This is a genomic window from Rhodococcus sp. NPDC077669 (assembly GCF_040686915.1).
Taxonomy (GTDB): domain Bacteria; phylum Actinomycetota; class Actinomycetes; order Mycobacteriales; family Mycobacteriaceae; genus Rhodococcoides; species Rhodococcoides fascians.
Genome location: NZ_JBFBMD010000010.1, coordinates 111,983 through 155,615 on the forward strand (window position 1 = coordinate 111,983; position 43,633 = coordinate 155,615).

Below are 43,633 nucleotides of genomic sequence, written 5' to 3' on the forward strand. Positions count from 1 at the left end.
CGCACGAAGCCGAGGACTGCGATGCACCGTCCGTGGTGGCGACGTTCGCGTCGCTACCGCATGCGGCCAGCAACATGGCACTGACTGCCACTGCACTCATGAGAGCACCGTTGCGCTTGAGGTTCACCTGTTTCCTCCGAGGAATCTTGGGCCGTGATCGCGGCGCGAACTCGAGGTTCGCGCTGCGACTGTGAAGGTGCCGGCTCAGAAGAACCCTCGCACCAGGCAGCGTAGGTTGCCGCCCAGAGAGAAAGGTAAAGGCAGGTGGTAGACGTTTACCCCCGCGTGGGTGAACGGAAGATGAACACCGTGCTGGAAATGTCCGATTACGCGGTCCGCGCGTACGCGGCGTCGACGTGGTAATTCGCGAACCCGAGCTTGGTGTACGTGTGCACCGCCGCGGTGTTGTCGGCCTCGACGTACAGCATGATCTGGTCCAGTTCGCGACCGCGCAGATAATGCAGCCCGGCCAGGGTCAGTACCCGTCCGAGACCGCGACCCTGCGACTGCGGATCGATACCGACCACGTACACCTCACCGATGGCCGGGTCGTTGCCCCCAGGGAGTGGAGCCTGCGGAACGACCCGATCCTCGGCCGCGTGAACTTTCGTCCAATGGAATCCGAGCAGGTGGTCGCTGCCTTCCTCGAAGGCCAGGAAAAGACCCGCCGGATCGAACCACGGCTCGTCTCGCCGCGACGCGATGTCGCGGTCGGTCCAGCCGCCCTGCTCGGGATGCCAGGAGAACGCCGCGTTGTTCACCCTCAACAATTCGGCATCGTCCTGGTGCCCACGATAGGTTCGCAGCGAAATACCTTGCGGTACAACCACATCGGGCAGTTCGGGCTCTGCTGCAGCCCGTCGCATCTGCAGCAGTTCCCGGGCCACCGTCAGCCCGAGCGCACGCGCCACCGACTGTGCTGCGGGCAGATTTCCGTGCGCCCAGATCCGCGTGTCGGAGCCGAGATCGAGTGCGCTGCTGACCAATCGCCGACCTATGCCGCGACCGCGATACTCCGGATCGACCACTGCCTCGGCCATACCGTCGGCGACGCCGACGTACCCGACGACTCGATCTGCGTCGGTGGCAACGAATCGAACGACGCCCTCACCCGCGTCGACGGCCTTGACGGCCTGTTCCGAGAGCGGCGCAGTCCCGTCGACTTCGGTTGCACGCGAAAGGATCCGGTGAATCTCGTCGCTGACGCGCGAGGACGGTGCGTCGCCGTCGAGGGGGTGGACGTCGAACGCAGTATCCGAATTCATCTACGAGAGCGTACTCTCTTGCTCGAACTCGAAATCCGCATCGTCGGAATCGCCGGCCATGGCGTCCGGAGCCGTACCGCCCTTGGAGTTACGCGACGGACGCACGGCCTTGTAGCCCACGTTCCGCACCGTTCCGATCAGCGACTCGTACTCGGTACCGAGCTTGGCGCGGAGGCGTCGAACATGGACGTCGACGGTGCGAGTGCCACCGAAGAAGTCGTAGCCCCATACTTCCTGCAGCAACTGGGCGCGGGTGAAGACGCGGCCCGCATGTTGAGCCAGGTACTTCAGCAACTCGAATTCCTTGTAGGTCAAATCGAGTGGGCGACCGCGCAACCGCGCGGTGTACGTGCCCTCGTCGATGACCAACTCACCGAGCGTGATCTTGCCCGACGTCTCGGGACTCGCAACCCCGCCGCTCCGGCCGACCAACAGACGTAGCCGAGCGTCCAGTTCCGCGGGACCTGTGCCGGGCAGCAGGATGTCGTCGAGCCCCCAGTCGGAATTGACTGCGACCAGGCCGCCTTCGGTCAGGACCGCGACCACGGGGATGGCCGAGCCGGTACTACCGAGCAGCCGACACAGACCGCGAGCAGCAGCCAGATCGGTACGTGCATCCACCAGCGCGATGTCGGCAGAACCTGCTTCGAGGAGAGAAGACACCTCGGTCGGTACCGGCCGGATGTGGTGAGCCAGCAACGCAAGAGACGGGAGTACGCCCTCCGGATTGGGATCGGAGGTCAGTAACAGGAGCTCCACTGCGTCTCCGTTCTTACCGCTGGCCGGTCCAGCCGACGCTGGAATCGAGTGATCGTCAAGGACACAGACTAGCTTGTCCGTACAACCGGTCGAAGCGGGCAGTACGCGATGCTTCGGTCACAATGGACCGGTGCGCACACTTCTCATCGGACTCGTCAGCCTGTTGGCCCTCGCGCTCGTCGTCGATTTCGGGGCCGCGGCCTACTCCGAATATCGCGTCTCGCGCGCCATCCGCGACGGCGGCGAACTCACCTCGGACCCCCAGGTGATCGTGCACGGTTTTCCGTTCCTCACCCAGGCCGCCGACGGCCGCTATCAGAACATCGAGATCCGGGCCCAGGACGTCCCGACCGAATACGTCGGCTCGACGACCATCGAAGCCAATCTGCGCGGCGTCCACATCGCCCTGTCCGACCTGATCGACAACAACGTCCGCGACATCCCGGTGGACGAGCTCGACGGCCGCGTCCGCATCGAGGCAACCGATCTCGGACGGTTCCTCGGCATCGTCGACCTGCAGGTTTCCGCACCTCCGGCCGACAAGTCCGACGGCACGGGCGGCTCCGGCGGGTCGGGCAAGACCACCGCCGGTGGCGTCGTACTGACGGGAACGGTTCCGGTGGGACCGCTGCAGACCACCGTCAGCGTGCAGGCCGACCTTCTGCTCGAAGGTGACAGTGTCGCCATCGTGGCATCGGACTTCTACTTCGGACCGGAGGGGCAGGCCGACTTCACGATTCCCGATTTCGCCAAACCCACAGTTCTCGGCCTGTTCACCAAGACCATCGAACGCCAGAGCCTGCCGTTCGGACTGCTGCCCACGGACGTCTACGCGGAGGGTTCACAGATCGTCGTCGAAGGGTCGGGAGAGAACGTGAACATCGACCTCAACGAGATCGAAAAGCCGTGACAGGGATCACAGTTCTGGTTGTCGTGGCGGTCCTTGCCGTTGCTGTCGGACTGATTCTGCGTCGTCGTTCCGGTGCCGTACGCACCATCGCGTCCACCGATTCCGACGACCTTCTCCCGCTGCTCGTCGATGCGGGCGTCACCTCGGGAACTCCGACGATTCTGCACTTCTCGGCGGACTGGTGTGGTCCGTGCGCTGCCGTGCGTCGTGTGGTGCATCAGGTTCTCGCCGACCGCACCGACGCACGCGAAGTCGAACTCGACATCGATGCTCAGCCTGTTCTCGCCCGTGAACTCGGAGTGCTCTCGCTGCCGACGACCTTCGTCCTCGACGGAGAACTGCGTCGGCGTTCGAGAATTGCCGGCGTGCCGTCGGCCGCAGCCCTGCGCGAGGCTCTCGACGCGCTGTAGGGCAAGAGCTACTCAGGTGGGCGGTACGACGCGCCCCTGGTAACGGGTAGGATGCACTTCGTGTTCTCCCGCCGCGAGCTCATGCTCACCAGTCGACGCACGGTTGATCTGTGCCGACTGGGCGGTTGTTGCTGTCGCTGCTGCTGATTTCCGTCTGCCGCCACGCCCATGCGTGATGTCGGCCCGATGATCGAAATCCACATCCGAGCACCGGCGACAAGCCGTGCCCCGGCCTCGCACAGGAGTACCTCTCGATGTCGACATCCGACACCCACACCACCACGATCGACCAGGTCGACGTCCGTGGTCCGCGCTTCGCCGCGTGGATCACCACCGCAGTTCTGGTCGTCGTCCTCCTCGCGAGCACGGTCTCGGTTCCCGCAGCGGCAATCCTGCTGGGGCTCCAGGCGATCGTGTTCGGAATCGGAGCCGTCCGCGGACCCAAGCACAGTCCGTACGGCACGATCTACGCGACATTCGTCGCGCCGCGGCGCTCACCGACCACAGAACGTGAGCCGGTGGCCCCGTTGAAGTTCGCCCAACTGGTGGGCTTCGTGTTCGCCGCCGTCGGAGTCCTCGGATTCGCTCTCGGCGCTCCCGTCGTCGGCACCGTAGCGACAGGCTTCGCGCTCTTCGCGGCGTTTCTCAACGCAGCGTTCGCAGTGTGCCTGGGCTGCATGATCTACCCCCTCGCAGCTCGATTGCGCGGCAACTCGCGCACCGCAGCGTGACAACTACCCCCTGATCCGACAAGAAAGACCGAAAGGAACACCATGGCTCGCTCCGACGTCCTGGTCTCTGCCGACTGGGCCGAGCAGAACCTGAACGCACCGAAGATCGTCTTCGTCGAGGTCGACGAAGACGCCAGCGCCTACGACGGCGGACATATCGAAGGTGCGGTCAAGCTCGACTGGCGCAAGGACCTGCAGGACCCGGTTCGCCGCGACTTCCTCGATCAGGAGCAGTTCTCCGGCTTGCTCTCGGCCAAGGGCATCAGCAACGACGACACCGTCGTGCTCTACGGCGGAAACAACAACTGGTTCGCCGCCTACGCCTACTGGTACTTCAAGCTGTACGGCCACAAGGACGTCAAGCTGATCGACGGAGGCCGCAAGAAGTGGGAGCTCGACGGCCGCCCGCTGTCGAAGGACGTCGTCAGCCGGGAGAACACCCAGTACCGCGCCGAGGCACCGGATCTGTCGATCCGCGCATTCCGCGACGAGGTCATCGACGCCATCGGCAACAAGAACCTGATCGACGTGCGCTCCCCCGACGAGTTCTCCGGCAAGATCCTTGCGCCGGCACACCTCCCGCAGGAGCAGGCTCAGCAGCGTGGCCACGTCCCGTCCGCGATCAACATCCCGTGGAGCACCACCGCCAACGAGGACGGCACGTTCAAGTCCGACGAGGCACTCGAAGAGCTGTACAAGACCAAGGGCTACGACGACAGCAAGGCCACCATCGCCTACTGCCGCATCGGTGAGCGCTCGAGCCACACCTGGTTCGTGCTGAAGGAGCTCCTCGGCAAGGAAGACGTCAAGAACTACGACGGCAGCTGGGTCGAATACGGCTCCCTCGTCGGAGCACCCATCGAATTGGAGGTTCACTGATATGTGTGGAGCACCCGTGCAGGGTCAGACCATCCCCGCAGGCGTCGACGTCGAGAAGGAAACGGTCATCACCGGCCGTGTCCTCGCCGGCGACGGTGAGCCAGTAGCGGGCGCATTCGTCCGTCTCCTCGACGGCACCGGCGAATTCACCGCCGAGGTCGTCGCGTCGGGAACCGGCGATTTCCGCTTCTTCGCTGCCCCCGGACAGTGGACGCTGCGGGCGTTGTCCGCATCGGGCAACGGCGACACCGTCATCACGCCCGAGGGCGCGGGCGTGCACTCGGCCGACGTCACCGTCGGAGTCTGAGTCACCGACTCGATCACATAGAAGAACCCCGCACCTGGCAACCAGGTGCGGGGTTCTTTTCGTTGCTCTAGCCGACCGCTCGCGCCGGCTCGGGGACCGTGGAGTACTGCGGCGGGAACATGCCGGGAGGTACCGGGATGCCCTGGGATTCGAGGAAGGCTCCGAGGTCGCTGACGCGAGTCTGCGTCCCCGGCTCCGGCAGCACCCGGGATTCCTGGGCGGGCGCGGGCGTCTCGGGTGCCTGGGTCTGGGGTGCCTGGGTCTCGGGGGTGGCCGGGTCGACCGCGGGAGGCGCGTTCTTCTTCTCGCGTTCGGTTCGGGCGAGATCGGTCACCCACGCGACCATCTTTTCGCTTTCCCACTCGACCCCGTCGTTGGGGTCGTTGTACCAGTAGGACAGGTGCTGCAGAAAGCCGATCGCCAAGTAGGGGCCGAGCACGACGTCGACGATGCCCTTGTTGTTCTCCACCAGGCCCTCGCCCTCGGCGCGCAACTTCGCCTTCACCGTCTCGGCACCCGGACCGAGAGCCCAGTTGAGATCGGCAAGTAGTTGATCGGGCGACAGCGCTGCTGCAGCCTTCGCATCGTCCACCTGATACTGCCGGTCGGAGACTTTGACGAGAACCTGCAGGAGCGTCTCGTCCGACTCGAGCCACGACTTGTTCGTGGCGATATCGATGATCGCGCGGGTGGCAATGGAGGCGACCGTCCGACCGAAGTCGGAGACGGTCTGCACCGGGTTGAGCAGCGTCAACCGCATCTGACCGAGTACACCGAGCGCCAGCTGCAGCAGTTCGATCTTGTCCGGCGAGTCGCAGGCGAGATCGTAGGGCCGACACGACCAGGTGACCTTGTCCGTCATCGACCCGTAGTCCCGCGGCGCCGGATCCATGAAGCCGCCGAGCGACTGGCCCACCTCGTCACCGAAGTTCGGCACGCCGGCCGGGCGGTAGGGCGACCCCACCATGACGACACCGACGACGTCGTCGGACGTGACGAGAGCGTTGGGGTCGCGGTGGCCGAGTTCCATCGTCACGCGATCGAGAATTTCGCCGCCGACGCTGTACCCCAGGAGCGCGAACTTGGTCTTCTCACCGCACTTGGTCTTGTACTCGTCCATCAACCGATTGGTCGACGCGATGCCGTCGGCGATCGACTCCTGGTAGGTCGGCACGTTGTCGAGTACGTCGAAGCCGTAGGTGGAGGAATACGGGACGTAGAGCCAGCCGACGGTGCCGGGGCTGTCCGCGTTCGCCTCACCGACCGGAACGGTGACGTTGCCGACCCAGTTCGACGCGATCGTCTGCGCTTCTTCGTTGAGCGGATTGCGATCGGAGTCCGAGTCGGTGGCTCCGGACACCGCCAACAGCAGTACATCCGGGCAGTCCTGCGCGTAGTTGTTCGGATCGATATTCGGGCCCTGAGACGAACCGAAGTCGGCCGAACCCGACTCTGCCGAACCCGAATCGGACGATCCCGAGTCGGGCGCGGCCAGCGCAGCAGCGGGAGCTGCAAGGGCCAACGCCACTGTGACAACCGCCGATCGAACCAATACGGAACCGAACGACGATGTCAGAACACGCTTACGACGCAGCATTTCTGCAGAGACCTCCCCAGCCTTACAAGACAACAGCCTTGACGACACACATAGTGAATTCGTCGGCGCTCTCGAAGTCGAGAGCCCGACGCCCCCGGGAAGAAGGTACCTGCTCGCGTCGGTTTCGCCATCACTACGAGTGATCCAGGGCACTGTGGGCCGCAAAAATGATGGTGTGTCACCAATGCCACAGCGCGGAAACGGACCGTTGTCATCGACCGGTCTCGCCGCGGGTTAAACTCGGTTCCGTGGTCATCTTCTTCGAGGTATTGCTGGCGCTTGCGGCAGTAGCCATCATCGCGTTCTCGCTCTATGTCGTCTACCGACTGGTCAACGACGAGTCGTGACGGAACCGGGCGCGGGCAACCCCGACAGCATCGACGACGGACTGGGCACCCCTATCACCAGCGGTGACCAAGCCATTTCGGCTGCCGAGCAGAAGTTCGCCGAGGCGTCGGCGCGCAACATCCCGGTGCTGCCCGACATCCCTCACCCGGACGACACCGCAAACCTGCGGCTCGGCCCCGATCTGCACCCGTCGATGCTGGCGCTGCTGCCACTCGTCGGCGTGTGGCGCGGTCAGGGCGAGGGGCACGATCCCGAAACGGACACCGACTATCCCTTCGGCCAGCAAATCGTCGTCTCGCATGACGGCGGCAGCTACCTCAGCTGGGAATCGCGCTCCTGGAGACTCGATTCCGATGGCAATTACGCGCACCCCGACCTTCGGGAGACCGGGTTCTGGCGCATCAGCGGCGGCGACGGAGTCAAGGGGTCCAAGGACGAAGAAGTCGTCGAGCTGCTGCTGACGCACAGCACCGGCGTCGTCGAACTGTATTACGGTCACGCCCTGACCCAGTCGTCCTGGGAACTTGCCACCGACGTCGTCATCCGCAGCACCTCGGGTGCACTGGTGGGCGGAGCTCGCCGCCTGTACGGAATCGTCGAGGGCGGGGATCTGGCGTACGTCGAGGAACGTGTCGTCGCCGACGGCCCGCTCGCACCGCGTCTGTCGGCCCGCCTCACCCGCTACATCGGCTGACGCAGAATCTTTTTCGGATCTCGGGGGCCGTTCGCATGCGAACGGCCCCCGAGCCATACCTGTTGTCAGGTCCCGACCGGACAGGTCGGGGGCTCGGGGGCCGGGTAGCTGCCTGGGATTCGCCTGCCGCTCGCGCGGTCTTCGCAGTGAATCCGTCAGCGATTGCGGCTAGCTGACAGCCACCTCACGCGTCCTAGAGTTCATCAACTTCAGACCACCTCCTCTCTCGTGTACTCCCAACGTACGCCCGCGATCGGGAGTCGGCAAAGGGTTTTTTCGCAGTCCTGTCTCCGAGGTCGATCACCTGGTCGGCGTCGGTGTTCTCGGGCAATTGGTGAGTGACGACGACCACCGTTCGCTCGGCACCGAACAGCCCGTCGTCGGTGGTGAGCAGCTTGCGCAGAATCCGTTCGCCGGAGATTCTGTCGAGATGTTCGGTCGGCTCGTCCAACAGCACGACGGGCGCGGTGCTCAGCAGTGCGCGTGCGAGAAGGAGTCGACGACGCTCGCCACCCGAGACCGCCTGCGCCCCACCGATCAGTGTCGTGTGAACGCCCTGGGGCAACGCGTCGAGCCACGGTCCGAGACCCACTCGTCGCAATGCCTGCGTTGCCTGGTCTTCGTCCACGTCGCCCCGCACCACTCGCAGGTTCTCCAGAATCGAGGTGTCGAACAGGTGCGCGTCTTCGGCGAACAGCGCTGCATCCGAGCCGAATTCGACGGCGAGTGCCCGAAGCATCGTCGTCTTTCCCGATCCGCTGGGCCCGATGATTGCGCTCCGCGCATGTGCGCGAAAGTTCGTAGCAGGGGTCGGGCAGGAGTGGAGCCCGCGGAACGACCCGTTCAGGCTGCCACTCACATGGGGAGCCGCATCGAGCATGGTCATGATTCGGGTGGCCGCGATTCGGCCGCGCATCAGTGCGATTGCCGCTGCGGGCAGCGCTGCGGTCGCCTCGAATGCGGCCAGTGGAACCAACACGATGATCGCGAGCGCCATCGGCGTCATGCCGCCCGCGGTGCCTCCGTCCGGGCCGTACAGCCCGATGCCGATCAGCAACGACCCGATCACCGACGCTCCGATCGCCAGTGGCTGTGCGGCATCGGCGAGTGCCGACGGACGCGCCGCGCGATCTCGCGCTTTCACCGAGTCGTGTGCTGCGCCCTCGGCTTCGGCGAGTGTCGCGTCCAGACGACGGGCGACTCGCAGTTCCGCCGCATGGTCGAGTGCGCGGACGGCTGTCTCGGCGAAGCGCACGTCGGCTTCGACACCGGCTTCCTCGGCGATCCTCGCCGACCGGGCCGCGAGTATCGGTGCACCCACGCCGGCGATCAGCAATGCCACCGCCAGAATCGATGCGGCGGCAGGTGCGATTCCCGCGAGCAGGCCCACGGCCGCGAGCATCATCAGCACGCTCACACAGATGGGAACGACGGCCCGGATGACGACGTCACCGAGAACGTCCACGTCCGCACCGGTGCGCGCCAGAACGTCACCCCGTCGCAGTGCGACCGCGCCGTTCCCGTTCGCCAATCTCTCGTAGATTCTCGTGCGGGCCGCCGTCGTTCCGCGCAGCGCCACATCATGGGTGGTCAAGCGTTCGAGATACCGAAACACCCCGCGCGAGATACCCAGCGCCCGAACGGCTACGACGGCAACCGACAGGTCCAGCACCGGTGGCATCTGCCACGCCCGGGTGATCAACCACGCCGACAGTGCCGCCAGGGCGAGCGCACTGCCCAGCGTCGCCACTCCGGCCAACACGGCCAGTACGACTCTGCGCGGAGACAGCTCGAGCAGCGCCAGCGCTCGTCGCAGATCAGACATGCTCGAACTCCCGCTTCGTGGTCGAGTCGCTGCGGACCTCGACGATGCGGTCGGCGGCATGCAGCACCGAACGCCGATGACCGACCATCACCACGGTGACGCCGCGGTCGGCGGCATCTCGAACCGCCTGCAGCACAGTCGCTTCACTCACCGGATCCAGGTGTGCCGTCGGCTCGTCCAACAGCATCACCGGAGCATCGGACACGAAGGTACGTGTCAGTGCGAGGCGCTGTAGCTCGCCGAGCGAAAGCCCCACCCCACTCTGCCCGACGCGGGTGTCCCAGCCCTCGGGGTGTTCTCGAAGCACCTCGTCGAATCCGGCTGCGCGGCAGGCGAGTTCCAGTGCAGCCGAGTCGGGGATTCCGTGCAGGGTCACGTTGTCGTAGAGCGTGCCCGGCACCAACACCGGCCGCTGCGGGAGCCAGGCCACCTGCGCCCACCACTGTTCGAGATCGAGTTCGGCGATCGGCACTCCCCCGACGCTCACCGCGCCGGTCGACGGCGGAGTCAACCCCAGGATCGCGTGCAGCGCAGTCGTTTTACCTGCGCCGTTCGGTCCGGTCAGGACCGTGACGGTGCCCGCCCGGCACAGCGCACTCAGCTCCGCTGGTGCCGCTCCGTCCCGACTTGCAACGCCGAGCCCGTCCAGCTCGATGTCGACGGCTGTCGTGTCGACGGTGCGGCCACCGGTCGGCCGCGCTGTTCGCCGGTCCAACACCCGGAATGCACGATCGGCTGCCTCGACGCCGTCCTCGGCCGCATGAAACTGGGTGCCGACCGCGCGCAGTGGAAAGTACACCTCGGGCGCGAGGACGAGCGCGATGATGCCGGCTTCGAGTGTCATCTCGCCGAACACCAGCCGCAGCCCGATGCCGACGGCAACCAGCGCTACACACAGCGTCGCGAGCAACTCGAGCACCATCGACGACAGGAACGCAATCTTCAGTGCGCGCATGGTCGTTCGACGATGGGCGTCGCCCAATGCACGAACACGAGCGGCCGGTCCGTGCTCGCGCCCGAGCGCGCGCAGAGTCGGCAAGCCTGCCAACAGATCGAGCAGTTGCGCAGACAACCTGGTCATCGTGGTGAGCGTGGCGGCCGCCCGGCCCTTGGTCAGCAAGCCGATCAGGATCATGAAGACGGGGATGAGCGGCAGGGTCACGGCGATGATGGCGGCCGACGTCAGATCCTGTGTGAGGATGACGATCAGGACCAACGGGGTGACGATGACGGCCAGCACCAGCGCCGGCAAATAGCCGGTCAGGTACGCCCGTAGTCCGCCGATGGCGCGGGTCACGACGACGGCCAGTTCCTCGCGCTCGGCGTCCAGCTCGCGAGGCTCGAATCGCGTTGCCGTCGTGAGTACTTCGATCTCCAGCTCGGCGACGACCCGCGACGCCGACCGGTGTGCGTAACGAGACTGAGCTCCGGTCGCGAGCACCCGAACCACTGTTGCACCGGCCAGGACGACCAGTTCCGTCGTCCATGCGGACAACGATCTGGCCGACGGGTCGGTGATGACGCCGGCCAGCACGCGTCCGATTGCCAGTGCACTCACGATGATGCACAGGGTGACCACGGTCGACAGCGCGACCGTGACGAGCACGTAGCCGCGGGCGGAGCGCGAGTACTTCCACAGTCGCGGATCGACCGGGCCCTTCGGCCGTGTCCGCGAAGTGGTGGGTGCGGTCACGACTTCACCGACAGCCCGATCGAGTCGGGGATCTGGGCGCTCGAAATACGTTGCCGGAAGACCCAATACGTCCACGCCTGGTAGCCGAGGACGACGGGTGCAGCGAAGGCCGCAGCCCACGTCATCACCGTCAACGTGTAGGGGCTGGACGACGCGTTGGCGATGGTGAGATCGAAGGCGGCGTCGGTGCTGGACGGCATCACGTTGGGGAACAGGGACGCGAACAGCAGCACGACGACGGCGACGATGGCAATGCAGGTGAAGACGAAGGCCCAGCCTTCACGTACTTTCCCCGTCAGCGCGACGACGAGCAGCAGGGCGACTGCTGCCACCGCGACGAGTACCCACGTCCAGGTTTTCCCGTACGCGAGTTGTGTCCACAGCGCGAAGGCTCCACCGACGAGCACTGCCGGAACCGACAGCCACGCTGCCATTTTCACCGAGTCCTCGTGGACGTCGCCGGAGGTCTTGAGCGCGATGAACACGGCACCGTGCAGTGCGAACACCACGGCCATCGTTACTCCGCCGAGCAGTGCGTACGGGTTGAGGAGATCGAAGAACCCTGCGGTGACCTTCTTGTTCTCGTCGATCGCGACTCCGCGGACGATGTTGGCGAACGCGACGCCCCACAGCACCGCCGGAACCCACGAGCCGATGCCGATGCCGATGTCGCAGCGACGACGCCACACCGGGTCGTCGATCTTGCCGCGCCATTCGATGGCGCAGATGCGCAGGATGAGCGCCACCAGGATCAACAGCAACGGCAGGTAGAAGCCCGAGAACAACGTGGCGTACCACTCGGGAAACGCCGCGAACAGGGCACCGCCTGCAGTGATGAGCCAGACTTCGTTGCCGTCCCAGACCGGGCCGATGGTGTTGAGAACTGCGCGACGACGCTTCTCCCCCGTCACGGGGTCGGGGTGCCTACCCAGAATGGGAATGAGCATGCCGACGCCGAAGTCGAAGCCTTCGAGCACGAAGTAGCCGACGAAGAAGAAAGCGATGATGAGAAACCAGAATTCGGGCAATGACATTGCTATCCCCTAGTACGCGAACGAGAGCTGCTTGGGCTCATCGTCTTCCGATTCCGGTGGGTCGACGTGCGGGTGCGCGTCGTGGTCGAGAGGTCCTTCGATGACGTAGCGCCGAAGCAGGTAGAACCAGACACCTCCGAGAGCGGCGTACAGCAGTGTGAACGTCACCAGCGAGGCGACGACGAGGCCGACGGGATGGTCGGAGACGCCCTGGTCGACGGTGAGCCGGATCTGATCGACTCCCGAGAGGTTGGGCGCGACAACCCATGGCTGACGCCCCATTTCGGTGAAGATCCAGCCGGCACTGTTGGCCAGGAACGGCGTCGGAATGGCCAGCAGCGACAGCCACGAGAACCATTTCTGGTCGGGAATCCGGCCACCTCGGGTAACCCACAGTCCTGCGACAGCGAGCAACGCAGAGCCTGCGGCCAGGCCGATCATCATCCGGAACGCCCAGTAGGTGACGAACAGGTTGGGCTTGTAGTTGCCCGGTCCGAACTGCTGCTCGTACTGATCCTGTAGTTGGTTGACGCCCTGCACGGTGGCACCGAAGTCGTTCTCCGCCAGGAACGAGGTGAGGCCGGGGATCGCGATGAGGTGCACCACGGATTCGCAGTTGTTGTGGGTACCCACGGTCAGGAGCGAGAAGCTGGCTCCGGTTTCGGTGTCGCACAACGATTCTGCGGAGGCCATCTTCATCGGCTGCTGCTCGAACATGAGCTTGCCCTGAATGTCTCCGGTGATGGCGAGCGCCCCACCCGCAACGATCATGACGATGAAGGACATGCGCGCTGCCGATCGGAACATCTGGCGCGAGTCGGTGGCTGGGACCGCAGCTATCTCGTTCTCGGCCTTTTTCTTTCGAGCCTCGCGGACCATCCACCATCCGGAGATGCCTGCGACGAAGGTTGCGGCGGTGAGGAATGCACCTGCTACGGCGTGCGGGAAGGCCGCCAGCGCAGTGTTGTTGGTGAGCAGCGCCCAGATGTCGGTCAGCTCGGCGCGGCCGGTTTCTTCGTTGTAGATCGCGCCGACGGGATGCTGCATCCAGGAGTTGGCTGCGATGATGAAGAAGGCCGAGGCGTTGACGCCGATGGCGACGAGCCAAATGGTCGCCAGGTGAACGAGTTTGGGTAGTCTGCTCCATCCGAAGATCCACAGACCGAGGAACGTGGACTCGAGGAAGAACGCGACCAGCCCTTCGAGTGCGAGGGGTGCACCGAACACGTCACCGACGAATCGTGAGTATTCGCTCCAGTTCATTCCGAACTGGAACTCCTGCACGATTCCCGTTGCGACGCCGAGTGCGAAGTTGATGAGGAACAGCTTGCCGAAGAACTTGGTCAGTCGATACCAGGAATCCTTGCCGGTGATCACCCACATGGTCTGCATGGCCGCCACCATCGGCGCGAGGCCGATGGTGAGGGGTACGAGAATGAAGTGATAAACGGTGGTGATACCGAACTGCCACCGCGAGACATCCAACGCGTCCATCGATACTCCGAACTCTTCCGCCCGAGCTGTGACGGGCAACACCGCAGGTCAGGGCATTGGCCCGCGACTGATTCGAATGTACTACTACGAGTAGTAGTAGGGAAGAGTCTTTCGACAGGGCCATTGGACCCTCAGAGCATCCGGACGGTCTCCACCGCGAGATCGACCATCTCGGGCACCTCGTCCGCGCGGCTGGGCCGCCCCAGAACGACGCCGTTCATCGATGTCACCCGCGCAGCCAGCGTGACGCTCGAAACGAGCCAAACACCGTCCGCTGCAATGAGATCCGCTGGATACAGATGTCCGTGCTCGCACGTCCAGCCGGCCGCCTCGGCCACCGAGAACAGGGCGGCAACTGTGGTGCCCGCCAGGATGCCCTGCTCGACCGACGGTGTGACGAGAGTCTTACCGCGCGCCACCACCACCGTCGACCGGGGTCCCTCGAGCACTCTGCCCTCGCTGCTGAGGTAGATCACGTCGTCCACGCCCTGGCGGGCAGCGTGGCGCAGCGCGGCCATGTTGGTCGCGTACGACAACGTCTTCGCGCCTGCCAGCTGCCACGGCGCACCGGCGGAGAAGTCGACCGAGTAGCCCCGATCGAGCGTCATCACCGACACCCCGTTCTCCCGGGCGTTTCGCACTCGACCCGGCAGTGGCCCCAGCGTCACGAACGCCGTCGGATCGCCGCCGCCCTCACGACCACGGCTCAGCACCAACCGCAGAACGCCCTCGTCCGTGGACTTCTCCGTCCACAGGCCGACCGACTGCTCGATCACTGCGCGCCAGGCATCCGGATCGGGGACGGGAAGATCCAGGGCCGCCGCCGACACGGCCAGACGCGCCAGGTGCAGCTCGACGCCGCAGGCCGAGCCGTCACGCACCAGCAGCGTCTCGAACGCGCCGTCACCACGCACGGCAGCCAGATCGTCGGCGAACAGCAACGGCCGATCCGCGTCGTGCACTCGGCCGTCCAACGTCACCACTACCGACTCCGACATGCCGCCACCCTAAAGGCTGTGGCCGGGTGCTCCTACTATGGAGTGGTGTCCGATCCTGTGACGATCACCCCGAGTCCTCTTCTCACTCTCCCCGGCGCAGTGCCCTCTCCCGACGACAGCGTCGATGCCGGCGTCGCCTGGCACTACGGCAATCCGTTCGGCGAACAACGCAGTGCCGTCAGCGCAGCCGCCGTCATCGATCGATCCCACCGATTCGTGCTTGCCATCAGCGGCGACGAGCGGTCGAGCTGGCTGAACACGATCTCGAGCCAACTCGTGTCGGATCTGCCCGACGGCAGCTCGGCCGAAAACCTGAGCCTGGACGTCAACGGCCGCATCGAGCATCATTTCGTTCAGACCGATCTGGGCGGGGTCACCTACATCGACACCGAACGTGCACAGGGACCGGATCTGCTGTCGTTCCTGAAGAAGATGGTCTTCTGGGCCAAGGCCGAACCCAGAGAGGCCGACGAACTCGTCGTTCTCTCCGTCCTCGGATCCGACGCGGCGTCGATCCTCGACAAGGCAGGCCTCCCCGTTCCGAGCGAGATCTACGGCGCGTCGGCAGTGGACGGCGGCGGCTTCGTCCGGCGGATGCCCTGGCCGGGCCCGAACTCGTACGACGTCGTCGTCCCCCGAGCAGGCCTGAGCGACTGGTTCCTTCGCCTCCGCGACGCCGGTGCTGCCCCGGCCGGAACGTGGGCGTACGAGGCGTTGCGGGTGGAATCGGTGCGACCGCGGGTGGGCGTGGACACCGACGAGAAGACCATTCCGCACGAGGTCCGATGGATCGGCAGTGCAGCCGAGTTCGGCGCGGTTCATCTGGAGAAGGGCTGCTATCGCGGGCAGGAGACCGTCTCGCGGGTGCACAACCTCGGTCGACCGCCGCGTCACCTGGTACTCCTGCATCTCGACGGTTCCGCCGACGGACGGCCCGTGACCGGCGATCCCGTCACCGCCGGTAGCCGCGCGGTGGGGCGTCTGGGGACCGTTGTCGACCACTTCGAGCTCGGGCCCGTTGCCCTCGCGCTGGTCAAGAGAACGATTCCGGTGGACGCCGCCCTGGAGGCGGGTCCGTGTGCGGCGTCGATCGACCCCGACTCCATCCCCTCGTACGACGACGTGCAGGCCGGCCGCGCGGCCGTCGATCGCCTACGCGGCCGGTGACCGGGTCCGTCTCGGCGGTCTGCGTGGTGCATGCCGACGTCCCGTTCGGGCGGCGCGGCGTCGTCGACAGTGGCATCGACAAGCGGCCCGTGCACGGCCCGGTGGATGTGCACGAGCTCGGCATCGGCGGGGACCACTGTCGCGACACCAAGTTCCACGGTGGTCTCGATCAAGCCGTGTACGCCTACGACGAGGCAGAAGCCCGGTACTGGGCCGATCAGCTGGGTGCGCCCGTCGAGCCAGGACGGTTCGGCGAGAATCTGCGGACCAGCGGCGTCCCGGTGACCGACGCGGTGATCGGGACGCGGTGGCGCATCGGCACGGTGACGCTGGAGGCAACCATCGCACGCAAGCCCTGCGGCACGTTCGCGCGGTGGATGGGCGAGCCGGGGTGGGTTCGCCGATTCACGGCCCAGGGAGATGTGGGCGCTTACTTCCGAGTGCTCGAGCCCGGGGTCTTCGCCGCCGGTGATTCGGTGACGGTCGAATCGGTTCCTCGGCACGCGGTGACGGTGCGGATGCTCTTCGAGGGGCGGGACGCCGCGGCGATGCAGACTCTTCTGGACGAGCCCGGATTGGCACCGAAGGTGTACCGCGACGCGGCGGCGGCGCTGAAATCGTCGCGGAGGCCATGACGCGCAGCACTACTGTTTTCGTGTCGTAGCGCGAAAATAGTTCGCCTGAGCACGGATATGCGCAGGTACAGGCAGCGCGGACCCCTGCCCCGGGCGTGTCGCGCCGCCGGGCCCGGCTTCGACACGTGGTGCCGTATGCGCATCGCGGCGATTCGCGCGCTAGAGTGTGTGCCAGGAAGAAATACCAACTCTAACGGGGCCGCCAAATTTCCCCAGGCCGCCCCGCAAGTCCGCGAGGGGGCACCGCCATGGGCCGAGGCAGGGCTAAGGCAAAGCAGACAAAGGTCGCTCGTGAGCTCAAGTACAGCTCGCCGACAACGGACTTGGAGAGTCTGCAAAGAGAGCTCTCCGGTGGTTCGTCCAACTCCCATCGTGGCGGCATCCACTCTGACTCGGATGTGCATTCCCGAGTCGAGGAAGACGAGTACGAGGACTGGCGACGCTAGAAACTGTGCACTGAACGACTGAGGGGGAGCCGCACGGCGGCTCCCCCTCACTTGTTCGTCGTGTGACCGGTCGGTCAGAACCTCGGGTGGTTACCCAGCAGCAGCGCTCGCTCATCGGCGACGTCCTTGCCCGCAGCCTTCTTGACCGTGCCGAGAGTCCAGCAGTCGATGTGGCGTGCGGTCAGTACCGCCAGAGCACGATCGACGTCCTCGGGGGCGACGATCGCGACCATGCCGACACCCATGTTGAACGTCTGCTCCATCTCGGCCCGCTCGACGCGTCCGCGCTGCGCGATGAGGGAGAAGATCGGGGCCGGGCTCCACGTGGTCCGATCGAGTTCGGCCACGAGGCCCTCGGGCATGACGCGCGAGAGGTTGTTGGCGAGTCCGCCGCCCGTCACGTGGCAGAACGTGCGCACGTCGGTCTCGGCCGCGAGTGCGAGGCAGTCCTTGGCGTAGATCTTCGTCGGCTCGAGCAGTTCTTCGCCGAGTGTGCGGCCGAACTCCTCGACGTGTCCGCCGAGATCCATGTGGTTGATCTCGAGCAGCACCTTGCGAGCGAGCGAGTAGCCGTTGGAATGCAGACCGGACGATCCCATGCCGATGACGACGTCGCCGGGACGCACGCGCTCGGGTCCGAGGATCGAGTCCGCCTCCACGACGCCGATGCCGGTGGCAGAAAGGTCGTAGTCACCGTCGGCCATCAGCCCCGGGTGTTCGGCCGTCTCGCCGCCGAGCAACGCACAACCGGCGATGATGCAGCCCTCGGCGATGCCCTTGACCAGTTCCGCGACCTGCTCGGGAACGACACGGCCGACGGCGATGTAGTCCTGCAGGAACAGCGGCTCGGCTCCGCACACGACCAGATCGTCGACGACCATGGCCACGAGGTCGAGGCCCAGGGTGTCGTGCTTGCCGAGGGCCTGGGCGACGGCGACCTTGGTGCCGACTCCGTCGGTCGAGGCAGCCAGGACCGGCTCGCGGTAGTCGCCCTTGAGCGCGAACAGACCGGCGAAACCACCGAGACCGCCCATGACCTCGGGCCTGCTGGCCTTCTTGGCGAGTGGCGCGAACAGTTGAACTGCTCGGTCTCCTGCGGCGATATCGACCCCGGCCGCCGCGTAGGAGGCACCGCCCGAGTGAGTTGCGCTCGTGGGTTGGGATTCCTCGGTCATTCGGCTCCAGCCTGTGTACTCGTTCATGTCAGCGCCCGTAGCGGCGCAGATAGCGCCCTAACGGTACCGGAGTGCCCGCTGGCGGGAAGAATTCACGTGTGCAGCCGCTTGCCCGGGATGGCGGCCAACAGCTTCTTCGTGTACTCCTCCTCCGGCGAGCGCAGAATCTTCCACGGCGTGCCCTGCTCGACGACCTGGCCGCCCCGCAGCACCACCACTCGATGTGCGACGCGATCGACCACCGCCAGATCGTGGCTGATGAACAGGCAGGCGAAACCGAACTCCTGCTGCAGCGCCTCGAACAGGTCGAGCACGGCCGCCTGGACCGAGACGTCCAGTGCACTGGTCGGCTCGTCTGCGACCACCAGATCCGGTCCCAGCACCAGTGCCCGCGCCAGGCTGACGCGTTGCCGTTGCCCACCGGACAGCTCGTGCGGGTAACGCTTGTCGGTGCCGGACGGTAGCTGCACGGCGTCGAGCAGCTCGGTGGTCCTGGCCGCGATCGCATCCTTGGAGCCGTACTTGTGCACGATCATCGGCTCGGCGATGCACTGTCCGACGGTGAGCCGCGGGTTCAGCGACGCCGACGGGTCCTGGAAGACGAAGCCGAATCGCTTGCGCAAGGGCTTGAGCTTGCGCTCGCTCACGCCGGCGATGTTCTGTCCCATCACCGTCACGCTGCCGCTGGTCGGCTTCTGGAGCGCTGCAACGCACCTGCCGATCGTCGACTTACCCGAGCCCGACTCGCCCACCAGACCGAGGGTTTCGCCGCGGTGGATGGTCAGCGAGACGTCGTCGACCGCTCGGAATGCCGAGGAGCCGACCCCACCGGAGAACTGCACCACCAGCTGCGAGACCTCGAGTACCGGCTCGCCCGACGTGTCGACGGTCTTGTCCGACTCCACTGCAGCAAGGGTCGGCACCGCGGCCAGCAGCTTTTTGGTGTACTCGTCTTCGGGGGCGTCGAACAGCTGTGCCACCGGCGCTTCCTCGACGACTCGGCCGTTCTGCATGACGACGACGCGGTCCGCCAGATCGGACACGACGCCCATGCTGTGGGTGATCAGCACGATGGCGCACCCGAGCCGGTCTTTCAGATCGCGCAGCAGCTCGAGGATCTCGGCCTGCACCGTGACGTCGAGGGCGGTGGTCGGCTCGTCGGCGATGATGACTTTCGCCTCACACGAGATGGCGATCGCGATCATGACGCGTTGCTTCTGGCCACCGGAGAGCTCGTGTGGGTAGTACGAGAAGCGCTGCTCGGGGTTCGGCAACCCCACCATCGTCAACAACTCGATGGCCCGCGCCTTGGCATCCTTACTGCCCATCCGTTTTCCGTCTGCACTTCGGGTCGTTCCGCCGGCTCCACTCCTGGCGCGGGTGTGCGCGCGCAACGCCTCGACGATTTGATACCCGATGGTGAACAACGGATCGAGAGCACTGCCCGGCTCCTGGAACACCATCGAGATCTTGTTGCCCCGCAGCCTCGCCCACGCCTTGTCGTTCAGCGTGGTGACGTCCTGCCCGCCGAGAACCACGTGCCCGTCGACTCGCGCGGTATCGGGCAGCAGCCCGATGGCGGAGCGGACACTGACGGATTTACCCGACCCCGACTCCCCCACGACGGCGAGAACTTCACCGGGATAGACCTCGAACGAGACCTCGGTGACGGCATCGACTTCGCCGGCATCGGTGACGAACGAAACGGACAACGACTGCACCGACAATGCGGACTCGCGTGGAGTCACGACACTCGATGTCATACCTTCACCGCCTTCTTGAACTTCTTGCGGGTGCGCAGCAGCGGATTGAGTGTCTCGCTTGCACTTTCACCGACCATGGTCAGACCGAGGACCACCAGCACGATGCCCAGGCCTGGGAACACCGACGTCCACCAGATGCCGTTGGAGATGTCCGGTAGGGCCTTGTTGATGTCGTATCCCCACTCCGAGGCGGAGGTCGGCTCGATCCCGAACCCGAGGAAGCCGAGCCCGGCGAGGGTGAGGATGGCCTCGGCTCCGTTGAGCGTGATGATGACCGGCAGTGTCTGCACCACGTTGGCGAGTATGTGCCGGAACAGAATTCGCGGTGTACCGGCTCCGGTCACCCGCGCGGCGTCGACGTACGGTTCGGTCTTGACGGCGACCGTCGCGTTGCGGACCACCCGGAAGTACTGGGGCACGAAGATCGCCGTGATGGCAATGGCCGCGGAGGCGATACCGCCGAAACTCGACGACTGACCGCCTGCCACGACGATCGAGATGACCACGGCGAGAAGCAGAGACGGGAATGCGTACATCGCGTCCATGAACAGCACGAGCACCCGGTCGAACCAGCGGCCGATGTAGCCCGAGGCCAGACCGAGGGGAACGCCGATGATCAGGGACAGCACCAGCGACGAGGCGATGACCATCAATGCGGTTCTGGCACCGTAGATCACCCGCGACAACACGTCCTCACCGCGAACCGAGGTACCGAACCAGTGATCCGCGGACGGCGCGGCTTGGCGGGCGAAATCCGCACCGGCGTCACTGGTCTGCGAGAAACCGTACGGCGCGAGAATCGGCGCGAACAGCGCCGCGATCACGAACCCCACCATCAGCGCCAACCCGACGATGAGCGTGACCCGCTGCAATCCCGAGGTGGACTTCACGAACGCGACGCCGGGGAACCCTCTGCGGTGCGGACGGGTGGGAGGAACGTCGGACAGCACGACTTCGGTGCTCATCAGAACCTCACTCTCGGGTCGATCAGGGCGACGATCGCGTCGGTGACGAAGCTGACGACGGCGACCACCACGGCAAGGAACGTCACGATGCCCTGCACTGCAACGAAATCGCGGGCCTGCAGATAACGGGCGAGTTCGTAGCCCAGTCCTTGCCACTCGAAGGTCGTCTCGGTGAGTACGGCACCGCCGAGGAGGACGGCGATCTGCAGTCCGATGACGGTGACGATGGGAATCATGGCGTTACGGAACGCATGTCGCCTCGTCACCGTGCCCTCGCTCAACCCGCGCGCGCGGGCGGCGTCGACGAACGGCGCCTGCAACGTCTGAATCAGGTTGACTCGCACCAATCGCAGGAACACACCGGCCGTCAGCAGTCCGAGCGCAAGAGCGGGCAGAACCGCGTGCTCGAGCACGTCGACGGTGTAACCGGTGTCGCCGTACAGGAACGAGTCGATGATCAGAATGTTCGTCTTCGGGGAGACGTTCTGCAGTGCCAGTTCGACATTGGTACTGGCCCGCCCGGCGACCGGCAGCCAGCCGAGCTTGACGGCGAACAGCAGCTTGAGCAGCATGCCGACGAAGAATACCGGGGCCGCGTACGCCAGGATCGCGAAGATTCGCAGCGACGCATCACCGAACCGGTCGCGATGGGTGGCGGCGTAGAACCCGAGCGGGATGCCGACCGCGAACGCGACGAGCAGCGCCCAGAACGCCAATTCCAGTGTGGCAGCACCGTTGACGAGCAGGACGTCACTGATCGCGCGATTGTCGGTGGCGGAGCGGCCGAAGTCGCCGCGCAACAACCCGGTCAGGTACTCCCAGTACTGCGTCAGGATCGGCCGGTCGTATCCGGCCTCGGCCTTGCGCTGGGCGATCTGTTCGGCGGGTAGTCGACCGCCGAGGGCGGCGGTGATCGGGTCACCGATCACACGCATGAGAAAGAAGACGACGGTGACGAGAATCCAGGCAGTCGGGATGATCAACAGAAACCTGATCCCGAGATAGCGGGCGAGCGCGCCGTATCGTGACGGCGCGCTCGCCTGCTGCGCTTTCTTCTCCCCTACCGGCGTCTGTGCGGTAGCGGGCACCGGTCAGCTCTTGGCGAGAGTGACGAAGCGGAACTTGAACGAGGCGTCGAGGGTCTCGTCCACACCGCTGATCTCATCGGTGGCGACGGCGATCTGCTTGCCCTCCAACAGCGGAAGGGTCGGCAGGTAGTTGGTCGCGAGCTCGGTCTGAATCTGTCCGATGATCTGCATCCGTGCGTTCTCGTCGGCCGTCGTGCGCTCGAGGTCGAGCAGTGACGTGATCTCCGGGTTCTCGAAATGCGACTGGAGGAAGTTGTCCGGTCCGAAGAACGGCGTCAGGTAATTGTCTGCATCGGGGTAGTCCGGGAACCATCCGAGCTGGTACACCGGGTACGCGTCGGCGACGCGTTCCTTGGTGTAGGTGCTCCACTCGGTGGACTGCAGATTGACGTTGAACAAGCCCGTCGCGTCGAGCTGACTCTTGATCGCGGCGTACTCCTCGCTCGAGCTCGAGCCGTAGTGATCCGGGTTGTACTGCAGGTTGAGTTGGATCGGAGTGGCGACGCCTGCAGCGGAAAGGAATCCGGCAGCCTCGTCCTTGTTGGGGGTCTCACCGTAGACGTCGGAGAAGGCCTTGTTGGAACCTTCCAGACCGGTCGGCACCACGGAGTACAGCGGGGTGTAGGTGCCCTTGTAGACGCCGTCGGAGAGCGCCTGGCGATCGACCGAGGCAGCAATCGCCTTGCGTACGGCCAACTTCTGCTCGGGGGTGTTGCCGGGCATCGTGTTCATGTTGAAGACCATGTAGCGGGACTCGCCGCCGGGACCCTCGTGCACCGTGAGGCCGTCGACGGCTCCCAGCGATTCGACGTCGGTCGGGGTGAGGGAACGCCACGCCACATCGATGGCCTTGTTCTGCACATCGAGCTTGAGGTTGTCGGAGCTGGTGTAGTACTTCACGTTGACCGACGACGTCTTCGGGGTGCCGAGAATGCCGTTGTAGTCACCGTTGGCCACGAAGCTGACGAGTGAGTTCTTGCCATAGCTGGAGATGGAGTACGGGCCGGCGAACGGCTTGCCCGCAACCACTGCGTCGTCGTCGAGCACCTTGTCGGCCGGGAACACTGTCTGGTCGACGATCGGGCCCGCGGGTGTCGCGAGGATCTGCGGGAACGTCTGATCGTTGGCCGCTTTGAGGGTGAACTCGACGGTCTTCTCGTCCGGTGTCGCGATGCTGTCGAGATTGGTCAGCAGCGACGCAGGCCCGTTCGGATCGTTGATCGCGACGATGCGGTCGAACGAGAACTTGACGCTCTCGCTCGTCAGCGGATTGCCGTTGGCGAACTTCAGGTCGTCCTTGAGCGTGCACTTGTAGACGGTCGGCTCCGCGAAATCGCAGCTCTCGGCCGCATCGGGCTCGAGCTCGGAGCTACCGGGAGCGAAGTTCATCAGGAACGGATACGTCTGGTTCATCACCATGAACGATCCGTTGTCGTACGAGCCGGCCGGGTCGAGCGAGGTGACCTGGTCCGTGGTGCCGACCGTGATGGTCTCACCGCCGCCGCCGTCGCCGGATCCACCGGCGTCGGTGCGTCCCGAGCCGCACGCTGCGGCGGTCAGTGCGAGTACCGACAGTGCGGCCACTGCGGCGGTCTTCTTGCCGTGCTTACGCACAGCCGTTCGTGATGCGGCGCTGTAGCGCTGCATGCGTCCGTCGTCGGGCGACAGGGTCATCTGAGCCTCTATCCAATCGGTGTGTCCTATGTAACTCGGGACAGTACCGATGGACTGTTTCCAATATGTGGCATTGAGAAAACCCTGCTGTTCCCTAACGGAAAAGACCGGGTCAAGGACGGCTGAGAGCGCTCACATTCGCGTCGTTGTCCACCGGTTGCCCAGCGGCCGACGCCAGCAGACCCTCGAGCACGTGCTTGCCTAGTGCATTGTCCGCGGGCAGATCGATGGGGTACTTCCCGGTGAAACATGCTGCACACAAGCGCGATTCGGGCTGCTCCGACGCCGCAATCATGCCGTCGATGGAGATGTAGCCCAGCGAGTCGGCACCGATGGCCTGCCGGACGCCTTCGAGGATTCCGTCCTCGGAATCGACGCCGTTGGCGATCAGCTCTGCGGGAGAAGCGAAGTCGATGCCGTAGAAGCAGGGCCACCGCACCGGCGGGGACGCGATACGTACGTGGATCTCAAGGGCACCGGCCTCGCGCAGCATCCTGATCAGCGCCCGCTGCGTGTTGCCGCGAACGATCGAATCATCCACCACCACGAGCCTTTTGCCGCGAATGACCTCTTTGAGAGGGTTGAGCTTGAGCCGGATTCCGAGCTGCCGAATGGTCTGCGACGGTTGAATGAACGTGCGGCCCACGTACGCGTTCTTCATGAGCCCCTGGCCGTACGGGATTCCCGAGCCCTGGGCGAAGCCCACGGCTGCCGGAGTTCCGCTCTCGGGCACCGGGATGACCAGATCACCCTCGGCCGGATGCTCCTTGGCGAGACGACGTCCGATTTCCACCCGAGTCGAGTGCACCGAGCGACCGCCGATGACGCTGTCGGGCCGTGCGAGATAGACGTACTCGAACACGCAGCCCTTGGGCTCGGGGGCAGCGAAACGCGAGGACCGAACGCCGTCGGCGTCGATCGCCAACAGTTCGCCGGGCTCGATGTCGCGGACGAACGCCGCACCGACGATGTCGAGTGCCGCGGTCTCGCTGGCGACGACCCAGCCGCGATCGAGGCGACCGAGGCACAGCGGCCGAACGCCGTGCGGATCACGCGCGGCGTAGAGGGTGTGTTCGTCCATGAAGGTCAGGCAGAACGCGCCTTTGAGCAGCGGCAGCAATTCCATCGCCGCCTGCTCGATGGTGCAGTCGGCGGCCTTGTGCGCCAGCAGTGCCGTCACGACATCGGAATCCGACGTCCCGTTGCCCTGCAATCGATCGCTGATCAGGCCCGCATCGCGAGCCTTGGTGGCGAGTTCGGCGAAGTTCACCAGATTGCCGTTGTGCCCGAGCGCGATACCGGTACCGGCAGTGGTGGTGCGGAAGATCGGTTGCGCGTTCTCCCACGTCACCGACCCACTGGTGGAGTACCGGCAATGGCCGATGGCGACGTGCCCGGGCATCGCGCCGAGCGTCTGCTCGTCGAACACCTGACTGACCAGGCCGAGATCCTTGAACACGAGCACCTGGGAGCCGTCGGACACCGCGATGCCTGCGGCTTCCTGCCCACGGTGCTGCAGTGCGTAGAGGCCGTAGTACGAGAGCTTGGCCACGTCCTCGCCCGGTGCCCACACACCGAACACTCCACACTCTTCGCGCGGCTCGTTCTCCGGCTCGTCGATGGGTTTGCCTACCAGAAGATTCGGACTGTCGACCGACAAATCGGCGTTGGTCACGGGCATTGCTCCCTAGGGGGTCCGGGGCGGGGGGCCGTGCCCAGTCTACGGGCACACGGGCTGACACAACGCATCGTGTGTCCAGGAGATTCCCGACGGTCGAACGGCCGCTGAAATCCGGCGGTCAGGTGATGGTCAGCAACGGCAACCACCGACCCACCTCGACGGCCCGGCTGCCGGACGCGTCGATCGAGCCGTCGCCGAGCGCCTCGGCGAAATCCCGGGTCCCGGTAGCCACCTGAAGCCATGTCAGAGCATCGGTTTCGACGACGTTCGGCGGGGTTCCTCTGGTGTGCCGGGGCCCGACGATGCACTGCACCGCGACGAACGGCGGCACCCGCACCTCCACCGACGACCCCGGTGCGTTCTGACCGAGAGTCCTGGCCGTGGTGCGCACGGCGGCGGCGATCTGTGCGCGTGGCGGCTTGTCGGCCTCACCTCGGATCCAGCCCGCGACGGCCAGAACGGCCTCGCGCACCTCGGCGGGACCGACCTCCTTGTGCGGTGGCATCTCCGGTCAGCTCCTCTCACGTTCGGTCGCCGCGAGATGCGCCAACACGGCACCGCTCGCGTTGAGTGCGTAGTGCAGCGCAGCAGGGGCGAGCACACTGCCGCTGCGCGCCCGCAGCCACGAGAACACCACCCCGGCGACGGTCGTCGCGGCAACGGTCCCGGCCACCGAATCCCCGGCGGCGCGGGCGGGACGAATGTGCCACAGTCCGAAGAAGACCGGCGACAGGGCAGGCGATGCCGCATCGAGCACACCGCGGAAGAGCAACTCCTCGGTCAGCACCGTCCCCACCGGAATCCGAAACAGCACCCACTCCGCGAGATCGTCCTCGGACGGACGGACGCGTCGACGCAGTGCGGGTACGGCGGCCACCACCGCAGACCCCAGGACGGGTATCGCTGCCGCAGCCGCTCCCCATTTCAGCCCGGATGCGGCGTTACGCAGGCCCAGCCGTTCGGCATTCGATCCCGACACCGCAGCCACAGCGACGGCGAACGACGCGTTGGCCACTGCCCGCCCGCGGGCTCCGAGCCCGGCCGCAGGCAGCACGTATGTGCTCCACGCCGTTGTCACGAGTCCGGTCAGAATGGGTCGTTCCGCAGGCTCCACTCCGGTTGCCAGAGCGGTTCTCACTTCTCGGGACCGTCACGTCCGGCGAACTGCTCCATGACGCCGCGCACTCGTTCGGTGTCGCGGTCGGTCCACCCCTCGGGAGCGGCGACGGCCACCCAGCCGTCGAGCACGAGGGTGCCGTAGTTGTGACCGTGGCCGTCGGGGACGCCTGCTGCGTTGGTCAGGTCCGCTGCCACCTGCCAGAAGGTCACCACCGGGAACCAACGCATGCTCGGCAGTCGGTCCGGCCCCGGCGGCTCGGACAGCCAGTCCGGGCGCTCGAACAGCAGGTCGGGTGACCACCAGACCACCGGATCCGACGCATGCTGGACGTACAGGATGCGCGGGGCGTACCAGGGCTGATCCTCCGGCGGGATGCCCGACGAATTGTCGGCGAAGCGAACCGTCAGGCCCTCGGAGTACACCGGCCGAACCTCGGGGCTGCCCGGATCACGCCTGCTGACGAACTGACTCCAGATGCGGTTGTCGTTCGGCGGACCCACCCACAGGACGCCGTCGGTGGTGGCGCGGATGTCGGCCAACCCGTCGAACGCGCCTTCACCGGACTTCGTCCCCAGACTTTCGCCGTAGACGTAGAACTTGGGACGGGTGGCCTCGGGCTCCTGCAGCCACCGGTCGTGCACTTTGTCGATCAGCGCCTTGCCTGCCTGGGCGGCTTTGTCGCCCTCGGCGATGAACGAGATCCAACTCGGCAGATACGAGTACTGGGAGGCGACGGTGGCGACATCGCCGTCGAACATCAGCTCCTCGGCCTCGACGGCGGTGGGGTTGACCCAGCCGGTGCCGGTGGTCGGCACGACGATGAGCGCTTTGCGCTGGAACGCGCCGGTGCGTTCGAGTTCGGCGACGACGATATCGAGTCGTTCGTCCTGAGTCTCCGCGGTTTCCAGTCCGGCGTAGGCCCGAATGGGTTCGAGGCTCGGACGTCCGGTGGCCCGTTCCATCTCGTCGGCTCGCAGGCCGCTGGAGACGAAGTTGCGGCCCTCGAATCCGAGTGTGTCCCACGGTGCCAACGAATTCGGGCTACCCGACCTCTCGTCGGCGACGGGTTGTTCTGTGCCCTCTCGCGTTTCGTCGTTCTGCAGACTGAACACCGAGTTGGTCACCTCGGAGACCGCACGCAACAGCACACCCTGGACCAGGGCGACGACCAACACCACCAGAACGATCACGCCGAGTGCATTGGCCACCTCGCGCGGCATCTTCACGATGCGATTGATCTGACGGGCCAGCAACCGGACGACGTCGCGTAGCACCCGCGAGATCGAAATGAGCAGTGCGGCAATGGCAATGCTCAATGCTCCGGTGCGGAGGTACCCCGTCGTTGTGGTCCCCTCCGCGTCCATGAGCGCGGCGAGTTCACGCTGCCACTGCGCCGAGACCGCCAGCATGATCATCGACGCAGCGACGGCGACGACGAGTACGACGACCTTGACTGCAAGTTCGACCTTGCGCGGCAATGGCCACCACGAACGCGACGACAGCCACCATCGCGTCACCGCCCATCCCACGGCCACCCCGAAGGCGTACCCGATAGCCGAGTTGATGCCGCCGATGATGCCCTGGAACAGCCATCCACGAGGCAGCAGCGACGGCGTCAGCGACCAGCAGAAGAACAACGCGCTGAACGCGATTCCGGTGAAGTCCAGACGCAGCAGGCCCCACGACCACATGACGAACGGATGCTTCTCCGGCGACGGAGCCGAGAACTCCACCGTCGGAAAGTGATACCGATGATGCTGATCCTGCTCGAGTGTGGGCTCGGTCCCCCTTCGACGCTCCGATACCTGTCCCCCCACCTCGGTCAGCCGAAGAGTCTGGGAAGAGTGCTCTCGAACGTCTCCCGCAGTTCCGTCATCGGCACGGAGAACTGCCCTTGGACCTCGATCGAATCCGAGCCCTCGTCGACGACGCCCACTCGCGCCCACGGAAGTCCGCGTGCGGTGCACATCCCGGTGAACCGGGTCTCCTCGGTGCGCGGCACGGCGACCAGCACCCGGCCGGAGGATTCGGAGAACAAGGTCACGAACGGGTCTGCGCCTTCGGGAACGATGATGCGGCAACCGGTTTCGCCGGCCAAGGCTGCCTCGACGACGGCCTGAGCGAGACCACCCTCGGACAGGTCGTGTGCAGCCGAGACCAGGCCGTCGCGGGAGGATGCGAGCAGGATGTCTGCCAACAACTGCTCCCGAGCGAGATCGACCTTCGGCGGAACGCCGCCGAGGTGATCGTGCTCGACCTGCGCCCAGATGGACCCGTCGAACTCGTCGTGGGTCTCCCCCAGCAGGATGAGTGTCTCGCCGGGCTCGAGGCCGAGCCCGGTCGGGATGCGGCGATGGACGTCGTCGATGACGCCCAGCACTCCGACCACGGGGGTCGGCAGGATCGGCTCCGCGCCGGTCTGGTTGTAGAAGCTGACGTTGCCGCCGGTGACCGGGATGCCGAGGGTGACACACCCGTCCGCCAAACCGCGTACGGCCTGCTGGAACTGCCACATGACACCCGGGTCCTCCGGCGAACCGAAGTTCAGGCAATTGGTGACGGCCTTGGGAGTGGCGCCGGTGACCGCGACGTTGCGGAACGCCTCGGCCAGAGCCAGCTGCGCGCCCTGGTACGGGTCGAGTGCGGTGTAGCGGCCCGACGCGTCGGTGGCCAAAGCGATTCCGCGACCGGTCTTCTCGTCGATGCGGATCACGCCTGCATCGGCGTTCTCGGCCAGCACGGTGTTGCCGCGGACGTAGCGGTCGTACTGCTCGGTGATGAATCGACGGCTGCACAGCTGCGGCGAGCCGATCATCTTCAGCAGAGTGGCCTTCAGCTCGTCCGCGGTTTCCGGACGCTTCAGCGACGCCGTGCTGTTCGCGATCAACGCGTCCTGGGTATCCGGACGCTGCACCGGACGGTTGTACACCGGGCCTTCGTGCGCAACGGTTTTCGGCGGTACATCGACGACGGTATCGCCGTGCCAGGTGATCTGGAGGTGCTCGCCGTCGGTGACCTCACCGATGACCGTGGCCAGGACGTCCCACTTCTTGCAGACGGCCATGAATGCGTCGACGTTCTCGGGGGTCACCACGGCGCACATGCGCTCCTGGGATTCGCTCGAGAGCACCTCGGCCGGAGTCATGCCGGTGGCGCGCATCGGCACCTTGTCGAGCTCGATGTGCATGCCACCACTGCCGGCGGACGCGAGTTCCGATGTGGCGCAGGACAACCCGGCACCACCGAGGTCCTGGATGCCGACGACGAGCTTGTTCGAGTACAGCTCGAGGCAGGCTTCGATGAGCACCTTCTCGGTGAACGGATCGCCCACCTGAACCGCGGGAAGCTTCTTGCGGCCCCCACCGGTCTCGTCACCGTCGAAGGTCTCCGACGCGAGCACGGACACGCCACCGATGCCGTCGAGACCCGTTCGTGCACCGAACAGAATGATCTTGTTACCCAGGCCCGACGCGAACGCCAGGTGCATGTCCTCGACCCGCATGACGCCGGCACACAGGGCGTTGAGCAGAGGGTTACCGGCGTAGGAGGCGTCGAACACCGTCTCGCCGCCGATGTTCGGTAGGCCGAGGGAGTTTCCGTACCCACCGACGCCTGCGACGATGCCGCTCAGGACACGGCGCGTATCGGGTGCATCGGCAGCACCGAATCGCAGCTGGTCCATGACGGCGATCGGGCGAGCGCCCATGGCCATGATGTCGCGGACGATACCGCCGACGCCCGTCGCCGCACCCTGGTAGGGCTCGACGTACGACGGGTGATTGTGACTCTCGACCTTGAACGTGACGGCCCAGCCGTCGCCGACGTCGACGACGCCCGCGTTCTCGCCGATACCGGCGAGCATCGGCTTGCGCATCTCGTCGGTGGTGGTCTCGCCGAAGTACTTCAGGTGCACCTTCGAGGACTTGTACGAGCAGTGCTCGCTCCACATGACGGAGTACATCGCCAATTCGGCGTCCGTGGGCCGGCGGCCGAGGATTTCCTTGATGCGGACGTATTCGTCGTCCTTGAGTCCGAGTTCCTTGTACGGCTGCGCAACGTCGGGGGTGGCGACGGCGTTCGAGACAGTGTCTGTGGGTACAGAGCTAGCGGACACGAGGAATAGGTCCCTTCGATGGAGCGAAATGCCAGGGAGAGTCTATAAGGTGCCGCCGACATGTACGGCATCGGACGTATCGGCCTCGTGCGAACATCACCTGATGGACATTGCACTGACCGAGGACGATCTGGACGAAACGGGCGTCATCGACCCGTCGATGGTGGCCAAGGGAGTCGACGTACCGCCGAAAGCCGTCGTCTGTTTCTTCGCCGAGGTGATCGAGAGCATCTGCGCGAAAGGCGACGCCCGAGTGGTGTCGATCATGCGCTCCGAGCACGGCGAACACCCCGTCTACGAGATCGAACGAGGCGGACAGAAACTTGCCGTCTTCCATCCCGGCGTCGGCGCGCCACTGGCCGCACTGTTCCTCGAAGAAGCCATCGCCATGGGCTGCACACAGTTCGTTGCTGTCGGCGGTGCCGGGGCGCTGTCCGACGACCTGGGCATGGGACACGTCATGGTGGTCGACAGCGCCCTGCGCGACGAGGGCACCTCGTTCCACTACCTGCCACCCGGTCGAGTGGTCGACGCCGATCCCGCAGGCGTCGCCGTACTCCAGTCGGTACTGACCGACGCCGGCATCGACTTCGTCACCGGCCGCTCCTGGACCACCGATGCGCTCTACCGCGAAACCCGCGGCCGAGTCTCGCGCCGCGTCGAGGAAGGCTGCCGAACGGTCGACATGGAGGCGTCGGCCTTCTGCGCAGTCGCCCGATTCCGTGGAGTCCGATTCGCGCAACTGCTGTACGCGGGCGACTCCCTGGCCGCCGACTGGGATCACCGCGGCTGGACCAAGGCAACAACGGTGCGCGAACAGTTGTTCTGGCTCGCTGCCGACGCCTGCCTGCAACTCGATCCGCTCTAGGTCCTCGGGTCGCTGGTCTCGGGTTCGCTTCCGGGTCTCTGGTTCACCCCCCCGGATTTCGCAAACGCGCGCGCGTTTGCCGAACGCGCGCGAAACAGCCCCGGAATCGGGCACGAATCCGCGCGCACCTGACAATTGCGCGCGCGTTTGCGACGCCGATCTGGCTCAGGCAGGGGCGAGGAAAGCCGCCAACGCGTCGGCGTATGCCTTCACGTCGCCGGCTCCCATCAACTCTCGGGACGAGTGCATGGCGAGTTGCGCTGCGCCGACGTCGACCGTCGACAACCCGGTGCGCGACGCGGTGATCGGTCCGATGGTCGATCCGCACGGTAGATCCGCGCGATGGACATAGCGCTGAAACGGTACGTCGGCTTGCTCGCAGGCCAGTGCGAATGCACCGGCACCGGCGGAATCGGTTGCGTAGCGCAGGTTTTGGTTGACCTTGAGTACCGGTCCGCCGCCGAGTTCGATGCGATGTGCAGGCTCGTGACGATCGGGGTAGTTCGGATGCGTCGCATGCGCCATATCGCCCGAGGCACAGATGGATCCGGCCATCGTGCGCAGGAATTCCTCGCGGCCGCCGCCGCGCCCGAGCACGATGCGTTCGAGCACGGTGTTGAGCAGGTCCGAGAACGCGCCGCGGTCGGACATACTGCCGACTTCCTCGTGGTCGAACAAAGCCAACACGGGAGTGACGTCGGTCGGATTCTCCACTGCCGCAAGCAAAGCCTGCGTTCCGGCGTAACAGGTGCCCTGATTGTCCAGACGCGGCGCACTGACCAACTCGGATTCGACTCCTACCACCGCGCTGGGTGCCAGGTCGTGTGTCATCAGTTCCCAGCCCAGTACCGAACCGGGATCGACGCCTTCTCGCTCGGCGACGTAGGAGACGAAGGACCGTGGCGAATTACCCACTCCCCAAATGGCATTGACGTGTCGCTGCGGATCGAGCGTGACACCTTTGCGGTCCTCGGACAGGTGAATCGCGAGCTGCGGAACTCGGAGGATCGGCTCGTCAACCTTGACGAGTACCTCGCGGGCGGTGTTGCCGTCACGCACGCTGAGCCGGCCGGAGATACCCAGGTCGCGATCGAGCCAGGAGTTGAGCCAGGCACCGCCGTACGGCTCCAGCCCGACCATCTGCCAACCCGCCGACTCCAGATCAGGATGCTGTTTCACCCGGAGATTGGGGCTGTCGGTGTGTCCGCCGACGATGCGGAAGGGGCCCTCACGCTCGGTGCTCCAGGCAACGAGTGAGCCGCCGCGGATCAGGTAGTAGCGGCCCGCTTCCGTCGGCCAGGCATCGGTCTCGTCCAGACGCACGAATCCGGCGTCCTCGAGCTGCACCGACACCGTCCGACACACATGGAACGGGGACGGCGAGACGTCGACGAAGTTGCAGAGACCGGCAGCAGAGGCAGAGGACGACATGGGAACCATTGTGTCAGCCGCCGCGTCGAACACCCCGAGAGCACACACCGACCGGGGGAGAAACATGAAGATCGAGCCGACACCGAACCAACACGTCGCTCACGCAACCACACTCGCCATCGTACGAATGAAAACGATCGAAGCATTTCGTACCCGCGGAATGATGGTGCACCGTGAGGATGCGACCACGCTCGGTGCGGAGTCGGGTGCACGCTTCCCGCTCGACAACGTGTTCGCCCGCTGCTCGGGTGCGCCCCGGTCGGCGTGGGACGGCATCATCGGCGGCCATGTCCAGGTCATGATCGAGGCGATGCGCGAGTCCGCTCCGGCGTTCATCGCAGGCCTGTCCGACGACGAGTTCCATTCGAAACTCCGTGAACGCGTCGTCGCGCCGTGCGTGTTGGAATCGATGGGTTCGTACAGTTATTCGGTTCCCCTGCTCGCGGCACCCGATGCGCCGAGGCGGGTGTTGAATCTGTCGTCTCCGAATCGAGCTCTGACGTTGTTCGACAGTCACTTCGAGGGGCGCGACATCGACGCTGCGTGGGCTGCGGGTCGCAAGAACACTGCGGCGATCGAGTTCGAGGGAGCGCAGTTGCTCGAACGCGAGGGGGTCTGCATCGAGGTGCTCGACGGCGATTCGATCTATCTTGCGTCGAAGATCGCCGATATGACCACGTTGATTTCGTCGCATTTGGGCGAATGCCTGTACGGCGTACTCTTCGCCGTCCCCAACGCGTACGAATTCGCCTTTCATCGGCCCCGCGACGCCGACGACGCAGTCGCGGCAGCCACCGCACTCGCCGAGCTGGCCGACGTGTTCTCTCGCGATACACCGAGCCCACTGTCGCGCTCGGTGTTCTTCTGGCGAGACGGCGAGTATTGCGACGTGACGCACGGGCCTAAGGGTATCTTCACCTCAGCGTTGACCGAACTACGCGCACGCGCGGCCTGACTGCGATCACGTGCCGACAGACCCGCTATTCAGGCGGCGGAGTGGTCGGTCGTCCCGCTGCAGCGTCGCGAATCCAGTCGGGTACGGGTTGATGATCGCGTTCGGCCATGGTGATGTACGCGCGGGCAGCGGCAGCGGCGACCGTTGGCCGTGGTGCTTTGATGTTGCGTTCGTCGGTGGTGGTCATCGCGGGTCCTCCTGCTCGCTCTCGCCGTCAGTGTCCTCGGTTTCGCGCGGTTTCGCGCGGTTGCGCCAGTGCGCGACGTGCAGACCGGCCCGCAACGGCAAGCAGCACCTTGCGTTCGGTGCTGGCGATGAGAGCGACCCCGACGACGGCCAGAACGCCAACGACGAGCGTTACCCACGACTGGGCGGGCATCCGCTGCTCAGTGCGCCCCGGATACGCAGAACACGTTGCCGTCGGGATCGCTGAGCGTCACCCAGCGAAAGTCACCCATGGTGTGCTGCTGGACCTCGGTCGCACCCGACTCGACCAGCCGAGAGACCTCGTCGTCGAGGTTCTCGGCGGTCATGTCGAGGTGGAGGCGATTCTTACCCGGCGACGGGTCGTCGACCTTCTGGAAGGCCAGTCGATACGGGGCCGAAGCGAGTGCGACGACGTAGAACCAGCCGTCGTTCTCCTCGACGATCGATCCGTCGACCTGTGAGGCCCACCAGCGAGCGAGCGGGCCCGGGTCGGTGGAATCGAACGTGATCATGCCCAGGGTCAGTGTCATGGCGGAAGATTAGACCCACCCACCGACACGAAAATCAGGCGTTGACGATCGCGTCCAGTGCCGAGTAGAAGATGCCGAGCCCGTCGTCGCTCGGGCCGGTCAACGGCTCGGTGGCGTGCTCGGGATGGGGCATCAGGCCGACGATCCGACCGTTTGCCGACGAGATTCCGGCAATACCGCGCTGCGACCCGTTGGGGTTGCTCCCGCTGTAGCGGAACACGACGCGGCCTTCACCTTCGAGCTCGTCGAGCACGCTCTGCGATGCCTGGAATCGGCCCTCGGCGTTCTTGACCGGAATCAGGATCTCGGCATCCTGCTCGTATCGCGACGACCATGCCGTGCCGGCATTCTCGACCTTCAACCATTGGTCGCGGCACACGAAATGGAGGCCCTCGTTGCGCGTCAACGCTCCGGGAAGCAGTCCGACCTCGCACAACACCTGAAAACCGTTGCAGATCCCCAGGATCGGCATCCCGCCCTCTGCCGCCTTGACCACTGACTCCATCACGGGAGCGAAGCGGGCGATCGCACCGGCTCGCAGATAGTCGCCGTATGAGAATCCGCCGGGGACGACGATGGCGTCGACGTTCTTCAGATCGGCGTCGGCGTGCCACAGGCTGACGGCCTCGCCGCCGGCGAGAGTCACGGCGCGGGATGCGTCGACGTCGTCGAGAGTTCCGGGGAACGTGATGACTCCTACGCGGGCGCTCATGAGATGCGAGTCACTTTCCAGTCCTCGATCACCGTGTTGGCGAGCAGCGATTCGGCAATCTTCTCGAGTTCGGCGTCGTCGACGGAATCGTCGATCTCCAGCTCGAAGCGCTTGCCCTGACGCACATCGGACACACCGGAGATTCCCAGCCGGCCCAGCGCACCTGCGATGGCCTGACCCTGCGGATCGAGAATCTCGGCCTTGGGCATGACATCGACTACGACTCGGGCCACGAAAGCGCTCCTTGAAATACGTACAGCAAGACAGTTACCGGCAGGTGGGAGTCTACGCAGCCCTGGCCAGCGGAGCGAAACCGCGCTTACTGTGGAGTGCATGCGGCTGACACACTTCGGACATTCCTGCGTTCTGGTCGAACTCAACGGCACCACGGTGCTGTTCGATCCCGGCACGTTCTCTCACGGATTCGAGGGCATCACCGGGCTCGACGCCATCCTGGTCACTCACCAGCACCCGGATCATGTTGATCTGCAGCGACTTCCCGCGCTTCTCGACGCCAATCCCCGCGCCGAGCTGCACGCCGATCCCATGACGGCAGGCCAGCTCGGAGGGAAATGGATCGCGGCCCCGGCGGGCAAGGACTTCTCCGTGGGCGGCATCACCGTCACCGGAGTCGGCGGCACGCACGCCGTCATCCATCCGGAATTGCCGGAGATCGACAACACCGGTTATCTGCTCGGTACTCCGGAGAACCCGGGGCAACTGTTCCATCCGGGTGACTCGTTGTTCGTTCCCGAGCAACAGGTCGAGGTACTGGCATTGCCCGCGGCAGCGCCGTGGTCGAAGCTGTCCGAGACGGTCGAATTCCTCCGTGCGGTGGCACCGAGGATGGCGTTCCCCATTCACCAGGCCGTCGTCGCGGAACAGGCGAGGGGCATCTACTACGGACGCTTCAAGGAGATGTCCGACGCCGAAATCCGCGAACTCCCCGAGGAATCGTCCGTCTCGATCTAGCCGGTGACCTCGGGCGGGAGGGTGCCGATCATGGTCACTTGCGTTCCGTCCCACTGGTAGTCGATCGTCGCCGGTCCGCCGGTCGGGTTCGCATTGGCGTCATCGGCGAGTGGCCAGCGGTAGTTCACTGTGATCGTGTCGGCGGACTGTGCCGCCACCGACGTGAACCCGTACGGCTCCAGCGTCGCGGTGCCGAGGTACTCGGCGTCGTGGAAGAAGAGCAGATGCGTCGGCGAGCTGACCGTCGCGCCGTACGGGAGGGCTTCGACCCAGGTGAACGACGCACAGGGATCGCCCATGTCGGTGGCGACCCACGGTGAATCTGCGAACACGAGCGGCAGCGAGTCCACCGCCTGCGGTACCGGCCCCCACGTCAGATCCAGGCACAGCGGCTCGGCTTCCGACGGACCCATGGGAACCAGGTCGCTGGCCTCCTCGGGTGGCGTTCGCTGCGGCTGCGCTCCCTCGGTCACGGTGGCCGGGGCGGGTGTCAGCGGTGCCGAGCTCGTCGCTGTGGTCGTCGGAACGGCCGAGGACGGTGCTGCCGACGGCGTTCCTTGCTCCGATCCGCTGCACGCGACGAGAGCTGTTGCACCTACTGCGAGGAGCAGAAGTCGTTTCATGAAGACCGCCTGGTTCGATTTGCCCGACGCCAGGTATGTCCCCTCGCAAACATGTTCCGTTACATCACATTTCGATCAAGGGGCCTGAACCCTGCCAGCGCAGGCAACTCTTGCTCCACTGTTCGCTCGCTCCGCGGTATTTCAGCGGAAGCCGCCACAGAGTGGAGCGCCAGTTGCACTCGTCAGTCGAGCCGAACCAATTCCCGCAGTGCCGACTCGTCCACCGCGTCGAGTCCGTCCAAGAATGCAGCGGCGAAGGTACCCGGACGTGACGTCGACCGAGCAGCGATCTCCGACGCGGCCGCCACGTGCGCGTGCGCGCCGACGGCACCGATCAACGCAGACGGAGAAACGGAGCAGTACGCCGCCGTCAGCGCACCCAACGCGCATCCGGTGGCTGTCACTCGTTGCAGCAGTGCGCTTCCGCCGCCGATCTTCACAGTAGAGCCTTGCGCGAAGATATGGTCGACCTCACCCGAGGCCGCTACGACCTCGGCGCGGTCGAGGAGAGAACGCGCCGCGTCGACGGAGTCCGCCACGTGCGCAGACGAATCCACGCCTCTCGATCCACCCTCAGCGCCCGCGAGTCCCATCACCTCGGAAGCATTTGCGCGAATCACGTTGGGCCGATTGGCAAGTAGCTCGACGGCCACCTGGGTTCGCCACGGCAGCCCGCCCGCTCCCACCGGATCGAGTACCCACGGCTTCCCCGCTGCTCGCGCGGCAGCGGACGCCAGACGAGAACTTTCCACCTGCGCGGCCGTCGGAGTTCCGAGATTGACCAGAACCGCGTCGGCGATCTCGGCGAAGCCGGCCGCTTCCTCCGGATTGTCGACCATCGCCGGAGCCGCACCTGCCGCGAGCAGGGCATTTGCGACGAATTGCACCGACACCGTATTGGTCAGACACTGCACCAGCGGATTGCGATCACGCAGGAGTCGATGCGCGGTAACGACGTCGTTCAGGGTCACACTCGAGGCATTCATCGCTGTCGAGTCTACGACCGCTCCCACCCCGTTCGCGTCAATGGACCACCCCACCCCCTTCGGATCAATGCGCCTTTCTTGCAATCTGAGTGACTGAAAGCCACATTGATCCCAATTGGAGGTACAGAGCAAGCCGGGGGCGGGGCGGGGGTTGGGGCGGGGCGGGGTGAGGCAGCGAGGAGTCAGGCCACGCGAGTTTTGGTGCGCGGGATCCATTCGTAGACTCCCGCTGCGGCGTTGTGGTGCAGGGAGAGGTCGATGGCATCGAGGATTGCCTGTCGCGGCGCGGGGCGTCCGAGTTGCTTGGCGCTGATGGCCAGGCGCACCACTCCCCCGCGTCGGGCGGTGCGACCGGCCCCGAGTACGAGTGCTTTGAACCACCAAGGTTCGGCTTTGAAGCCTTCGCCGATTCCCCAGACCCGGGCGCGGATGGTGCCGTCGCGGTAGAGGTCGTGAATACCGTTGAGCGAGGCGATCATTCGGAATCCTGCGTCGGGTAGCGCCTCGATGGCTCCGGGTGAGGCGATCCAGCGCGGAGCGGCGAACACTCGGGTACGCAGGCCGGTCTGTTCCATGACGCGGTCGGCGGCCATCAAGCGCAGTCGAGCTTCGTGACGCGGCAGTGCAGAGAATTCGGAGCGTCGACGCTTCGTCGCGGCCTGGTCGTAGCCGTGCAGAACGATGGCGTCGCCTCCGTCGCGTCGGGCCCGCAACCACTCCTGGGTGGGCACGTCGGCTGCGAGACGGTATTTGTCTTTCAGCCGGGGAGCGACGAGGAGGGAAAGCGGGACGCCCCGTCCGTCGAGTTCTCGTGCGAACTCGGCGGCGTGCTCGTAGGTGTCGTTCTTGATTCCGCTCACCGACACGATCAGGCGTCCAGACATGACTCGAGCCTCGCACACCAGCGTGAACGAGGCTCGACGTCGATGCAGACAGAAGCTAAACGGCGATCGTTTCCTTCGGCAGGATCTTGTCGATCGCGGCGAGCACCTCGGGTGCGTCCGGCTCGGTGCGCGGGCGGAACCGGTTGGTGACGACGCCATCCGGGGAGATCAGGAACTTCTCGAAGTTCCACTGAACGTCTCCGGCGGTGCCGTCGGCGTCCTCGGTCTTGGTCAGTTCGGCGTAGAGCGGGTGCCGGTTGTCACCGTTGACGTCGATCTTCTCGGTCATCGCGAACGTGACGCCGTACGTGGTGGAGCAGAAAGTTTCGATTTCTTCGGCGGTGCCGGGCTCTTGGCCACCGAACTGGTTGCACGGCACCCCGACGACCGACAGGCCACTGGCGGAGTACTCGTTGGCGAGCTTCTCCAGCTTTTCGTACTGCGGGGTCAGTCCGCACTTGGATGCGACATTGACCACGAGGACGGCCCGTCCGGCGTACTCGTCGAGCGAGGTGGGCGCACCACCCAGCGTGTTGATGCCGATGTTCTGAACTTCAGTCATCACCCGAACTTACCTGTGAGTACCGACAGAATGGAACCGACGCACAAAAGCAAGTACGACCCCGCTGGTGGCAGGGCCGTACTTGCGTTCTTCCGAACCGGGCGACGGGGGGATGCGCGTCGCCCGGCAGGTTCTTATGCCTTGGCGGCGTTCTTTTCGATGATGACCTGCTTGTCTGCGGGTGCGTCGTCTTCGGGGTAATGGTCGTCGACCATGGTTTCCTCGTCGAACGGCAGGTTGCCGTCGAGCACCGTGTTGACTCGTTCCTTGTCCAGGGTCTTGGTCCAGGTGCCGACCAGCAAGGTGGCAACGGCGTTACCCGAGAAGTTGGTGACGGCGCGGGCTTCGGACATGAAGCGGTCGATTCCGACAATGATCGGGACGCCGTCCAGCAGCTGAGGGGCATGACTTTCCAGGCCGCCGGCCAGCGTGGCCAGTCCGGCTCCGGAGACTCCGGCTGCGCCCTTGGAGGCGATGATCATGAACAGCAGCAGCGAGAACTGCTCGGGGATCGAGAGCGGCAGGTTCATGGCGTCAGCGATGAAGATCGAGGCCATCGTCAGGTAGATCGCGGTGCCGTCCAAATTGAACGAGTAACCGGTGGGGACGACGATGCCGACGGTGGTGCGCTCGACTCCGACGTGTTCCATCTTGGCGATCAGACGCGGCAGGGCCGACTCGGACGAGCTGGTGGCGACGATGAGCAGGTACTCACGGGCCAGGTACTTGACCAGCTTGAAGATCGAGAAGCCGGAAACGAACTTCAAGATCAGGCCGAGGAAGAAGAACACGAAGATGAAGCAGGTGACGTAGAAGGCCAGCATCAGAGTGCCGAGCTGCAGTACCGCGTCGAATCCGGTCTTGCCGACGACACCGGCGATGGCACCGAAGGCACCGATCGGGGCGAGCCACAGGATCATCGTCAGGATGCGGAAGACGAGCTTCTGTACTGCACCGATGCCCTTGAGGATGCCTTCGCCGCTCTTGCCCATGGCCTGCAGGGCGAAGCCGACGAGGATGGCGACGAACAACGTCTGCAGTACCGAGCCTGCGGTGAGCGACGACAGCAGCGAGGTCGGAATGATGCCTGCGATGAAGTCCATCGTGCCGCCGGCCGCCTCGGCCGTCTTGACCAGTTCATCGGCTCCGCCGCTGGGCGGGATGTCCAGACCGTCACCGGGCTGGATCAGGTTGCCGACGACCATGCCGATACCGAGCGCGATGGTGGACATGCTGAGGAAGTAGGCCAGGGCCAAGCCGCCGACGCGACCGACACTGGCTGCCGCGCGGACCGAACCGATGCCGAGGACAATGGTGCAGAAGATGACCGGGCTGATCATCATCTTGATCAGGCTGACGAACAGCGTGCCGAGCACAGCCAGCGAGACGCCGAAGTCCTTCCACACCAGGCCGACGATGACTCCGGCGATGACGGCGATGATCACCGCGATGTAGAGCCAGTGAGTCTTGTCGCGCTTCTTTTTGGGCTCGGTGGGCGGATTGTCGAACCGCTCCGCATCGATGGTTGTCATGAATGTTCCTTCTGGTTCAAGTGAAGCGCGAGTCGAACTGCGGACTTCGTAACTGTCGCGGGTGGAGTGAGGTGGGTCACCCCTGCTGAGAGATGATGTTGCTGCACCCAGTGACTGGAGTCACCTATACGTTCATTCTGTTCACATCGATGTTTCTTGTCCGAAAGGAATGTGTTGTCCTCGAAGCGGCCGCTGAGCGTGGCGGGGCAGGTATTGGTCCTGCAACTGGTCGTCATGGCCGTCGTCGTTCTCGCCGGCGGGATCCTGACGATCCTCAACGAGAGGTCCAACAGCGACGACGCCACCCGACGTGAGGTGACGGCGATCGCGGTGAGTATCGCCAACGAACCGTCGACGCCGCTGGCCATCGAATCCGACGACCCGACGTCTCGTCTGCAGCCGGAAACGGAGAAGATCAGGCAGGTCACCGGGGTCGATTTCATTGTCGTCATGGCTCCCGATCGCACCCGCTTCACGCACACCACCGTCGACCTGATCGGTAAACCGTTCAGCGGCAACATCGATCGCGCACTGCTCGGCGAGACGTTCACCGAGACGTACGTGGGCTCTCTCGGCCCGTCCATCAGGGCGGTCACACCCGTCACCGATACCGACGGCGAGATCGTCGGTCTCGTGTCCGCTGGAGTCACCCGCCAGAAGATCAGCGATCAGTTCCTGCAAGGCCTGCCGTTGATCCTCGCCGTCGTGCTCGCGGCCTTCGTCGTCGCTGCGGCCGGTTCGACGCTGCTCAGCCGCCGGCTACGGCGTCAGACATTGGGAATGGCTCCGGCCGAATTGCGGACGATGTACGAGCATCACGACGCCGTTCTGCATTCCATCGGCGAGGGCTTGTTGGTGTTCGGACGCAGCGACGAGGCGGAGTTGGTCAACGACGAGGCCCGACGCCTTCTCGACCTACCGGACGGGCCGGTATCGCTGACGTCGTTGCCGGAGTCGATGCAACAGATGGACACCGGGATCGTCCGCGGTGAGCTGCATCTGACGAAAGATCGTGTACTCGTCGTCAACCAGGATCCGGTCATGTGGGAGGGCAAACGCCTGGGTAACGTCCTGACGATTCGCGATCAGACCGAGTTGCGTTCGTTGATGGGCGAATTGGATTCGGTGCGCAGTTTCGCGGAGTCACTGCGCTCGCAGGCGCACGAGGCGGCGAATCGGTTGCACACGGTCATCACGATGGTCGAGCTCGGTCGGCCCGAAGAAGCCGTCGAATTCGCGACGGCCGATCTCGAACTCTCGCAGACTCTCATCGACCGGTTGATGAACGCGGTCGGCGAGCCTGCGCTCGCGGCGCTGTTGCTCGGCAAGGTCAGCCAGGCCGCCGAACAGGGCGTCGAGCTGACGATCACCGACGACACGGCGATGGAGCACGAAGGGGTTCTGACTGCTCGCGAATTGGTGACGCTGGTAGGCAATCTGATAGACAATGCGATCGATGCCTCGAAAGAATCCGACCAGCCGTGGGTCGAAGTGACGGTCCGCGACGCCGACGGTGAACTTGTCGTCCGGGTGGCCGACAGTGGCCCCGGCATGCCACCGGAAACCTTGAAAGCTGCTCTCCGGCGGGGATATTCGACCAAATCCGGATCTCGTGGACTCGGACTCGCGCTCGTGACGCAGGTGATCACGCGGCACGGTGGCACGTTGACCTCGGAAGTGACGTACGGGTCGGTGTTGGTGGCGACCATTCCGGGAGCGACGTCGTGATCCGCGTACTGATCGTCGACGACGAACCGCTCATCGCGGAGGCCCACAAGACGTACGTCGAGCGGACGCCCGGTTTCGACGTGGCCGGAGTCGCACACACCGGCGCTGCGGCCATGCGATTCGCCAGCACCGAACCCGTCGATCTGGTGTTGCTGGACATCGGCCTGCCCGACGCCAGTGGCATCGACGTCGCTGCGGCGCTCGGCGGTCTTCGTCCGAGCCCCGACGTCATTGCCATCACCTCCGAACGTGATCTGTCGGTAGTTCGTTCCGCAGTGGCGCACGGCATCGTGCTGTATCTGCTCAAACCGTTCACGTTCGCGGCGTTTCGAGACAAGCTCGAGCGCTACCGCGAATTCCACGACGCATTACCCGCCGGCGAGAACGCGTCCAGTCAGCGAGACATCGACCGTGCGATGGCACACCTGCGCACGGCCGACGAACGCGTCTCCACCCCCAAAGGCATAGCCCCACAGACGATGGACGGCATCACCGCCAGCGTCAAGGAATCCGTCGACGGCCTCAACGCCTCCGAGGCGGCCAAGGTTGTCGGCGTATCCCGGGTGACGGCCTGGCGCTACCTCGAACGACTGGCCGACGACGGCCTGGTCACCCGGCACACCGAATACGGTAAAGCCGGGCGACCGCAGGTCCGCTATGTGTGGCGTTAGAGCGGCTGGCGCCGCATGTGATGCTCCTATGAGTGTCAAGTGGCAGTTTTCTGGGTGAGATGTTGGAACATTTCGCGGGCGACGGCTCGCTTGAGGCAGCGGATGATGTCGCGTTTGCTCTTGCCTTCAGCGAGTCGTCGGTCGCGGTATTGCTGGGTGCGGGTGTCGTATTTGAGGCGGGCCATGACGATGACGTGCAA

General features: G+C 65.1%; 44 protein-coding genes (1 of these 44 only partly in view). 14 read left to right on the forward strand and 30 right to left on the reverse strand.

The window, feature by feature from the left end:
- The 3 genes from pstS to AB0P23_RS14410 all read right to left on the reverse strand — a co-directional run.
- Nucleotides 1–127 carry the 5' portion of a phosphate ABC transporter substrate-binding protein PstS gene (gene pstS / locus AB0P23_RS14400; RefSeq protein WP_283550585.1) on the reverse strand. It extends 974 nt beyond the left edge of the window, so 127 of the gene's 1,101 nt are visible here — the first part of the coding sequence; the start codon lies at nt 125–127; its stop codon lies beyond the left edge, outside the window.
- 199 nt (nt 128–326) lie between these two features.
- A complete protein-coding gene (mshD, locus tag AB0P23_RS14405) occupies nt 327–1,265 on the reverse strand; it encodes a mycothiol synthase (protein ID WP_222090012.1) in 939 nt (312 codons plus the stop codon).
- Entirely contained in the window at nt 1,266–2,024 is a 759-nt protein-coding gene (locus AB0P23_RS14410) for a response regulator transcription factor (RefSeq protein WP_027495866.1), read from the reverse strand. It lies immediately after the preceding gene.
- A 130-nt stretch (nt 2,025–2,154) separates the two neighbouring features.
- Here AB0P23_RS14410 and AB0P23_RS14415 point away from each other — a divergent pair, with 130 nt between their 5' ends.
- From AB0P23_RS14415 to AB0P23_RS14435, 5 genes are all read left to right on the forward strand, one after another.
- Nucleotides 2,155–2,934, forward strand: coding sequence for an LmeA family phospholipid-binding protein (locus tag AB0P23_RS14415; protein ID WP_027495865.1), 780 nt, complete (start codon nt 2,155–2,157; stop codon nt 2,932–2,934).
- Nucleotides 2,931–3,344 carry a thioredoxin family protein gene (locus AB0P23_RS14420; RefSeq protein WP_032367498.1) on the forward strand — a complete coding sequence of 138 codons (414 nt, stop codon included), beginning with the start codon at nt 2,931–2,933 and terminating at the stop codon, nt 3,342–3,344. Before AB0P23_RS14415 ends, AB0P23_RS14420 begins: the two co-directional genes overlap by 4 nt.
- Before the next feature lie 254 nt (nt 3,345–3,598).
- The gene (locus tag AB0P23_RS14425) at nt 3,599–4,075 is read left to right on the forward strand and encodes a DUF4395 domain-containing protein (protein WP_027495863.1); all 477 of its coding nucleotides are present in this window, start codon (nt 3,599–3,601) and stop codon (nt 4,073–4,075) included.
- A gap of 42 nt (nt 4,076–4,117) precedes the next feature.
- On the forward strand, nt 4,118–4,954 hold the full coding sequence (locus tag AB0P23_RS14430; protein WP_027495862.1) for a sulfurtransferase: 837 nt from the start codon (nt 4,118–4,120) through the stop codon (nt 4,952–4,954).
- A gap of 1 nt (nt 4,955) precedes the next feature.
- Nucleotides 4,956–5,261, forward strand: a complete 306-nt coding sequence (locus AB0P23_RS14435; protein WP_008719402.1) for a DUF1416 domain-containing protein — start codon at nt 4,956–4,958, stop codon at nt 5,259–5,261.
- A gap of 67 nt (nt 5,262–5,328) precedes the next feature.
- Here the strand turns inward: AB0P23_RS14435 and AB0P23_RS14440 are convergent, their stop codons facing one another.
- A complete protein-coding gene (locus AB0P23_RS14440) occupies nt 5,329–6,858 on the reverse strand; it encodes a cutinase family protein (protein WP_094666184.1) in 1,530 nt (509 codons plus the stop codon).
- A 376-nt stretch (nt 6,859–7,234) separates the two neighbouring features.
- Here AB0P23_RS14440 and AB0P23_RS14445 point away from each other — a divergent pair, with 376 nt between their 5' ends.
- Nucleotides 7,235–7,900 carry an FABP family protein gene (locus tag AB0P23_RS14445; RefSeq protein WP_027495859.1) on the forward strand — a complete coding sequence of 222 codons (666 nt, stop codon included), beginning with the start codon at nt 7,235–7,237 and terminating at the stop codon, nt 7,898–7,900.
- A 193-nt stretch (nt 7,901–8,093) separates the two neighbouring features.
- On the opposite strand, the gene AB0P23_RS14450 is transcribed toward AB0P23_RS14445, so the two are convergent.
- The 5 genes from AB0P23_RS14450 to AB0P23_RS14470 all read right to left on the reverse strand — a co-directional run bounded on the left by AB0P23_RS14450 (nt 8,094) and on the right by AB0P23_RS14470 (nt 14,944).
- Nucleotides 8,094–9,725: an ATP-binding cassette domain-containing protein gene (locus AB0P23_RS14450; protein WP_206498726.1), complete on the reverse strand. Its 1,632-nt coding sequence runs from the start codon at nt 9,723–9,725 to the stop codon at nt 8,094–8,096.
- The gene (gene cydD, locus AB0P23_RS14455; RefSeq protein WP_206498725.1) at nt 9,718–11,418 is read right to left on the reverse strand and encodes a thiol reductant ABC exporter subunit CydD; all 1,701 of its coding nucleotides are present in this window, start codon (nt 11,416–11,418) and stop codon (nt 9,718–9,720) included. Before cydD ends, AB0P23_RS14450 begins: the two co-directional genes overlap by 8 nt.
- The gene (gene cydB, locus AB0P23_RS14460) at nt 11,415–12,452 is read right to left on the reverse strand and encodes a cytochrome d ubiquinol oxidase subunit II (protein ID WP_206498724.1); all 1,038 of its coding nucleotides are present in this window, start codon (nt 12,450–12,452) and stop codon (nt 11,415–11,417) included. Before cydB ends, cydD begins: the two co-directional genes overlap by 4 nt.
- Before the next feature lie 9 nt (nt 12,453–12,461).
- Entirely contained in the window at nt 12,462–13,946 is a 1,485-nt protein-coding gene (locus tag AB0P23_RS14465) for a cytochrome ubiquinol oxidase subunit I (protein ID WP_032371576.1), read from the reverse strand.
- 131 nt (nt 13,947–14,077) lie between these two features.
- Complete coding sequence (locus tag AB0P23_RS14470) at nt 14,078–14,944, reverse strand: aminodeoxychorismate lyase (RefSeq protein ID WP_027495854.1); 867 nt, start codon at nt 14,942–14,944, stop codon at nt 14,078–14,080.
- Nucleotides 14,945–14,989: 45 nt separating this feature from the next.
- On the opposite strand from AB0P23_RS14470, the gene AB0P23_RS14475 reads away from it, so the two are divergent.
- The 3 genes from AB0P23_RS14475 (at nt 14,990) to AB0P23_RS14485 (ending at nt 17,192) form a co-directional block, all read left to right on the forward strand.
- Nucleotides 14,990–16,111: a folate-binding protein YgfZ gene (locus AB0P23_RS14475; RefSeq protein WP_206498723.1), complete on the forward strand. Its 1,122-nt coding sequence runs from the start codon at nt 14,990–14,992 to the stop codon at nt 16,109–16,111.
- The gene (locus tag AB0P23_RS14480) at nt 16,108–16,746 is read left to right on the forward strand and encodes an MOSC domain-containing protein (RefSeq protein ID WP_206498722.1); all 639 of its coding nucleotides are present in this window, start codon (nt 16,108–16,110) and stop codon (nt 16,744–16,746) included. The genes AB0P23_RS14475 and AB0P23_RS14480 overlap by 4 nt, the downstream gene beginning before the upstream one ends.
- A 248-nt stretch (nt 16,747–16,994) precedes the next feature.
- Nucleotides 16,995–17,192, forward strand: a complete 198-nt coding sequence (locus AB0P23_RS14485) for a DUF3073 domain-containing protein (protein ID WP_072692062.1) — start codon at nt 16,995–16,997, stop codon at nt 17,190–17,192.
- Between the two features lie 74 nt (nt 17,193–17,266).
- On the opposite strand, the gene purM is transcribed toward AB0P23_RS14485, so the two are convergent.
- The 10 genes from purM to purL all read right to left on the reverse strand — a co-directional run bounded on the left by purM (nt 17,267) and on the right by purL (nt 30,772).
- Nucleotides 17,267–18,367, reverse strand: coding sequence for a phosphoribosylformylglycinamidine cyclo-ligase (gene purM, locus AB0P23_RS14490; RefSeq protein WP_027495851.1), 1,101 nt, complete (start codon nt 18,365–18,367; stop codon nt 17,267–17,269).
- Between the two features lie 92 nt (nt 18,368–18,459).
- Complete coding sequence (locus AB0P23_RS14495) at nt 18,460–20,130, reverse strand: ABC transporter ATP-binding protein (protein WP_290369258.1); 1,671 nt, start codon at nt 20,128–20,130, stop codon at nt 18,460–18,462.
- Nucleotides 20,127–21,095 (reverse strand): ABC transporter permease, encoded by a 969-nt coding sequence (locus AB0P23_RS14500; protein WP_363797972.1) that lies wholly within the window; start codon nt 21,093–21,095, stop codon nt 20,127–20,129. The genes AB0P23_RS14495 and AB0P23_RS14500 overlap by 4 nt, the downstream gene beginning before the upstream one ends.
- On the reverse strand, nt 21,095–22,090 hold the full coding sequence (locus AB0P23_RS14505) for an ABC transporter permease (protein WP_032367512.1): 996 nt from the start codon (nt 22,088–22,090) through the stop codon (nt 21,095–21,097). Before AB0P23_RS14505 ends, AB0P23_RS14500 begins: the two co-directional genes overlap by 1 nt.
- 96 nt (nt 22,091–22,186) lie before the next feature.
- Nucleotides 22,187–23,830: an ABC transporter substrate-binding protein gene (locus AB0P23_RS14510; RefSeq protein WP_045842145.1), complete on the reverse strand. Its 1,644-nt coding sequence runs from the start codon at nt 23,828–23,830 to the stop codon at nt 22,187–22,189.
- A gap of 139 nt (nt 23,831–23,969) precedes the next feature.
- Nucleotides 23,970–25,532: an amidophosphoribosyltransferase gene (gene purF, locus AB0P23_RS14515; protein ID WP_032367510.1), complete on the reverse strand. Its 1,563-nt coding sequence runs from the start codon at nt 25,530–25,532 to the stop codon at nt 23,970–23,972.
- A 124-nt stretch (nt 25,533–25,656) separates the two neighbouring features.
- On the reverse strand, nt 25,657–26,043 hold the full coding sequence (locus AB0P23_RS14520) for a sterol carrier family protein (protein ID WP_032373762.1): 387 nt from the start codon (nt 26,041–26,043) through the stop codon (nt 25,657–25,659).
- Nucleotides 26,044–26,049: 6 nt separating this feature from the next.
- Nucleotides 26,050–26,676 (reverse strand): CPBP family intramembrane glutamic endopeptidase, encoded by a 627-nt coding sequence (locus tag AB0P23_RS14525; protein ID WP_230591140.1) that lies wholly within the window; start codon nt 26,674–26,676, stop codon nt 26,050–26,052.
- On the reverse strand, nt 26,673–28,349 hold the full coding sequence (locus AB0P23_RS14530) for an alpha/beta hydrolase (RefSeq protein ID WP_230595216.1): 1,677 nt from the start codon (nt 28,347–28,349) through the stop codon (nt 26,673–26,675). Before AB0P23_RS14530 ends, AB0P23_RS14525 begins: the two co-directional genes overlap by 4 nt.
- Before the next feature lie 131 nt (nt 28,350–28,480).
- The gene (gene purL, locus AB0P23_RS14535) at nt 28,481–30,772 is read right to left on the reverse strand and encodes a phosphoribosylformylglycinamidine synthase subunit PurL (protein WP_032367486.1); all 2,292 of its coding nucleotides are present in this window, start codon (nt 30,770–30,772) and stop codon (nt 28,481–28,483) included.
- A 103-nt stretch (nt 30,773–30,875) separates the two neighbouring features.
- Between purL and AB0P23_RS14540 the strand changes: the two genes are divergently transcribed.
- Entirely contained in the window at nt 30,876–31,640 is a 765-nt protein-coding gene (locus tag AB0P23_RS14540) for a nucleoside phosphorylase (RefSeq protein ID WP_228139152.1), read from the forward strand.
- A gap of 165 nt (nt 31,641–31,805) precedes the next feature.
- Here AB0P23_RS14540 and AB0P23_RS14545 read toward each other — a convergent pair whose 3' ends face one another.
- The gene (locus tag AB0P23_RS14545; protein ID WP_363797975.1) at nt 31,806–33,080 is read right to left on the reverse strand and encodes a M18 family aminopeptidase; all 1,275 of its coding nucleotides are present in this window, start codon (nt 33,078–33,080) and stop codon (nt 31,806–31,808) included.
- 118 nt (nt 33,081–33,198) lie between these two features.
- Here AB0P23_RS14545 and AB0P23_RS14550 point away from each other — a divergent pair, with 118 nt between their 5' ends.
- The gene (locus AB0P23_RS14550) at nt 33,199–34,026 is read left to right on the forward strand and encodes a hypothetical protein (protein ID WP_363797976.1); all 828 of its coding nucleotides are present in this window, start codon (nt 33,199–33,201) and stop codon (nt 34,024–34,026) included.
- Nucleotides 34,027–34,051: 25 nt separating this feature from the next.
- On the opposite strand, the gene AB0P23_RS14555 is transcribed toward AB0P23_RS14550, so the two are convergent.
- The 5 genes from AB0P23_RS14555 to purS are packed head-to-tail and all read right to left on the reverse strand — an operon-like array spanning nt 34,052 to nt 35,708.
- Nucleotides 34,052–34,213 carry a hypothetical protein gene (locus tag AB0P23_RS14555; RefSeq protein ID WP_155288495.1) on the reverse strand — a complete coding sequence of 54 codons (162 nt, stop codon included), beginning with the start codon at nt 34,211–34,213 and terminating at the stop codon, nt 34,052–34,054.
- A 27-nt stretch (nt 34,214–34,240) separates the two neighbouring features.
- Entirely contained in the window at nt 34,241–34,405 is a 165-nt protein-coding gene (locus AB0P23_RS14560; protein WP_196250494.1) for a hypothetical protein, read from the reverse strand.
- A gap of 7 nt (nt 34,406–34,412) precedes the next feature.
- Nucleotides 34,413–34,763 carry a VOC family protein gene (locus AB0P23_RS14565; RefSeq protein ID WP_032367485.1) on the reverse strand — a complete coding sequence of 117 codons (351 nt, stop codon included), beginning with the start codon at nt 34,761–34,763 and terminating at the stop codon, nt 34,413–34,415.
- A 34-nt stretch (nt 34,764–34,797) separates the two neighbouring features.
- The gene (gene purQ, locus AB0P23_RS14570) at nt 34,798–35,475 is read right to left on the reverse strand and encodes a phosphoribosylformylglycinamidine synthase subunit PurQ (protein ID WP_027495839.1); all 678 of its coding nucleotides are present in this window, start codon (nt 35,473–35,475) and stop codon (nt 34,798–34,800) included.
- The gene (purS, locus tag AB0P23_RS14575) at nt 35,472–35,708 is read right to left on the reverse strand and encodes a phosphoribosylformylglycinamidine synthase subunit PurS (protein ID WP_032371340.1); all 237 of its coding nucleotides are present in this window, start codon (nt 35,706–35,708) and stop codon (nt 35,472–35,474) included. Before purS ends, purQ begins: the two co-directional genes overlap by 4 nt.
- Before the next feature lie 100 nt (nt 35,709–35,808).
- On the opposite strand from purS, the gene AB0P23_RS14580 reads away from it, so the two are divergent.
- Nucleotides 35,809–36,447, forward strand: a complete 639-nt coding sequence (locus tag AB0P23_RS14580; protein WP_032367483.1) for an MBL fold metallo-hydrolase — start codon at nt 35,809–35,811, stop codon at nt 36,445–36,447.
- Here AB0P23_RS14580 and AB0P23_RS14585 read toward each other — a convergent pair.
- The 5 genes from AB0P23_RS14585 to AB0P23_RS14605 form a co-directional block, all read right to left on the reverse strand.
- Nucleotides 36,444–37,070, reverse strand: coding sequence for an LppP/LprE family lipoprotein (locus tag AB0P23_RS14585; RefSeq protein WP_363797980.1), 627 nt, complete (start codon nt 37,068–37,070; stop codon nt 36,444–36,446). The genes AB0P23_RS14580 and AB0P23_RS14585 overlap by 4 nt on opposite strands.
- A 182-nt stretch (nt 37,071–37,252) precedes the next feature.
- Nucleotides 37,253–38,056 carry a hydroxyethylthiazole kinase gene (gene thiM / locus AB0P23_RS14590; protein ID WP_363797982.1) on the reverse strand — a complete coding sequence of 268 codons (804 nt, stop codon included), beginning with the start codon at nt 38,054–38,056 and terminating at the stop codon, nt 37,253–37,255.
- Between the two features lie 182 nt (nt 38,057–38,238).
- The gene (locus tag AB0P23_RS14595; RefSeq protein WP_363797983.1) at nt 38,239–38,940 is read right to left on the reverse strand and encodes a DUF2334 domain-containing protein; all 702 of its coding nucleotides are present in this window, start codon (nt 38,938–38,940) and stop codon (nt 38,239–38,241) included.
- A 55-nt stretch (nt 38,941–38,995) separates the two neighbouring features.
- Nucleotides 38,996–39,502: a glutathione peroxidase gene (locus AB0P23_RS14600; RefSeq protein ID WP_222090139.1), complete on the reverse strand. Its 507-nt coding sequence runs from the start codon at nt 39,500–39,502 to the stop codon at nt 38,996–38,998.
- Between the two features lie 134 nt (nt 39,503–39,636).
- Nucleotides 39,637–41,034 (reverse strand): cation:dicarboxylase symporter family transporter, encoded by a 1,398-nt coding sequence (locus AB0P23_RS14605; protein WP_032386372.1) that lies wholly within the window; start codon nt 41,032–41,034, stop codon nt 39,637–39,639.
- Between the two features lie 234 nt (nt 41,035–41,268).
- Between AB0P23_RS14605 and AB0P23_RS14610 the strand changes: the two genes are divergently transcribed.
- Nucleotides 41,269–42,762 carry a sensor histidine kinase gene (locus AB0P23_RS14610; RefSeq protein ID WP_228139393.1) on the forward strand — a complete coding sequence of 498 codons (1,494 nt, stop codon included), beginning with the start codon at nt 41,269–41,271 and terminating at the stop codon, nt 42,760–42,762.
- Nucleotides 42,759–43,433 (forward strand): response regulator, encoded by a 675-nt coding sequence (locus AB0P23_RS14615; protein WP_032374017.1) that lies wholly within the window; start codon nt 42,759–42,761, stop codon nt 43,431–43,433. Before AB0P23_RS14610 ends, AB0P23_RS14615 begins: the two co-directional genes overlap by 4 nt.
- Nucleotides 43,434–43,633 lie beyond the last annotated feature (200 nt).

Bases quoted from the DNA above. Each gene is read 5' to 3' on its own strand.
- AB0P23_RS14565 (WP_032367485.1), bottom strand. From the start codon at position 34,763: ATGACACTGACCCTGGGCATGATCACGTTCGATTCCACCGACCCGGGC.
- AB0P23_RS14450 (WP_206498726.1), bottom strand. From the start codon at position 9,725: ATGTCTGATCTGCGACGAGCGCTGGCGCTGCTCGAGCTGTCTCCGCGC.
- mshD (WP_222090012.1), bottom strand. From the start codon at position 1,265: ATGAATTCGGATACTGCGTTCGACGTCCACCCCCTCGACGGCGACGCA.
- AB0P23_RS14600 (WP_222090139.1), bottom strand. From the start codon at position 39,502: ATGACTGAAGTTCAGAACATCGGCATCAACACGCTGGGTGGTGCGCCC.
- AB0P23_RS14495 (WP_290369258.1), bottom strand. From the start codon at position 20,130: ATGACATCGAGTGTCGTGACTCCACGCGAGTCCGCATTGTCGGTGCAG.
- thiM (WP_363797982.1), bottom strand. From the start codon at position 38,056: ATGAATGCCTCGAGTGTGACCCTGAACGACGTCGTTACCGCGCATCGA.
- AB0P23_RS14555 (WP_155288495.1), bottom strand. From the start codon at position 34,213: ATGACCACCACCGACGAACGCAACATCAAAGCACCACGGCCAACGGTC.
- AB0P23_RS14425 (WP_027495863.1), top strand. From the start codon at position 3,599: ATGTCGACATCCGACACCCACACCACCACGATCGACCAGGTCGACGTC.
- AB0P23_RS14520 (WP_032373762.1), bottom strand. From the start codon at position 26,043: ATGCCACCGCACAAGGAGGTCGGTCCCGCCGAGGTGCGCGAGGCCGTT.
- AB0P23_RS14545 (WP_363797975.1), bottom strand. From the start codon at position 33,080: ATGGTTCCCATGTCGTCCTCTGCCTCTGCTGCCGGTCTCTGCAACTTC.
- AB0P23_RS14510 (WP_045842145.1), bottom strand. From the start codon at position 23,830: ATGCAGCGCTACAGCGCCGCATCACGAACGGCTGTGCGTAAGCACGGC.
- AB0P23_RS14530 (WP_230595216.1), bottom strand. From the start codon at position 28,349: ATGTGGTCGTGGGGCCTGCTGCGTCTGGACTTCACCGGAATCGCGTTC.
- AB0P23_RS14440 (WP_094666184.1), bottom strand. From the start codon at position 6,858: ATGCTGCGTCGTAAGCGTGTTCTGACATCGTCGTTCGGTTCCGTATTG.
- AB0P23_RS14585 (WP_363797980.1), bottom strand. From the start codon at position 37,070: ATGAAACGACTTCTGCTCCTCGCAGTAGGTGCAACAGCTCTCGTCGCG.
- AB0P23_RS14605 (WP_032386372.1), bottom strand. From the start codon at position 41,034: ATGACAACCATCGATGCGGAGCGGTTCGACAATCCGCCCACCGAGCCC.
- cydB (WP_206498724.1), bottom strand. From the start codon at position 12,452: ATGTCATTGCCCGAATTCTGGTTTCTCATCATCGCTTTCTTCTTCGTC.
- AB0P23_RS14430 (WP_027495862.1), top strand. From the start codon at position 4,118: ATGGCTCGCTCCGACGTCCTGGTCTCTGCCGACTGGGCCGAGCAGAAC.
- AB0P23_RS14595 (WP_363797983.1), bottom strand. From the start codon at position 38,940: ATGTCTGGACGCCTGATCGTGTCGGTGAGCGGAATCAAGAACGACACC.
- AB0P23_RS14610 (WP_228139393.1), top strand. From the start codon at position 41,269: ATGGCCGTCGTCGTTCTCGCCGGCGGGATCCTGACGATCCTCAACGAG.
- AB0P23_RS14580 (WP_032367483.1), top strand. From the start codon at position 35,809: ATGCGGCTGACACACTTCGGACATTCCTGCGTTCTGGTCGAACTCAAC.
- AB0P23_RS14435 (WP_008719402.1), top strand. From the start codon at position 4,956: ATGTGTGGAGCACCCGTGCAGGGTCAGACCATCCCCGCAGGCGTCGAC.
- AB0P23_RS14540 (WP_228139152.1), top strand. From the start codon at position 30,876: ATGGACATTGCACTGACCGAGGACGATCTGGACGAAACGGGCGTCATC.
- purQ (WP_027495839.1), bottom strand. From the start codon at position 35,475: ATGAGCGCCCGCGTAGGAGTCATCACGTTCCCCGGAACTCTCGACGAC.
- AB0P23_RS14500 (WP_363797972.1), bottom strand. From the start codon at position 21,095: ATGAGCACCGAAGTCGTGCTGTCCGACGTTCCTCCCACCCGTCCGCAC.
- AB0P23_RS14550 (WP_363797976.1), top strand. From the start codon at position 33,199: ATGAAAACGATCGAAGCATTTCGTACCCGCGGAATGATGGTGCACCGT.
- purM (WP_027495851.1), bottom strand. From the start codon at position 18,367: ATGACCGAGGAATCCCAACCCACGAGCGCAACTCACTCGGGCGGTGCC.
- AB0P23_RS14485 (WP_072692062.1), top strand. From the start codon at position 16,995: ATGGGCCGAGGCAGGGCTAAGGCAAAGCAGACAAAGGTCGCTCGTGAG.
- AB0P23_RS14560 (WP_196250494.1), bottom strand. From the start codon at position 34,405: ATGCCCGCCCAGTCGTGGGTAACGCTCGTCGTTGGCGTTCTGGCCGTC.
- AB0P23_RS14465 (WP_032371576.1), bottom strand. From the start codon at position 13,946: ATGGACGCGTTGGATGTCTCGCGGTGGCAGTTCGGTATCACCACCGTT.
- AB0P23_RS14470 (WP_027495854.1), bottom strand. From the start codon at position 14,944: ATGTCGGAGTCGGTAGTGGTGACGTTGGACGGCCGAGTGCACGACGCG.